Below are 46,125 nucleotides of genomic sequence, written 5' to 3' on the forward strand. Positions count from 1 at the left end.
TTGAAGACATACAAAACAGAATGCGATGTAAATTTGAAACAAAACGCAACTGCGAGAATGGAGCTCGAAAAGGACATTCAAATATTGACCTATAAATTATCGCAACTCGAGGTGATATAATTGGAAAATCCAATAATGCTAATACTTTTATTGATAGGAATCATGATGGCAGCAAAGCATTATGGGGTGTTTAAGCAGGCGTTCGATAATTTAGTAGAAACAATAACAACCATGATCAACGGTGCCATAATCATATATTTATCCGCGACATCGAGTAACCGAAATATCCAAAACGCGCTAACGTCAAAATGTTATATAGAAGGGGGGATTTTAATACAAACCAGAAACGCAAAACTGATCGCGACGGGTGGAGCAGCTGAAATATCGAGAATTGCAGCAGATCATGGGGCGGCATCAGCTAGAGTTGCGGCAGATCATGGGGTAGCATCAGCTAGAGTTGCGGCAGATCATGGGGCGGCATCAGCTAGAGTTGCGGCAGATCATGAGGCGGCATCATCGGGAGTTGTGACAAATCATGGGGCAGCATCAGCGAGAGTTACGGCAGATCATGGGGTGGCATCATCGGGAGTTGCGGCAGATCATGGGGCGGCATCAGCTAGAGTTGCGTCAAATCATGAGACGGCATCAGCGGGAGTTGCGACAGATCATGGGGCGGCATCAGCTAGAGTTGCGACAGATCATGGGGCGGCATCAGCTAGAGTTGCGACAGATCATGGGGAGGCATCAGCTAGAGTTGCGGCAAATCATGAGACGGCATCAGCGAGAGTTGCGGCAGATCATGGGGAGGCATCAGCTAGAGTTGCGGCAGATCATGGGGCGGCATCAGCTAGAGTTGCGGCTAATCATGAGGTAGCATCAGCTAGAGTTGCGACAAATCATGGGGAGGCATCAGCGAGAGTTGCGGCAGATCATGGGGCGGCATCAGCTAGAGTTGCGGCAGATCATGGGGTAGCATCAGCTAGAGTTGCGGCTAATCATGAGGTAGCATCATCGGGAGTTGCGGCAGATCATGGGGCGGCATCATCGGGAGTTGCGGCAGATCATGGGGCGGCATCAGCTAGAGTTGCGGCAGATCATGGGACGGCATCAGCTAGAGTTGCGGCAGATCATGGGACGGCACCAGCGAGAGTTGCGGCAGATCATGGGACGGCATCAGCTAGAGTTGCGGCAGATCATGGGGTAGCATCATCGGGAGTTGCGGCAGATCATGGGGCGGCATCAGCTAGAGTTGCGGCAGATCATGGGGTAGCATCATCGGGAGTTGCGGCAGATCATGGGACGGCATCAGCTAGAGTTGCGGCAGATCATGGGGTGGCATCAGCGGGAGTTGCGGCAGATCATGGGGTAGCATCAGCTAGAGTTGCGGCTAATCATGAGGTAGCATCAGCTAGAGTTGCGGCAGATCATGGGGCGGCATCATCGGGAGTTGCGGCAGATCATGGGACGGCATCATCGGGAGTTGCGGCAGATCATGGGACGGCATCAGCTAGAGTTGCGGCAGATCATGGGGTAGCATCATCGGGAGTTGCGGCAGATCATGGGGTGGCATCAGCTAGAGTTGCGGCAGATCATGGGACGGCATCATCGGGAGTTGCGGCAGATCATGGGGCGGCATCAGCTAGAGTTGCGGCAGATCATGGGACGGCATCAGCGAGAGTTGCGGCAGATCATGGGGCGGCATCAGCTAGAGTTGCGGCAGATCATGGAGCGGCATCAGCGGGAGTTGCGGCAAATCATGAGGTAGCATCAGCGAGAGTTGCAGCAGATCATGGGACGGCATCAGCTAGAGTTGCGGCAGATCATGGGGCGGCATCATCGGGAGTTGCGATAAATCATGGGGCGGCATCAGCTAGAGTTGCGGCAAATCATGAGGCGGTATCAGCTAGAGTTGCGGCAGATCATGGGACGGCATCATCGGGAGTTACGGCAGATCATGGGGTAGCATCAGCTAGAGTTGCGACAGATCATGGGGTAGCATCAGCTAGAGTTGCGGCAGATCATGGGACGGCATCATCGGGAGTTGCGGCAGATCATGGGGCGGCATCAGCTAGAGTTGCGGCAAATCATGAGGTAGCATCAGCTAGAGTTGCGGCAGATCATGGGGCGGCATCAGCTAGAGTTGCGGCAGATCATGGGGCGGCATCAGCTAGAGTTGCGACAGATCATGGGACGGCATCAGCGAGAGTTGCGTCGTCGAGAAAGCTGGTTTTGGTGATGGGAGAGTTTAAAACTGGTAAATCTTCCCTAATTAATGCGTTACTGGGTGAGCCGATTTTGAAGTCTGCCGTAACTCCGACAACGGCCATAATTACGCTCATTTCTTATGGCGTAACGAGGCGGGTTCTTGCCACTTTTGTTGACAAAACTGTTCGTGAATTTTCCGAATTAGATTTTCACGCATTGACAGCGGAGGGTGACGAGGGGGTTGCGCTTCGAAAAATTATTCAAACTGTAGAAATATTTGTAGATCATCCGTTGTTACGAAATATAACTCTGGTTGATACTCCGGGGTTGAACGTTGACAATGCGAATCACATTTCAATTACCAAAAAATTCGTCAAAAATGCCGATGCGATTGTGTGGGTGCTTGGCGCGGCTCGAGGCGCATCTAGAACAGAAGTTAGAGCAATTCGGAACTTGCATATAAAACCCACTATTGTTGTGAATCGAATAGACGAAATTGATGATGAAGAAGAGAATCTCGACGATGTGTTGTCGGATATTTCAAAAACTCTAGGAGATGCGGATGTTGTCGGCGTATCGGCGTTGTGGGCAGAAGCAGGTCGAGTTATCGGTGATGATCGGTTAATAGCGGAGAGTAATTTAGTTGCGCTGATAAATAAAATAATGAACACAGTATAAATATTCGAAATATGTTGCAACAATATTAAATGCATGGTATAATGTGACATCTTCAGGTATAGCAAAAATATTTTATATACGTTAATATATTTCCCCGGGCTACAATGGGAAATTAGTTGAAGAAGGAGAAACATATGAGTACATCAGAAAAAATATTGAGATATATATATTTACAATACGGGGCAGCAGTTTTTGTGGACAGTGTCAAATTAAAGACTCTTTTAAATGCAAAGATAGATGGCACTGATCAAATGATATTATCACTGGCAATAGACCACGCCGTGGCATCAAAAGTTGTTCGAAAAGTTTTGTCTGCAAATGATCATAACGCCATCGCCTCCATTRTCGACGATCTAGTGAATACTGGCAAATGGCAACCGGCTGTTGCGACAAAAATTGTTAACTGCTTTGTGACTGCAAAGTTTGGTCAAAAAATTGAGCCAGACACTAAAGTTGTTTTTGCTAAAAAACCTAGTTGTAATCTGGCTAATTATAATAAAAACATATTTATAATTTCTAACAAAGTTTTGAAAAAGTATTGCGGCAAATCATCGCAAGTGTGTATTCCCGATGGAGTTGTGGCGATAGCCGACAAAGCATTTTATGAATGCGATTACATAACAGATGTTGTATTTCCTGAAACACTGCAAACTATAGGCGAGAAGGCGTTTTTTAAATGTAGTAAATTGGTTAAAATTGACATTCCGGATGGAGTATCAACAATAGGCAAGCAGGCATTTAAGTATTGTAGTGAATTAACCACTGTCAAAATATCGAATAGTGTGATGGATATAGGAGTGGAATCATTTTACGGGTGCATTAATCTTGTACATCTCGAGCTTTCTCAATCTTTAACAGTTATCCCCAGCTGCGCCTTTGCTCTGTGCTCCAAATTGATAAGCGTAAAGCTTCCTGAAGATCTTATGGAAATAGGTGAGTTTGCATTTGCGATATGTAGTAATTTGATTGATATAGAGATTCCCAAAATGGTGATGAATATAGGAATATACGCCTTTGCGGCATGCAAAACTTTAGAATCTTTGTATATTCCGGAGAATGTGAGTACAATAGCAGATCATTCATTTTATAGATGCTCCGGGTTAGAACGCATTGTTATATCAGGATATAATGTCACTGTTGGCAATAGCTCTTTCGCTGAGTGTAGTAATTTGTCGCAGGTGCAACTGTTAAATGATATATATTCTATCGGAAACAAAACATTCTATCAATGCAATAACCTAAAGTTTGTGTCGCTTCCACCATCGCTTAGATCTATTAAAAATGTAGCCGTTAACTTTACGCGGATGCAATTTGTAACTAAAGGAAGTAGATTTTGGAACTTACTAACGCAATAAAAAACAGCGTACCCCCCCCCTTCGTTTTGGAGGGGCTTTTTTTGGCCTACAAAGACAACAAAAATTTGCGTATACTTGTTTAATATTTAACATATATTATCTAGAGTTTGAAATATTTTGAATATAGAGAGGAAATTTATATGAAAATAGGAGTTGTTGGAATATGCATATTAAACTTTCTGATATAAAAAAAAATTTTGGAGCTAACCAAGTGTTAAAAAAGGCTTCGTTTGAAATCTTAGATGGTGAAATACATGCCTTGATGGGCGAAAATGGTGCTGGAAAATCTACACTTATGAAGATACTAACAGGACTTTATACCTTTGATGCTGGCGAAATATATGTTAACAACAAATCCGTTTCCTACAAACATCCTAGAGAGGCCGAAAAAGCTGGGATAGTATTTATTCATCAAGAACTAAATGTATTGGCCGACCTCAGTGTTGAAGAAAATATGTTTCTCGGCAAAGAAATTGTTAATAAATTTGGGATATTAGATAAGTATGCCATGAAAAAAATCGCTCAAGGAGTTTTATTTCAATTAGATATTACAGATATATCGGTTGATGCGAGGATTGGAGATTTATCTGTTGGCAAACAGCAGATGGTTGAAATCGCTAGGGCACTAATGACCGACGCACAAGTAATTATTATGGATGAGCCAACCGCCGCGCTTACATTAGCAGAAACAAAAAGCTTATTTGCTGTTATAAATACTTTAAAAAATCAGGGGGTATCTATCATATATATTTCTCACAGAATGGAAGAGATTTTTTCCATATGTGATAAAATTACTGTTTTACGAGACGGAGAATATATAGGGGTTCGAGATGTTGCAAGTTCTAGTATGTCCGAAATAGTTAAAATGATGATTGGTCGCGAAATAGGTGATAGATTTCCCAAAAACTGTAATATTATAAACGAGGTAGCGCTAGAAGTTAGAGAACTTAGCAAAAGGGATGTGTTTAAAAACGTATCTTTTAGTGTTAATAAAGGTGAAATATTAGGGATATCGGGCTTGATGGGAGCTGGGCGCACCGAGATAGCGCAGGCAATTTTTGGCATGTTGAAACTGGAGTCTGGCGAAATATATGTCGAGGGCCAAAAAGTTAAAATCACCGATCCGTGCGTCGCAAAACAGTTGGGAATTGGTTTTATTACCGAAGACAGAAAAACCGAAGGCTTGTTGCTAGACTATTCTATAAAAGAGAACATTGGATTAACAAATTTAAAGCAAATCTCCAATAAATTTGGAATCCTTAATATGGAGGACGAAAAAGCATTAGCGACTGCCGGGGTTGACGACTTTAAAGTTCGCTGTTTTGAAATTGAACAATTAACAGGTACTTTATCGGGAGGAAATCAACAAAAAGTAGTATTTGCAAAATGGGTAGCTACCAATCCTAAAATTTTGATATTAGATGAGCCGACACGTGGAGTGGATATAGGTGCAAAACAAGAAATTTATGCTATTATGAATGAGCTTACCAAAACAGGAGTAGCTATTATTATGATTTCGTCTGAGTTGTCAGAAATTATAGGTATGAGCGACAGGGTATTGGTTGTTTGTCAAGGAATAGTGGCAGGAATTATCCCTCGTGATAGCGCAACGGAGGAAAATATTATGACATTAGCAACAGGTGGTAAACTTAAAAATGGAGGAAATTATGATAAAATCAAAAAATGAGATTAATAACTTAATTGCATTAGTCTTACTAGTAACAATTTTGGGAGTTATTAGCCCAGATTTTAGAAGCTTGGATAATATAATTTCTGTYTTAAGGCAATCAGCCAACAATGGATTAATTGCTTTTGGAATGACATTAGTTATATTAACCGGAGGAATAGATTTATCGGTTGGATCTATTTTGGCTTTAAGTGTTACAATATGCGCACAATTGCTGGTGATGGGAATTACTGCACCTATTGCGTTGCTGGTGGCGTTGCTGGCTGGAACTTTACTCGGAGCCATAAATGGACTGATGGTTACAAGGGGCCGATTACAACCTTTTATCGCGACGTTAATTACAATGACCGCATATAGTGGTTTGACATTTATATTATCTGATGGAAAACCAATTTCGAATTTAACAGAAGGTGATATGTTTAGTACCCATGTTTTAAGTATGATAGGAAGAGGCTCGATCTTGAGTATACCTATGCCGATTATTATTTTGGTGGCATCGTTTATCGTACTATATTTTTTGTTACATAATACAGTGTTTGGTCGAAAGGTATATGCGGTAGGAAGCAATGCTAAAGCCGCGGCAATAGCTGGCGTAAATATTAATAAAACTAAACTAACCGTTTACGCAATGTCGGGATTTTTTGCTGCGTTATCAGGATTAATTTTATTGTCTAGACTTGGGTCAGCGCAACCAACGTTGGGCTCCGGCTACGAACTAGATGCTATCGCGGCTGTGGCCCTTGGCGGAACAAGTTTGAGTGGTGGACGCGGCAAAATATTTGGAACTTTAATAGGGGTACTGATTATTGCAATATTAAATAATGGCTTAAATATTATCAACGTATCGTCTTATTATCAAGATGTTATAAAAGGAATCGTTATTTTGATCGCGGTGTTATCAGATAAAACACGTTAATAAAGGAGATGAAATTATGAAAAAATTGGCAAAAGTATTTATAGTGAGTATGGCATGTGCGGTACTAGCGGGGTGCTCCACCGGGGTTGAAACTAGTACAATCAATACAAATATCAACGATGGTATAAGCAGAATTGGCTTTGCAGTATCAACTCTTAATAATCCGTTTTTTGTATCTTTGGTAGAAGGGGCAGAGAAAAAAGCGGAGGAATTAGACGTTGAATTGCTAGTAGTAGATGCTGGAGATGATATAGCTAAGCAAGTAAATAATATCGAAGACCTGATGTCCAAAAATATTGATGTATTAATAGTAAATCCGGTAGACTCAAACGCAGTTGCTCCGATTGTTGGAGATGTTATTAATAACGGGATTAAAACGATTTCTGTTGATCGAGGTGTAATAGGGCAAACTGTTGATGTGGCGATCGCATCAGATAACGTACTGGGCGCCGAAATGGCAACGCAATATTTATTAGATGCGCTAGGAGAAAATGCTAAAGTCGCAGAATTGAAAGGCATTGAAGGCTCCTCCGCCGCAATTGATAGAGGAAAAGGCTTTCACAACATTGCAGATAATTCTTTAGACGTTGTGGCATCGCAAAGCGCTAACTTTAATCGTGCCGAGGGGCTTAGTGTAACAGAAAATATTTTGCAAGCCAACGGAGATTTGCAAGGCATATTTGCTCATAATGACGAAATGGCCTTAGGTGCTATAGAGGCTGTGCGAGGAACGAATATTCAAATAGTGGGTTTTGACGCAACAGATGACGCTATTGAAGCGGTAAACAGGGGGACAATGTTAACTACAGTTCAACAAAAACCGAGCCTAATGGGAGAAATAGCCGTTGATACCGCGGTCAAATTGATACTTGGAGAAACAGTCGCACCTGTGATTGGCGTGGAAGTTGAACTAATTACAGCGAATTAAATTACTTACCCCTCCCTTCATTTTGGAGGGAATTTTTCATTTTTTCCCAAAATATTGTTCGAATATAAAATAAATTCTAGAAAAATATATATAATTTGTATAAAGTTATTTCGTASTTTAATATTTTTATTGACAAAGCATCCAACGTACTATATACTCCTTTATATATTGGTTTCGTTTCAAAATATATTGAATTATAAAGGAGAGCATCATGAAATTTAATAAAATCCTAACCATAATGGTTAYCACCCTATCGTTATCTCCCTTCGCCACAATGGCAAATACGTTAAACCACGAGCCGCTCAACGATTATTTTAAAACTCTAAATACCGAAATTGTTCAATCTGAAGAATTTGTAACGTGGACGCAATTTGGCCCTGGAAGCGCCGGGTATTCAGAAGCAGTATTCACTCATCCAACAGACCCTAACGTAATTTTCAATTTTCCCGATATGTTTAATTCGTATCGCTCCACTGATGCCGGAGCAACCTGGTTATCGGTATTAGATGAAGATTATCGATCCCTAAATAATGACCAAGTCTCTAGAGTATATAGCGTAGATTTTTCAAGACAAAATCCAGATTTCGGGATGGCAGCAACTCGAACCGGAATGTTTGTTACATACAATAAAGGTGAAAGCTGGGATAGAATCGAAGTTGATTTGGCTTTTGATCGCCAACCAACTGCAGATGCGAATATGGCCAATTTCACGCTTTCGGCAGTTGGTGTGGACCCGAATAATGATCAAGTTTGGTATGCCGGCTCGGGAATTTTCTGGGATGTAAAGGGAAATTATGTAGACTGGAATAGCCCTCATGGCAACAAGCCGATGAACGCTGGTCGWTACTTTAAAACCACTGATGCAGGCAAAACTTGGACCTACATTCCAAATCCATCCTCTGGGCTTCCCGCAAAGGCAGAATATGGCGGCTTCTATGTAAATCCAGACGATAGCGATATCGTATTTGCACACACAAGTTATGGGCTCTATAAATCTACTGATGCTGGTCTAACATATAAAAAAATAGAGACAATAGAAGAAGAAAACGGTGTGGATAAAGATCTTGTGCGTGATATGAAACTTATTGTAAATCCTACTACAAAGCAAGTTGAGCTCTACGCTATTAACCAAATTCGATACGTTCCCAATGCGCAAAGCGTAGATTCTGTTGGAGGGATCGTAAAAAGTTTGGACCTTGGCGAAACGTGGATTAATATAACTGGCGATCTTGGAATGGACTTTGCGGCGCTAAACGAAGAATTAGTATCTAATCCTGATATCACTGCCGCMGGGCATAAGACCAACTTTGTATCTATGTGGCTCTATTCCAGTGGCAGGGCGTTTGGCAAATATTTTAAAGGCGCTCCGTATTTTAAAAATGGTACAGAATTTAGAAAAGAGTATCCAAACATTCCAACCAACTTAATTCAAGGATTTGACAGAATTGTTGTTGATCCTACCAATCCTAACAATATTTATATTTCGCATAACTCCACTCATGCGGCGTCGATGTTTGTTGGCGATGTGTGGATGACCAAAGATGGGGGAGATACTTGGGATATAGCAACAAGGATAGGCGAGGGCTGGTCCATTTCTGCTGGTTTCTGGGAAAATTCTGGAAAAATAGCTGCAGGTACCGACTTATCTGCACCTAATACAACTAGCCATCATATGCAACGCGACTATTATGAAGAATTATACAGCACCCAATCTGCTAGAGACCTCGACATTGCGCCAAACGGCGATGTATATGCGATGTTCCGTGCACTAACGAAATCAACTGATGGTGGCCAAACTTGGGAACAAACTGATGTTCAGTACACTTCTACCGGCTCTATGACAGGAACTGGTGGATCAAATTTACCAGGAAGCCAGATCGTACAGCATCCCGAAAATCCAGAGCAAATGTTTTTTGTATCTGGTGAAAATAAGCTATTTAAATTAGATAGCAAAGCGCACCCAGAAGTMGATGGAAGAGCAACTGTGTCTCATGTGTATGACACTCCGCACTCTCCGATGTCTCTTGCCTATCTACCATCAGACCCGAGCGTTATGTTTATGCTAGTAATGCGCCAGGCTCACAAAGGCGAGATGCTAAAGTCGGTGGATGGTGGCGAAACGTGGGACACTTATGCAACCAATATATACAAAACTGATAATAGCAATGACACCACGTGGGCAACGCCTATTGTGATCGATCCTAAAAACGAAAACAACATGTACTTTGGCATTCCGCTTACTACTGTTCATGCAAATTCAGCTAATCTTCCAGCAAAGGATCACAAATTTGTGGGGCTATATAAATCTACTGATGGCGGCAAAACTTGGGAAGCGCCCGCAGATGCCGACTACGCAATTGGCAACGGATTGCCTTCAGACCAAAGCATCTACACGCTCAAGCTTGATCCGACAACCAATGCGCTATACGCTGGACTTACCGCGGGGGCCTCGGTTTCTATCAAAAACGGAAGCTTTGCTGGTAGCATAGGCAGTTGGACTGCAACCGGGAACGCAAAATTTGGAAAGAAAACGCTAGAGGGATTCGATTCTCTTGATGTTGCAGGCATAGGATCCGTAAAACAAACTGTAGGCGGGTTGAAGCCTAATACAAAGTATAATTTCACAATGAGCACCAAAATGGAAAAAGATGGAGAAAATGCAACGTTATTTGTCTCCACTCCTGCTGGCGAAGTAATGGCATCTGCAGATGTTACAAGCACCACCATGACCGCCGCAAACGTAATTTTCACCACTGGCGAGAACCAAACTTCTGTAACAATTGGTCTCGAAAAAACTGCGGGTGACGGACATTTATATGCAGATAACACATCGCTCAAACAAGCTGGCGGGCTATTTGTCTCCACCGATAACGGAGTAAATTTTGTTGCAGTAGATATTCCAGATGCAATAGCGCATGTAACTGACGTCGAGTTTGCCGATGGCAAGATCTATATTGCTGCGGGCGATATGTATGGCTCTGTATCTGCAGGAGGAGTTTGGGTCACAACCGAAAACGGTGGATGGAAAAAGCTCTTCGAGATGCCACACACCGGATTACTCACAATTGATTCTAACAACCCGGACCGACTGATGGTTGCTGTCAAGCGAAGCATGATGAACTGGGATTTTCTAAATCATGGGGTATATTTATCAGAAGATGCGGGCGAAACATGGAGCAAAATAAACGTAGGGTTCGGAAATACTACACAGATTTTTGACCTGGCATTTGATGCGCAAAGCGAAGATATTTTATGGGCGACGCACCATGGAAGCGGATTTTTCAAGGGARAAATTTTRAGATAGCCAAAAAATAAGTGTTAATAATAAGGAGGATTTATGAAAAAATTAAAYTTTGTATTATCAATGTTACTGTTAACGACGGGATCAACTGCCTATGCTGCTGACGACGATGCTGGGAAGTTGACGTTGGAGGAGACGAAAGCTGCTATTGCCGAATTGGAGTATTTGAGAACGCGAACTGCAGATGATGCGATATCTGCGGAAGTTTTAGATCAAATTCAAGATCGCGTTTTGGGCCAAACGGCGAAGTCGGCAGTGAATAAAACGGAGGACAATATGATTGACCCTATATACTCGTTTGATAAGGCATACTTTGAGRCGCTGGATAAAGARGTTGTGGCATCGGAAGATTATATTTATTGGGAACAGTTTGCACCGGGCAATGCCGGATACTCGGAAGGAGTTCATATGCACTCCACAGATCCTAACACATTTTATAACTTACCTGATATGAAAAATCGCTACGTAACATTTGATCAAGGAAACCATTTTGTATCGATGAATGATATCAACGAGTCATCTAAAAGCAATCCAAATCCGGGTGGAGATTCTGGAATAGACTTTTCGCATCAAGATGAGAATTTTGGATTTGCAGCAGGGTCGGGATTGTGGCTTACTACAAACAAAGGGCTCAGCTGGACCAAATTAACAACTGGTGGCGCACCTACTAGCCGTGTTGGAGATGTTGCAGTTGACCCTACTGACGACAATATTTGGCTTGCAGGTACAGGAAAATACTGGGATGTTAAGCGCAATCATTATACGAAAGCAAAGCCGCATGGGGTCAATCCGATAGGTGCGGCGGGGCTATATAAATCTTCCGATAAGGGAGTGACCTGGGGCAAGCTGACCGAGACAGGCATTCCGGGGGCGGCAACATTTGGGCAAATCTTATTTAATCCATTTAATACGCAAGAAGTTTATGCAGGAACATCCTATGGGCTATACAAAAGCGTGGATGGAGGCCGCTCATTTAAGAAGCTAGATATCGATGGTGATGGCTTGGTAGATCCCGCAGATGCAAACGATCTAGTGCATGATTTCAAATTGTATATAGATCATGAAAATAAGTCTATCCAGATTGTGGCGATTCACCAGATCGATTATTTCTTAAACGACGAAACCAAAAGTCTGGATCAAACAGGCGGAATTATGCGCAGCTATGATGGCGGCGAGACCTGGGAAAACATCACCGGAGATTTGGGGTTAAACTTAGCAGAAGTCAATGAAGAAACTATCAAAATTGTAGACCCAACTGGCGAAACTAATCCCGGAAACTTTGTAAACGCTTGGTATTGGACTCCAAACTTTATTGGCAGATATTTTAGTGGTACCGAAAAATATCCTTCCAAAAATACGACAGAAGTTCGCGATGCTATTAAGGCAGAGTATCYCAACTACCCAACAAACTACATTCCAACATTTGATAGAATTGTAATTGACCCAACAAATCCTGATAGAATCTATATTTCTCATAATGCAGCGCACGCAACATCGATGCGATTGGGCGAAGTTTGGGGCACTGCCGATGGTGGAAAAACATGGGATATTTTAACGCGAACCGGATATGGATGGGGCGAATCTGCAGAGTATTGGGAGAAGTCGGGCAAAGTTCAAGAGGGTGCCGACCTTAGCAAGCCAAACGTGACTTACCATCACGCAGGAGATGCCTACTACTATCACGATTTATATTCGACACAAGGCGCGAGAGACTTAGATATCGCACTAGACGGTACAGTTTTTGTAATGTTTAGAAGTCTTGTGAAATCGACTGATGGGGGAAAAACGTGGGAGCAAACTGATGTTAAGTATCGAGAAGACGGCTCGATGACAGGAACTGGTGGATCAAATTTGCCTGGCGGAGGAATATTAACAGACCCTCGCGACCCAGACTTGATGTATCTGGTGAGTGGTGAAAACAGCCTTTTCCAAGTAGTGGATAAAGGAGAAGGCAACGACCCTGCATATATAAAGCATCTTCCGAACTCGCCAGAGTCTGCRGCAGACATTGCAATCTCCCCAGCCGATATCAATACGATGTATATGACAATAATGCGCCAACACGGTGCGGGCGAATTTTTTAGATCCACCGATGCGGGGCAAACMTGGGAATCCATATCGTCTCCACTTGTTGGCAAAACTGCGAATATCAACAACAAAAGCGTGGGAACAATGGTGATCGACCCTAGTGATCCAAASACCATTTTGTTTACGGTTTCAAATGGGCTTCTTCACGAAACATCTGGCGGTCGAAATCCCGAAACYGAGCACCTAGGCGTGTGGAAATCTACTGACGGCGGATACACATGGGCACAAAAAAACGAGGGGCTCCCAACCGACGCGTGGGCATACCAATTGCTATTTGACCCTCGCGACCCTAATATTCTATATGCAGGAATGCCGTATAGCAAGAGCACAATAACCGACCCCGAGCGYGACAAAAACTCTGGCGTTGGAATGTACGTATCCTATGATAAAGCAGAAACGTGGRAGCTCCTTTCGGGATTGCCAAAGGCGGTCACACAGGTGAATGATATCAACATCGATCCGTTGGGCAATCTTTATATTGCAGCTGGAACCTCCTCTTTTTCAGTAACCGGGTCACCTGCYGGTACAGCRGCAACTGGAGGGGTTTGGGTTCTCAAAAACGGAAGCACCATATGGCAAAAAATCTTTGAAGGCAGATACGTAACTCTCATCGAATTTGATCAAAATCATCCTAACCGCCTTCTTGTAAGCAACCGACCAAGCGATACTAGTGATAGTAAAGTCATCAACAACGGGGTATACATCTCTGAAAACTTTGGGAATACTTGGAAAAAGGCTAACACCAACATTGGCAACGCCACCAAGATTTATGACCTAAAATTTGACTCACAAGACCCGCAAATAATATGGGCAACGAGCCAATCGGGCGGCTTCTACAAAGGATACATTTCAGAGCTCGATCCTGAGGCGCTTCAATAGGCAAAATATTTGGTTAGCATGTCGCTTGACTAGATCTCGCCTCTCGTCTCATTTTTGCTGGAGATACCCCAAAGCAGCGTTTAAACTGATTTGAAAATATATATCGGTCGCTGTAGGTTAAAATATAGGCAATCTGATCGATCGAGTACTCGCCCATTAGTARTAACTGCTTGGCTATCTGCATTTTCTTTTCGAAGAGATATCTTTTGAAAGTGRTGCCGGTAGCCTGTTTAAATCTATTAGTAAATTCACAATGATTAAGGTTGACATGAGATAAAAGCTCTTCGACTGTTACATATTTATATTGATACAGATTTTTTTCGATGTAAGCAATAGCTTTATTTATAGTAATGTCATTCGAAAGRCCTGACTTTAGGACTGCAACAATATTCCAAAACACAGCCTTTAGCAAATTGGATGCAATAATGTTATTGGTTACTTCGTGAATATTATGATTTAAGGCAAAATTTACCATGTTTTCTATGATAGACCAAAAAGCTGTTGTTTGAGGCAAATCAAAGACAAATGGTTTTGAGCCAAAAAGCTTGGAATTTGGCTGGGGCAAAAACCTAATTATTACAACAGAAATATAATCTTTGGGATTGTGATATGCTCTGTGAACGATGTTGCTAGGAATCACAATAATTCTGTTGGCTGAAATTTTATAATTTTGTTCACCTATTTTAAAATATCCTTTATCGCTTTTGCAAAAAATAAGCAAATTGGGCTCTACGCATTGGGCCGAAACGTTGGTCGTTCGAATTTTAAAATGRTTGTTAATTACTAATATTTTGAAATTTAAGTTTGGATTATTTGTCATTATATCTTCTATGTTATTTGCTTTTATCATACGAAATTCCTATCCGAGTTTTGACATCATTTTTTTTTTATAATAGATCATTTAATTCTAACTCACTTGCTATTATAATTCGAATATAATTGTTATGGCAAGCCATTGCCCCTATAAAATGTTTGGAGGTTATTATGGATAGATACGAATATGTGTTAGATAATCAGACATGGTATATGAAACAAATGAACCCTGGTCAAGGAATCGAGCAAGAGTTATACGACATTCCACCAGAGCGCGATATTGCATTTAGCGGTTGGCACTACGCCACCATTCCGGGAGATGTTTATTCGGATTTGCAACGAGCGGGAGTGATCGAAGATCCTTATATTGGTAGAAATATGGTTAAGCAAGCGTGGGTGCAGTACTATGAGTGGTGGTATATTTGTAGATTTAATGTGCCAAAGGATTTTAAAGAGAAGGATTTACAACTGATTTTTGGTGGCATCGACTATAGTTGTGAAATTTGGTTGAACGGGCATCGTCTTGGGAAACACGAAGGAATGTATTCGCCTATCAAGTTTGATGTAACAGGGCTTTTGAAAACGTATTTAGACGCTGATAACGCTAGCGAGTGTTGCAACCATCTAGTAGTRAAACTGGATCCGCCGCCGCAGACTTTGCATAACATCGCGGGATTGCATCATACKTTTTCTGGAGACTATTTRCCAGGATTTATTCCGGTGGGTATATGGCGCTCAGTAAAAATTGTAGCGTATGAGAATGCTAGAATCGAGGATTTGTATGTGCATCCGACGCTTACTGACGCAGGAGCAATTTTAGATCTAACMGCCACGTTGGAGCTAAAGGCTGCCGCAAACGCGGATTACGATGTTGTGATTACAGTKTCCGATGAAGATACAAACATCGTCACAAAAACTACGGAACGATTTTATCCGGGGAGTAACGACATTACTGCACACATTGGAGTGCCCGAGCCGAAGCTTTGGTGGCCATGGGATATGGGAGATCAGCCATTATATTATGCAACAGTGGAGRTATACGAAAACGGTAGATTGCTAGATACGGCAAAAACCAGATTTGGCATTAGAGAAGTTAAGATGGCCTTTAATCCTGGCTTCACATTGGATGAATGCGAAACTCCATGGACATTTGTTATTAATGGCAAACCGATATTTTTGCGCTCCGGATGCTGGGGAGGCCCTCCTTCATTTTTATATGGCAGAAACTCTCGTAAGAAATATGAGCACTTGCTAAATCTGGCTAAATATGGAAACTTCAATAACCTTAGAATATTCGGATGGCATCCGCCAGAAGTAGACGATTTTTATGACATATGCGATGAGTTGGGAATTACCACTTGGACCAACTTCCCTCTATCTTCTCAGGTTTTGCGAGACGATCCACCGTATGTCAATGCGGTTTTACACGAATGCGGTGAAATAGTTAAAGAAAGACGAAATCATCCTTGTAATATATTTTGGATGGGYGGCGAAGAAGTATTTTTTAGTGAGGCGCAGGTTAGAAGCCATAACAAGCGAATGATGAAAGAAGTGGGAATCTATATCAAACGTTATACAGATATTCCATATGCCGATGCGAGCATGATGAGTTCGGCACCTGCTAGAAAGCTGGGATATAAACCAAAAGAGTGTTTGCATTACAATGGGGCYTACTACGCAGCGGGGCGTACAGCCATGGAAGACTATTTTGCAAATCCGCTTCTCGAATGTGCCATAGTTCCTGAATTATGCGGCGCAGCAGTACCAAACTTAGAGAGTCTCAAAAAATTTATACCTGCAGATGAAATATGGCCTCCAGGACCTTCGTGGGGATACCTAATGGCAAACATCGATATTCTAAAAGCTATTAACATGGATATTTTTGGAGATCAATGCTATGATAGTATAGAGAATTTTATTGATTCAACACAGAAATCGCAAGGTGAAGTTTATAAATTTGCGATTGAATTTATAAGACGCAAAAAGCCTCACATGAGCGGAGTTGCTTTATGTCACTTTATTACAAACAGACCTCTTATGAAATGGGAAATTGTTGATTATTATGGGGTACCAAAACAAGCCTTAGAATATGTTCGCAAAGCATACGCGCCGCTGGTACCATCAGTTGAGTATCGCAAACGCCGATTTATGCCAGGCGAAGAATTTAAGGCTGGGGTGTGGGTATTAAACGATACCTATAATAAGTATCAAGATTTAACATGTAAAATAAGCATCAATTATTCCGATGGCAAAGTGGATACATTCACAGAGAATATAGCTATCGTGGCAGAAAATACAAATGCAAAGTTTTTTGAAATCAGCTCTGTAGTTTCTGGAGAAGTCTTTGATAGATTTACGATTTATGTAGAATTATATAATGGAGACGAAGTAATCGCTAGCAATGACTATTTCTTGTTGGTTGATGATCAAGAAGAGGCCAAAAATCGCAAAGCCGCTTTATATCAAACGCATAGAGAAAAAACACTAAAATACGGCAAAACATTGTATAGAGATTTTCCTGAAGTGTTAGAGTTAGACTAGATTATATGTAGAGGGGGCCCTTTGGGGCTTCCTTTTTTTATTTTACGCATAACAAAAAGCGCGAAACGGGAGTCGAACCCGCGACCCTCTCCTTGGCAAGGAGATGCTCTACCACTGAGCCATTCGCGCATATCGGGGTGACAGGACTCGAACCTGCGGCCTCCTGGACCCAAACCAGGCGCTCTAGCCAAACTGAGCCACACCCCGCGTCTCAATTACTCRATTAGTCTAACATGACAATTTTAGTTTGTAAAGCCCTTTTACGAATTTTTTTGAAGTTTTTGTCATAAATTTGGTACAAGCCTCATATTATATACAAAAGGAGGTTTAATTATGGAAAACAAAAAAAGTAAACCTATAAATTATAATGTCRTATTTCATTTTTTCATGACTGTTTGCCTTACATATTTTATGACCGTTTTTATAGATTTTTTCTTAATATTTAGCAACATTGTTTCTGTGTCTTTATTTTTTCTCGGCATAGGAGCRCTAGGATTATACTTTTTAATTAAAAAAGATATTTGTCTTATTATATCGTTTATCTTTTCRACTTTGTGCATATTAATTACATATTACATAGGAACTTTCTGATAGGAGATGCGTTTTGCGTCTCCTATTTTTTATTGCTGGACGAATAGGATAAATTAGGATATATTAATTATGTTAAAATTGAGAGACAGGAGATATATAATGCAAATTAATGAAAACTTCTTAAACTTAGAGCAAAGTTATCTTTTCTCTACTATTGCTAAAAAAGTAACCGAATTTAGTTCATCTAACCCAGATGCCAAAATAATTAGACTAGGGATTGGCGATGTAACGCTTCCTCTAACACCAAGCGTTGTAGCTGCGATAAATGAGGCAGTTCAGGAAATGGGCGAAGAAGCGACGTTTCGCGGATATGGACCAGAACAAGGTTATGACTTTTTGAAAAATACCATTCAAGACTACTATAAAACAAAAGGGGTTTCATTAGATCTAAACGAAATTTTTATTAGTGACGGAGCTAAGAGTGACCTCGGAAATATTTTAGATATCTTTGGCCCAGGAACCAGCTTGATTCCAAATCCAGTATATCCCGCATATCTGGATACAAACGTTATGGCCGGGCGCAAAGTTAATTTTTTAGATGGCAATGAAGACAATAATTTTCTGCCAATGCCAGAAGATGGCTCCGGTGGTGATCTAATTTATTTGTGTTCTCCAAATAACCCAACTGGTGCGACCTATACTAGAGAGCAACTTAAAGTTTGGGTCGATTATGCTATCCAAAATAATTCTATCATCTTATTTGACAGCGCGTATGAGTGTTTTGTACGAGACGCAAATTTGCCAACCAGCATTTATGAAATAGAAGGCGCCTCCTCTTGTGCGATAGAGTTTTGTTCCTTTTCCAAAACAGCTGGTTTTACAGGTACTAGATGCGGATATACTGTAATTCCCCACACTCTGCAAGTAAATGATACAGCTCTAAACAAGCTGTGGCTTAGACGACAAACCACCAAATTTAACGGTGTTCCATATATTGTGCAAAAAGGTGCTGCTGCCATATTTAGTGARCAAGGTCAAAAAGAAATTCGAACTAATATTGACTATTATCTCGAAAACGCAAAAATCATTCGTGACGGTTTTGCTGAACTGGGCTTTTGGCTTGTAGGTGGAGATAACTCGCCTTATATATGGCTCAAATGCAAAACGGATTCTTGGACTTTCTTTGACAAGCTTTTAAGTGAAGCCCACGTTGTTGGAACTCCTGGAGTTGGATTTGGAACTAATGGAGAGGGATATTTTAGAATGTCTGCCTTTGGAAATCGCGAAAATGTTATCGAAGCTATCTCAAGAATAAAAAAAATCTTTTAAGATCTAATAGAGAGCATAAATTGAGCTGCTGAATTTTTKAGGTCGGCAGCCTTTTTATATAATTCCATGGCTTTTTTTACGTCTTTTTTTACTCCTTTTCCATCATCATAAAATACTGCTAGTCGATACATAGACTCTCCATGTSCTGMGTTYGCGGCTTTCTCATACCATTTGGCTGCCTTTCTAAAGTCTCGCTTCTTCTCGAACATAACAGCCAATTCGTATTGCGCATTTACATAGCCACCAGATGCCGCTTTTTCGTATAGTTTCATCGATTGCTTTAAGTCACGCTCTACTCCTCTGCCTTCTTTATAGCATAGGGCCATTCTATATTGCGCCGGTGCAAATCTCTTCGCCGCTGCGGCCTCCCATAACTCCACGGCTCTAAACAAATTTTTTTCTATGCCATACCAACCCATRTCATAACATTCGCCCAATATAAACATGGCCTCGACGCTATCTTGTTTGGCAGCTTTCTCCCAATACTCTACTGCRGTAAGTAGACTCTTAGGCACTCCTGTCCCTTCCGCATAGCAATTGCCTATTACTAGCTGGGCTTCTCCGTAATTCATAGCCGCCGCTTTCTCAAACCATTCCAGTGCTTTTACTATATCAGTTTCTACTCCTAACCCTTTTTTGTAGCAACAGCCTAGTTGATACTGCGCCTCGACCACATTCTGATTAGCAGCTTTTTGATACCAAGTTAATGCATTCTGTAAATCACGCTTTGCTCCATCGCCATAATGCCATTTGAGATCTTTTTCTACTCCGTCACTTTTTATATAACACATAGCAAGATGGTATTGAGCTAATGCATGTCCTTGTTCCGCGGCTTTTAAAAAATATGAAAAAGCTTTCGTCGCATTTTTTTTGGTGCCCAGTCCCTTTTTATAGCAGAGCCCCAGCTGATACTGAGCCAAAGCATATCCAGCGTTTGCAGCCTTTTCAAACCATTCTACAGATTTTTCCAAGTCTTGAGTGGGGCCTATTGCAGTGTACCATAATCCAAGCTGATATTGAGACTCGATATCGTTTTCTTCGGCCATAAATCTAAGCTCTTCGATTTCGGTAGTTTTGCTAGTAGCTTCTAAAATAATTTTTTCCTTAATTTCAGCTTCTTTGGCATACTCTTTTGCCAACTGCGATTGTTTAGTTTGATCAGATTGTGCCAGCCGGATAGCTTCATCGGCCCAATCTTTAGCTGTTGACTTAGTTGTTAATGCCACAAGCTCCAAATTATATGCAGAAATTTTTCCACACTTCTTTAAAGGTGAAAACTTCAATTGATCGTATTTGGATTCATAAATAAATAAGTTCGATTTTGCACGGCTAACTCCTACATATAGCAAATTAAAGTAATACTTCATTTGGTCATTTTTTTTGCACTTGCCATTTAAAATTTCGTTCCATTTAACAATATATTCAGACATTAGGTCATAGCAATAAATGTTGTCATATTCAAGCCCCTTTATTTCGTTAATCAAAAATATACGATGCTCTATTCCGGGGTATAACTTTACAAGTTTCATTTTGGTTGCCTCGGTMGCKACAACAATGGCGCAATAGTGCTTATCGACCACTTCTTTAAACAGTTGAACAAAATCTCGCGGCTTAAAATCTAATACTTGCGGTTCGCTACCATCTTTTAGTGCGACTTCTTCGTAATCATAAGCAGAAGTTCCGATATACTTTTGCCTTTCTTCAACGAGATTGTTAATTAACTGTGTAATTTGTTTGGTTCCACGAAAATTTTTGGTAAGAACTTTATTTGTAATCTCTTTGTTATATGTATAGTATAAGTTTTTTAGACGACCAAAATTAAAAAAGGTTGGGTATATTGTTTGGTTTATATCGCCGGCCCACACAATTTTGCCGCCCGGTTGCACCAATTTACTAATTAAATAAATTTGTAATTCGCTTAAATCTTGAATTTCATCAATTACCACATAGTCATATTTTTCAAAGTTATTTGCTGTTAAAATCATTCTTGCAACGTCATTTTCGCTGTATTTATTGGAAGTATCTAACCATTTTTGAAAAGCCACCGCCACTTTATAAATTTCTTGCTTTTCGTCTTTGTTAAATATCGAATAATGTGCAGGCATATCCAAATAAATATCTAGCGAAAGCAACCTCTGGTTACCCTCAATCTTAGATTTAACAAATTTATACTCAAGACCCAGATATCCTGTTAAAATTCCTCTGATTTCTGCAACTATTTCATGTATTTCTTTGCGCTGAACGATTGAATATTTATATTTTTCCTGATATAGCCAACGTCTTAGCTCGCGAGTGGTTATCATTTGGGTATCTGCTATATTGGCTAATTTACACAGTAATTTTCGTATTGTCATAAACTCTAACCCCTCCTGCTTATTAAATACCTGAAAATCTTTGTGCGCCTTTTCTAGTAATAGATCGGTATATGTTAGATATAACGATTTGCTATTGGCTCTTGTCATTGACAGCACATGTAATAATACTACTGTTTTGCCCGTTCCGCCTGCCCCAATAAGTAAAATCTGGTTTTCCAAAGCATCCAAAACATCGTATTGCTCATCAGACAGATATTTGACAAACTCGATATCGTTTTCTTCTGCTAATCGTACCAAATCTTCATCACGAACAACAATTCCTTGAATTGTTGACAGATCCAAATGTGTTGTATACATTTTTTCAATTTGAATATCTAATTCATCTTCATCATATTTTTGCTGAAGTGCTTGTCTAATAGTAACCAAATTTAAACTGCGCTCATCATAGCTATGTCCTTCTCTGATTTGATTATCATGGCTTACAAATTTTAAAAATACAATAGAATCGATGGTCTTAGTTTGATTTCTAATAAAACTAAATAAGATTCTATCTCGGCTATTTAACCTAAACTTAAATATATTGGTGTTACTAACTTTACATATACCATAACCTCGGGGCAGTTCTCTAATCTGGTATTGAGCCTCTAATATTTGTTTTTCAAATTGTAGTAATTTAGAAATGATGTCATAACCTATGGGTATATTTTTAAAAAAATTTTGTTCTATTACCATTCTATAGCTCCTCTTATTTAATATATTCTATTGCTAATTTTACTCGTTCAATATATATTTTGTCAATAATTTGTCAAATTTTTTTACATTTATTTTCCTTTTTGGAAAAACGCAAAAAAATAAACTGCAAAAGAATATTCTGCAGTTTGCACACATCAACGTAAATGATTTCCCAGTGTATTTTCTTCTACATACCTTAGAAGCAACGTATTATCATTGCTTTCCCAAATTTGTCGTACCAAATCTTTTGGTATTTTCAATCGCTCGCTGGCTTGYTCTAAAGTTAAAAACTCTTTTAATGCCAAAATATTGTTCGATGTAATAATCAAATTTTCTGGTTGCTGAGACTCCATTGTTCTATTTCTTAAATTTTGGTACATCGCCATCCCTCCCTTCTAGCAATTAAATTCTACATCCCCCGAGAATGCTTTAGTCGCTGTTCCGGTCATAAATATTGTTTCATCTGTATATCTGATTTTTAATTCTCCACCTTTTAATATAATTGTAATATCTTCGTTCTTTTTGGCATACCCATTTAGCACACAAGCTACTGCAACTGCGCATGCTCCCGTTCCACAGGCTAGTGTTTCGCCACTGCCTCTCTCCCACACTCTCATTTTATATGTGGTTTCATTTATCTTTTGTACAAACTCTGTGTTTACTCTATCCGGAAAAATTTCGTTATTCTCAAATAATGGTCCGATCTTTTCCAGTTCAATATCATCTACATCGTCTACAAATACTACGCAGTGAGGATTTCCCATCGATACGCATGTTATATTATATGCTACTTCTTCTATAASAAGTTCATGATTGATTATAACATCTCCCTCAAGATCAACCGGAATCTTTGCAGGCTCCAAAATCGGTGCTCCCATATCCACTTCCACAATGTTCACTGCCCCGTTTTCTACTTGTAGTGTTAGGTCTTTTATGCCGCTGAGTGTTTCTATCTTCAGATTTGTTTTGCGAGTGATGTTATTTTCGTATAGGTATTTTCCAACGCATCGGATGGCGTTTCCACACATCTTGCCTTCGCTTCCGTCTAAATTGAACATCCTCATCTTGGCATCTGCTACTCTAGATGGCCCAATCAACACTATGCCATCTCCGCCTATCGAAAAATGACGATCCGATAACTCGACTGCAACTTGCCTAGGGTTTTTTATCTCCACTTCAAAACAATTAAAATATATATAGTCATTTCCTATTCCGTGCATTTTCCAAAATTTCATAAGTTCTCCTACCTTCTATTTTTGTATACTTGCTTGTATTAATCCTGAAAACAGCGGATGCGGTTTATTTGGGCGACTCTTAAACTCGGGGTGAAATTGCACTGCAATATAGTAGCTAAGAGTCGGTATCTCTATGACTTCTACCAAAGTTTTATCCGGAGATACTCCGCTAATTACCAGCCCGTTGCTGATCATTTGCTCTCTATAATCATTATTAAACTCGTACCTATGCCTATGTCGCTCCGCGATCTCGTCTTTGCCATATAATTCTTTTAGCAACGTGCCGTCTTTTATACTACATAGATAGCTGCCTAGGCGCATCGTTCCGCCTTTGTCGGTAATCGTTTTCTGCTCTTGCATGATATGAATCACCGGATTTTGGGTAGTCTCACTAAATTCTGCCGAGTTCGCATCGGCAAGCCCCAATACGTTTCGGGCAAATTCCACAACCGCAACTTGCATTCCTAAGCAAATTCCCAGTAACGGAATATCGTTTTCTCTCGCATATTTACATGTTAATATTTTGCCTTCAATGCCTCTGTCGCCAAAACCTCCGGGTACTACAATTCCATCAACACCGCTCAACATCGCCGATATATTTTTGGCCGTAACTTCTTCGCTATCTATCCAGCTGATACTCACCTTTGCTCCTAACATATATCCTGCATGGCGAAGGCTTTCTGCAACAGATAAATACGCATCATGTAGTTTAACATATTTGCCAACAATCGCAATATTGACGTCTTTTGATGAGTTATAAATGTGATCTACCATTTCTTTCCATTCGGTTAAATCTGGTGCTACTGTCTCTAACTTTAGTGTCCTACAGACCACTTTATCTAGCCCATTTTTGTGTAGCATCAATGGCGCTTCGTACAAAGATGGTAATGTTATATTTTCTATTACGCAATCTTTTTTCACATTACAAAATAACGAGATCTTGGCCATAATATCTGCTGAAAGTTCTTCGTCTGCTCGAGCCACGATAATGTCTGGAGAGATCCCCATCGCCTGAAGCTCTTTTACCGAATGTTGCGTTGGCTTACTCTTATGCTCGCCGCTCGATTTGATATATGGCACTAGCGTCAGATGTATAAATACGCAATTGTCTCTCCCAACTTCCAACGAGATTTGCCTAATGGTTTCCAAAAATGGCTGAATCTCAATATCTCCTGTTGTTCCACCAATTTCGGTAATCAACACATCTGTGTTTTTGGCACTGTTATATATAAAATCTTTGATCACATTGGTAATATGTGGAATTACTTGTACTGTTTGCCCCAAATATCCTCCAGATCGCTCTTTGGTTAGMACTTCATAATATATCTTTCCAGATGTTAAATTCGAAAACTTGTTTAAATTCTCGTCTATAAATCTCTCGTAATGCCCCAAATCCAAATCTGTTTCTGCTCCATCTTCTGTGACAAAAACTTCGCCGTGCTGATAAGGGCTCATTGTACCTGGATCAACATTCATATATGGATCAAGTTTTTGTGCGCTAACCTTCAATCCACGAGCTTTCAATAGTCTACCCAAACTAGCTGCAGTGATGCCCTTACCCAATCCAGATACAACGCCRCCCGTAACAAAAATAAATTTACTCATAAAAATCTCCTCTCGCGAACAAGGGAAAACGTCCGCTTAATATGTTTACCACCCATGGTTGGCGATAATCGTTTGTGCTATATCCTTACGTGTTTTTCTAAGGTTCATAGCTTGTTTTTCAATATATTTATGTGCCTCAGTTTCTGTTATCCCCCTAAGTTCAATCAATATACATTTTGCACGGCTAACAATGCGTATATCATCTATTTTTTGAGATAGACTAATGTTTTCGTCTTCGAGACGTTTTAGACGTTTATTCGTTGCGTATGCTATTTTAACTGATGTCGTCAGCATCTTCTTATTAATGGGCTTGGCTATTGTGATTATACCCAGCTCTTCTACTGTTGTGGAAATTTCATCATAATATTGAGCATTCACTATCAATATAACTTGTGTTGCTGTTGCTATATCCTTTGCCAATTGTTCTCCAGTTTCATCTGCCAGCGGAGCGTTTATAATTACTAAATCGATATCACGCTCTAGTAACATGGCTCTTGCTGCTGCRGCAGAATTGCTTGTGTATAGCTTATCATATAGTGGTAATATGCTCGATAAAAAGTCTTGGCCAGGATTAAYTTTTGAAACCATTAATACGCTTTGCATCTACTCACCTCTACAATTTTAGAAAGTATTCATTCATATAGAAAGTCTCTCTACTACTGCTCTTATACGCATCTATTTCTCGTTCTTTTTGTAATACAAATCGCTTGACAAAGTCTTCGCCAATGCTATTTGAAACAAAGCTAGATTCTTTTGCCGCTATTATGGCAGCTTGTAGTGTCTTTGGTAAATTTACACTCTTCTTTATAGTATACTGATTTTGGATTCCCAATATTCCAGCTTGCAATATCAACGAATAGGCTATATATGGATTTGCAATAGATCCAATGTGTCGGCATTTAAAACTGCTATCATAATTCTTGGAAACAAATGGAATTTTCACAACGCTGTCATATGAATTTATTATAGGATGTAAAAACAGTGCCATTTCCTCTGCCTTTTCTAATATTCCTGCCATAAAGTATTCTTCGATTTCCTCATCTACTGCAGATGTCTCTAACAAATCTTTGTTACATTTAGTAAGGCTGATGTTGATATTTAAATCATTAGAATTTTCAAGCTTGATAGGTTTTGGCATAAACGATGCGTATAATCCATATCTAGCCGCCGCGGCCTTGGCGATACTCTTAAATGTTAACAAGTTATCGGCGCAGCTAAGAGCATCCATATATTTAAAGTCTATCTGATTTTGACCGGGACCTATCTCGTGGTAAGAACTATGCGGTGTTATTCCTATACGATCTAGTAATAAGCATATCTCGCGTCGTACATCTTCTCCTTTATCGATCGGTGCCACATCCAAATAACTCCCATTATCAATAGGCGTTGCAGAAGGCAACAAATGATCGTTTTGTCTAAACAAATAAAATTCGCTTTCTTGTGCTATTTTGGTCGAATATTCCAGGGCAGCTAAATCTCTTACTGCCTTCTTCAAAATTTGTCGACTATCTAATTTAAATAACTGCTTATCTTTTGTTTTTATATCGCAATAAAACTTGATAACGCAGCCCGGCTCTGGTCGCCAAGGCATGGCACACAACGTCGTTGGGTCTGGGTACAAATATAGATCCTCATTAGCAAACCCCGCAATCTTGCTCCCGTCAATGCGAACTCCATTAAATAACGCTCCCTCCAACTCAGGTTGCATTATAGCCACATTTTTCTGATTTCCAAAAATATCACAAAAAGCCAAGCGAATAAATTTTACTTCATGTTCTCGCACAAAATTCAAAATGTCGTTGATCATAATGTCCATCAAAATTCACCCCCATTTTCATTTCTCTATCTTCATCATTATAGTTTAAAACTTTCAATACTTCAATAGCTAAATACAATTTCAAAAATTATCGCACTAACTTTATATTTTATATAATGCTCTCACAAAACAATTTCTATACAACCAAATTTAACAACGTCATCGAGTTATAATTCTCTCCAAATATTTCACGCTTAAACAAAAATGCTTTCAATTTTACAAATTATTATTTCCAAAAAGATGTTGTAATAAATAATGCGATGCTATATAATAATCAATAACTACCTCGAAAGGAGTAATAATTATGAAAAAAAGTAATCAAAACACTGCGATATTAATGGCAATGTGCCTAATGACTAACACATCTCCAATATTAGCAATTGATAACGAAGAGGTTTCTACCGCATACATAATGAAATCGCTAGAGTTTACAGATTCCGAACCGTTTTTTGATGCGTTCGACAATTTTGCGATCCCCGCCACCTTGGATTTCGAAGACATAGAGTTAACTGCTGATGTCGATATTACTGCAATCAGCGATTTGGAGTTTATATCCGAAGAGTTTGTGTCCGAAGATTTTTTGACCGAGGATCTGCTGGTTCCTGAGCTTGCAGAAACAGACGATTTTTGGGAGTCTCTTTTACCAGATATTTCAATTTTTGAATCCCCAGAATACTCAGATTATGCTATAGAAAATGCCATAGAAGATACTATAGAAGATGCTATAGAAGATACTATAGAAACCGAGCTGCCAGCAAGTCCAGATATTTCGCTCCCCGACAACTTGGATCCAGTTGGTGAAGGCGATAAAGTTGATACCGATTTTGATCAGCTTCCTGGCTATCGCGAAAGTCAATTTACTGTAAATGATCCGATTTATTCTATACAAACAGGCGAAAAAACTCCTTTACCCCGCAAAGGTACATACATAGATGAAAATAATCAAGCACAGATTATTGATCTCAAATACACTATAACCGCTGAAGTTTCGGCTTATACTACTTTAGAAAAAATAGGCCAAGATACCTATATAACAATCGATCCGACATCTCGCGTAAACTCAGTACCCATTATTGCGGAATATGGAGCTTACAAGATGGATATCGTGCTCGAAGTAGTACAGACCAATACCTACATTATTAACTATTCTCGGCCAGATTATGACAGCTGGTCTTTGCAAGTTACCGCATCCGACTCAAATAAAGATTACGATTTTGCAGATGCCAAGGATGTCATCGCTTCTGGTATCGCGTTCAAGCAATTTGAGCATGTCACCCAAGAGGATGTCATCAGCATAACAGCTCGTAACGCCACCAACCAAACTGCCCAAACTGCAGCGCAACATGTGGAAATGCCTCTCAATTCTACTACTCGCGAGATTTGGATTATTGATGGGGAGAGCCCGCTGATTTTCTTTGATGCTACTGATATAAATATAACAAGTCCCGAAGTATCTGGCACAGACGTTACTTTTAGAATTGCCTCCGATGCGGTTATTGTATATCTTACAGGATCTTTTAATGATTGGAAAATTTATTCGGATACAGATGATAAATCTCCGTATGCCCTATTAGATGCGGATCAAAATGGATTGTGGGAAGGAACGTTCTCTTTGCCATATGGTATACACGAGTATCAATTTCAGATAGATCAGTTCGGCGCATTTGATGGTGTTCAAAACGATCTCCTAGTTACAGATCCCTACAACCCAAATCTATCAGCAAACCAGCAAAGAAGCATCGTAGTTGTTCAGCCACCTACTCCTATTACTAGTCCAGAAATTATAAGCAACTCTGTAACCTTTAGGTACTATGCTCCCGATGCGACTGAAGTTTCAGTTAAGGGAAGTTTTAATAATTGGAACAATATGGCAATGCAGCAAAATGCTGATAACGTGTGGGAAGCAACAATAACTCTTCCTGTTGGTAAGCATGAATACAAATTTGTAGTCGATGGTGAAGAAATAACTGATCCGTTTAATCTTACAAAATCATCAGACGAATCCAATAGCGTTGTAATTGTCGACTCTGCTATTCCTATAATCAGCTCAGAAGTTCGAGGCAGAACTGCAACATTTAGATATTATGCTCCAGAGGCAACTACTGTGGCGGTCGCAGGCAGTTGGTCTCCTACTGCAAATGAAATGACCAAATCTCCTGATGGCATATGGGAGTTGTCGCTAGATCTTGATCCAGGAAAGCATACTTACAAATTTCAGGTAGATAATAACGAGATGCCAGATCCATTTAACTCTGCAGGTGAAGTTAATATTGCAGATGTTCTGAGTCCTGTAATTAACGGAAAGTCGGCACTGTTTAAATATTATGCTCCACATGCAAAAACTGTTACTGTGTCATCTACTTTTAATGACTGGTCAAAACTTGATGATCCACTAACTGATGCCGATGCTGATGGCATATGGGAGGGGACGGTAACAGATATTAGCGAATTAAAGCACAAGTACAAATTCGTCGTAGATGGCGACTCTTTGCGAGATCCCGCCAACGATCAAATGACAGATCAAGGAAATAGCATCTTAAATATGATTTATGCTATAAGCCCGGAAGTGGCGGAGACCGACGTTACGCTTCGGTATTACGCGCCAGATGCACAGGCTGTTTCAGTTGCAGGAAGCTGGAATGCTACTGAGGATGTAATGGTTAAATCTGCCAATGGCGTATGGGAAGAAACGCTAACTCTTACACCCGGAGATTACGAATACAAATTTATTGTCGATGGCAAGCGTGTGACAGATCCGTATAACTCTGCCCCGCTATCGTATACAGGCAATAGCGTTTTTGTCATTGAGGCTCCTGTTGAAGTTGTGAGCCCCGTTGTTGCTGGAAAAACTGCAACATTCAGCTACTATAATCCTACTGCAACTGACGTATATGTCGTCGGAGATTTTAATAACTGGACCAAAATTGATGAAATGAAAATGACCAAAGATTCTGATGATGTATGGAAAATTACACTCGATCTCGAAGCCGGCGAGCATCAATACAAATTCGATGTCGATGGCGTATCAGTCGCAGATTCCGCAAATGGTGAACAAACTATAGAGGGAAACAGTGTTGTTAGCATTGCGGACATCACCAGTCCAATAATTAGCGGCACAACTGCAACATTTAGCTACTACGCTCCTGACGCACAGACTGTTGCTGCGACTGGAAGCTTCAACAATTGGGCAGCTGCAACCATGACAAAAGATACTGCTGGCGTTTGGACAGTTACAGTAAAAGATGTTGCAACCAAAAAGCATGAATACAACTTTATGGTGGACGGTCAGACGATCGCAGATCCTTATAACGATCAACCTTTAGCAAATGGAAACAGTACTTTCGACGTTGTAGCTGTTACTAGCCCCGCCGTTGCTGGAAAGACGGCAACGTTCCGGTACTATGCCCCAACTGCAGAAGCTGTTTTTGTTGCAGGCGATTTTAACGAGTGGTCCGATACTGCCAATTCAATGACCAAATCTCCAGATGGCATATGGGAAGCTGCCATAGATCTCAAAGCTGGTGAGCATGAATACGCATTTATGGTGGATGGCGTTGAGTTTAGAGATCCAGCGAATAAAAAAATATCATATAATGAAAAAAGTTTAATCTCTGTTGCAGATGTCGAGAGCCCTTCTGTAACTGGGCATAAGGTAACATTCAGATATTACGCTCCAGATGCRCAGACCGTAACAGTAGCGAGCGATTTCAACGCCTGGTCCGATACTGCAAATCCAATGAGCGATGATGATAAAGATGGTATATGGGAAATGGAAATCGACCTTAAATCAGGAATCTATGAATACTTATTTGTGGTMGATGGCAACCGAGTAAATGATCCAGCGAACTCCGCCACTGCAGAAAACGGAAATAATACTGTCGCCATCATTATAAATGTAGCGGTTGAGAGCCCCGAAGTTCGCGGCAAAACTGTAACGTTCAGATATCACCACCCATATGCAAAGACAGTGACTGTAAAAGGAGCGTTTAACAATTGGTCCGAAGAGGCAATGATTAAGAACGATGATGGCATATGGGAAATTGCATTCGATCTCGAAGCGGGAGATTACGAATACTCATTTGTTGTAGATGATCAAGAAATTTTGGATCCAGAAAATGATGATCAGCTATCATATGACGGCAAAAATTTAGTTCATATCGCGGATGTYAARAGTCCTGAGATAGTTGAAAACGCTGTAACATTTAGATACTATGCCCCTACCGCAGAGGCTGTTTCGGTTTTGGGTAGCTGGGCTATTACGGCAACTGAAATGACTAAATCTACAAACGGTATATGGGAAATTGTGGTAAATCTACCAACAGGCACTTACGACTACAAATTTGTTGTCGATAGCAAGAGTGTTGCAGATCCGTCAAACCCTACCGTCGATGCAAATGGAAACAGCGTCGTTAAAATTGTTCCAGCTGTAGTGGTCAAAAGTCCGGAGGTAGTCGGAAACAAAGCAACATTCAGATATTACGCGCCAGATGCCAAGGCTGTTTCAGTTTTAGGAGGCTGGGATGTTGATGTAAATACAATGGTTAAATCTGCAGATGGCATATGGGAAGTTACAGTGGATCTCACTACTGGCACTTACGCCTACAAATTTATTGTCGATAACAATTWWGTTACRGAYCCATCAAATCCTRAYGTCGATGCAAACGGAAATAGCGTCGTGACTATCGCACCAGAAATCGTAAGTCCGGAGGTAGCTGGAACTACGGCAACATTTAGATATTACGCGCCAGATGCACAGGCTGTTTCAGTTTTAGGAAGCTGGAATGCTACCGAAGACGCAATGACTAAATCTTCCAACGGCGTATGGGAAGTTACATTGGATCTCGCAGCTGGTGATCACACATACAAATTTGTTGTCGATGGCAAGCATGTGGCAGACCCATCAAATCCTGATGTCGATGCAAACGGAAATAGCGTCGTGACTATCGCATCAGAAATCGTAAGTCCGGAGGTAGCTGGAACTACGGCAACATTCAGATATTACGCGCCAGATGCACAGGCTGTTTCAGTTGCAGGTAGCTGGAATGCTACTGAGGATGTAACTGAAGACGCAATGACTAAATCTTCCAATGGCGTATGGGAAGTTACATTGGATCTCGCAGCTGGTGATCACACATACAAATTTGTGGTCGATGGCAAACAAGTAGCGGATCCATCAAATCCTGATGTCGATGCAAACGGAAATAGCGTCGTGACTATCGCATCAGAAATCGTAAGTCCGGAGGTAGCTGGAACTACGGCAACATTTAGATATTACGCGCCAGATGCCAAGGCTGTTTCAGTTGCAGGTAGCATGAACTCCTGGGATAAATCGGCTAGCCCTATGGCCATTACCGAAGACATTTGGCAACTATCCCTCTCTTTAGACCCAGGAGCGCATCAGTATAAGTTTGTTGTAGATGACGTTTGGCTTAATGATCCGCTCAACACCGCAGATACTGTTGATGGCAATAACGTCGTTGTTATCAATGGGCTCTCTGTTACTGGCAACCCAGATACTTTGACAGTAGACACAGCGACCGAACTCGCAACGACAGGCAAAGTCTTTACGGCGGCGCATCCGACTGGTCTCGATACACCTGTTAATTATGCTCTCGCTGAACCGTCAACTACTGTGACTCTTTCCGAAAAAGACGGCGTTACTTATGTGACTGCTGCAGCGAATCATGTGGGCGATGTTATTCTCACTGCCACTGCCACGGTCGATCAAGTTGCGTATTCACAAACGATCAACTTTAAGGTGGGCGCTCTAAACGAATACACCATCAACTATTATAGGCACTCTGGTTACGACGACTGGAATTTGTGGATCTGGCCACTTGGTAAGGAAGGCGCTGGTGTGCCATTTACCTCAGACGAAACTTTTACACTTTCTGATGGCAATGATTATACTTTCAAACAACTTAAATATTATTCCACAGATGAAAAAATCGGAGTAATTCCTAGGAAGGGTGACTGGGTTTCACAAGATGGTGGTGATAGATTTATCGAAATTCCAGCAGAATCTGATGCAACTCAGGTGTGGATTGTCGAGGGGCACACAGATGCAATTTACACCGATCCTTCTCAAATAAATTTCGAGGCCAAAGTCAAGAGAGCTTATGCCGATACTGCAACTGAGATAACTGTTACACTTTCGGAAGCTGCAGAGCTGACAAATCCATATATTGTCACCAATACTGACGAAAAAGTTGCTGCGATAGTGACGCAAATCAGCGATACCCAGTATATTTTCGCGCTCCCTGAAGGACAATTTGTTGCCAATGGATTATATACCGTTGGAGCTGATCAGCTAGACCCTGCCACTGTGGAGATGAGAAAGATGCTTGACACGCTATATTACCCTGGCGATGATTTGGGGCTTTCGTATTCCGATAGCTCTAGTACATTTAAAGTTTGGGCACCAACCGCGGCGAAAGCATCTCTTGCAATTTATGATGACGCTGGCGTTTACAACGATATTGGCAAGGTGATAGACCATTCCGATGGTGTCGAGTCGCCAATGGAATACGATAACGAAACGGGGGTATGGTCCGCTACTGCAGATGGAAACCTAGACGGAAAGTTTTATATGTATAAGTTGACTTTTGCAAATGGCGTGACTCACTACGCAGTTGATCCGTACGCGCGATCTGTATCTGCGAATGGACAGCGAACTGCTATTGTCGATCTTGCCGAAACCGACGCGGCTTTGGCCAATGACAAAAAACCTGTAATTGTCGATGCCTCTGATGCAGTAATTTATGAATTACACGTTCGCGATTTCTCGATTGATCCCGATGCTAGTTTTGCGAACAAAGGAAAGTTTAGAGCATTTACAGAAACCGGCCTCACAACTGCAGGCGGCGCTGAAATAGGAATCGATCACCTCAAGGAGCTYGGCGTAACTCATGTACATTTGCTTCCAAGCTACGATTACGCAAGCGTTAACGAAGTGTCAGACTCGCCGCAATTTAACTGGGGATATGATCCACAAAATTATAATGTTCCAGAGGGTTCGTATTCTAGCAATCCCGAGGATCCATACGCTCGCATCGAGGAGTTTAAGGAAATGGTTGCAGCATTGCATTCGGCCGGCATTAGAGTTGTTATGGATGTAGTTTACAATCACACTTTCAGCGTAACGGATGGCCCGTTTGATAAGGTGGTTCCAAATTATTATTATCGAACATTTGATGATGGGATGTATTCAAACGGCGCTGGATGCGGAAATGAAGTGGCGACTGAGAGGCCAATGGTGCGCAAGTATATTACCGATTCGGTAATGTATTGGGCTGAAGAATATAATGTGGACGGATTCCGCTTCGACCTGATGGGGCTTATTGATACACAAACCATGCAGGAGTTAACCGATAAGCTGCGATCAGAAGTCGATGCCGATATGCTTATATACGGAGAGCCATGGCAAGCCGGCGGTAGCATCCTTCCGGGCGATCAGCAAACTCTTAAGGGCTCTCAAAAAGGCGAGGAATTTAAGGTATTTAATGACAATATCCGCGGGGCAATAAAAGGGGATAGCGATTCAACCGGTACTGGGTTTGCGACTGGAGCATCTGATAAAGAAGACGATATAATCGAAGGCGTAAAGGGCGCTATCAATAGCATTGCACAAGAGCCGACCGAGGTTATTTCATATGTTACTGCCCACGACAATCTCAACTTGTGGGATAAAGTTATTGCGACTCAAGAGTTAGAAGATGAGTTGGGATTTGAAGAAATGAAAGACGGCGCATTAGTCAATGGAGGAAGCGTCGATGACATGGTTGCTAACGCGGAGCCACACAAATTTGTAGATCCAAACGACGTCTTTGCCAATGAGACAGTGAAACGCAGTATTCTCGCAAATGGCATCGCGCTTACATCACAAGGAGTTCCATTTATCCATGCTGGTGAAGAAATTCTGCGCTCCAAATACGGCGATCACAACAGCTACAAGAGTCCTGATGCTATCAACATGATTCGYTGGGATCTCAAAGATCAATTTGGCGATGTGTTCGATTATTACAGCGGGCTGATCGAGCTTCGTAATGCGCATCCAGCATTTTCGATGGAAACTGCCGATGAAGTTGAGGAATATTTTACCGAATTGCGTAGCGAGAACAATGTTGTAGCGTACAAACTCGGCGAATACGCAAACGGCGACAGTTACAAAAATATTGTTGTAATATATAACGCCAACACAGAAGAAGTGAGCGTTGACCTACCTACGGCAGCAGAGTGGAATGTAGTAGTTAATGAATCAGCTGCAGGAACGGCTGTACTCGAGACTGTTACAGGTAGCGTTTCCGTTGCTCCAATTTCGATGATGGTTTTGTATGAAGGCGAAAGAATTTATGAGCGYATTCCAACTACCATCGAAGTGGAAGAAACTTTCGTTGCCCTTGGCGTTGGTGATTCACATATTTTTGATGTGATCATAAAAGATCAGAACGGCGTTGAAATGACGATGGCGGCCACTCTCACGGCAGCTGATGCGTCGGTTGTGGCGATCGATGGGCAAAAGATTACCGCATTGAAACCGGGTAAAACTGCCATTACGTTTACAGCAGCAGTGGGGACCCGCGGAGTTAGCGAAACGGTGGAAGTTGAGGTTGTGGATAAACTGGTACCTGCAGCCATCGAGATTGTGGCTCCAGAGCAATTTGTCTATACGGGGCTTTCGTTAGCTCTAAAAGCAAATGTTACGGATCAGTTTGGGCAACCATTAAGCGGTCAAATCGTTACATGGGGCACCAGCGATGCGGCAACGGCGACAGTGGGGCTCGACGGGCTTGTTCGCGGCATAGCAATCGGGGATGCGACGATAACAGCCACTGTGGGAGAGGTAACGGCCGCAATTGATATTGCAGTAAAAAAATATGAGAAGCGTTTTATAGTCGTAGAATATTTCCGCCCTAAAGGAGATTATGATGGCTGGAATTTATGGGTGTGGAACACAGGCGTTGCAGATGGGCAAGCCGACTTTGTTGAGGCAGATGCCGGAAAAGTTATGGCGCAAATCGAAATTGGTCCTGCAACCGAAAGCATTGGRTTTATCGTTCGAAAAGGTGACTGGGAAGATAAAGATATCGATGGCGACCGCTCAATTTTTACAACCAAAGATCAAATCATCACCAAAGCACGCATAACCCAGGGGCAAACTGCTTTCGATACGCTGGCAAAGTCGGAGCTMTTTGTCGATACCGCGGCTCAAACAGTAACCTATCGCTACCGCAACGACATGCTATTTAAAGATGGCGATATGGATACCATCGATTCTGCAAAAGTGGAAATCAATGGTCAGCTTTATAATATGACATACGACCCAGATCAGGAATGGTTTGAATATGTTCAGCATGGATTAGCAGAAGGCGAGTATTTATATAGCTTCCACATTACCGAGGGATCCAAAACTACAGAGCATCTCGACCCAACCAATCCGGCAACCAAAAATGATAAGTCGCTGTTTGTATATGAAAAGCTTAATATCTCGGCAACGGCATCTGCCGCTCCAGCCAAAATTACTGCCCGAGAAAATAGCGTTATAACTATCGATCTCAATGCAGCAGATCAAGATATTTCCAAAATAAGCCAAATCACTATCGATGCGACACAGTTGGGCGGCGGATTGATCGACGTACCGGTGGAGCTTCTCGCGGCGACGGTTTCGGTCAGAGATGACATAACTGCAGGCAAAAAGACGCTCCCAATCAGCATCTACGACAACGTCAATAACAAATACACAACCACTGTCACCATCGATGTGGAGACGTATACCGGAGATGACTTCGATTTTGATGAAGCGATAATCTACTTTATGCTAACCGATCGCTTCTACAACGGCAACGAAAGTAACGACGACCCATATAAGCTAGGCTACGACAAAAATGATCCGGGCACATACCACGGCGGCGATTTTGCTGGCATTACGCAGAAGCTTCCATACCTCAAAAAACTTGGAGTAAATACCATCTGGATCAGCCCGATTGTCGAAAATGTCGCATACGACGTCCGTCATAGTACATCGCCATATCTTAACAGCTACTACGCATATCACGGATATTGGGCAAAGAATTTTGAAAAGCTCAACCCGCATTTCGGCACCATTGCGGAGCTACACGAACTGATCGATGCGGCACATGACATGGGAATCAAGATTATGGTCGACGTCGTGCTAAACCATGCGGGATATGGAATGGATAACGGAATGGAATCGGCACCTGAGGGATATCCAACCGATGCTGAACGCGAAATTTTTGCAGGGATGTTGCGAACCGAAACTAGTAACGACGAGATTTTGGGTCAGCTTGCYGGGCTACCAGATTTTAAAACYGAGGATGCCGATGTACGCGAGCAGCTAGTAGATTGGCAAGTTGCCTGGGTCGAAACTCTGGGCAAAACTGCAAAAGGCAATAGCATAGACTACTTTAGAGTGGATACCGTAAAGCATGTTGAGGACGCTACATGGATGCATTTCAAAAATGAGTTAACAGCGGTGGATCCAAATTTCAAAATGATCGGCGAAGCATACGGCGCAAATATCAACCAAGACCTAGGCTATCTAGATTCTGGAATGATGGACTCTCTCTTAGACTTTGAGTTTAAGGACATTGCATCGACATTTGCTAACGGAGATATCGACAATGCGCAAGATCGCYTGATGGATAAAAATGGCAAATTAGATAATACTAGCACCGTGGGTAACTTCCTCAGTAGCCACGACGAAGGTGGGTTTCTCAAAAATCACGTTGGTGGCGATATTAACAAACTCAAAGCCGCGGTCTCTTTACAAGCAACTGTAAAAGGTCAGCCAGTAATCTACTATGGCGAGGAGATGGCATATAGCGGCGATAACGACTATCCTGTTCAAACTAATCGGCCTACAATTGACTGGGCAAAAGAACAAGAGCAAGTTAAATTGATTTCGCATTATCAAAAAGTTTTTGCAGCGAGAGCCAAATATAGCGACATCTTTGCAAAGGGCACCCACACAGTAACTGCTGGAAGTAGCGCGCTTGGCTATACTGTATTCGAGCGAGAACACGATAACGAAACTGCAGTAGTTGTGATAAATTTGGGGCCCGCACAAGCAACGAGTATCAAAACTCCGTTCAAAACTTCTGCGATAGATTTATACAGCGGCAAAAAATACGATCTCACCAATGGCACTTTACAAACAACGATACCTGCAATTGAATCGGGAGGCACAATGATTCTTGTACAAGGCGAGACATCTGGCGGCGGCTCAAGCGGTGGCGGCGGCTCAAGCGGTGGCGGCGGCTCAAGCGGTGGCGGCGGCTCAAGCGGTGGCGGCGGCTCAAGCGGTGGTGGCAGCTCAAGCGGTGGTGGCAGCTCTAGCGGTGGCGGCTCTAGTGGTGGCGGCTCTAGCAGTAGTTCTAGTAACGTTAAAATAACAGGAGGCGAAATAGAAGAGCTTTTTGTTGAAGACGCTACTGTTAACGTAGAAATATCAGTGCCTGCTAACACCAATGCGGTCGAAGTTACGCTCAAGAACTCAGTCCTTGCACCAGCAATAGCCCGAGCAATTGACAACGCCGAAACAGATGCCCCGATGCTATTAATAGTGTTCGATGGCAACGTGTCGGACGCAAAGCTGACAATAGGACGTGATATAATCGCCGAGTTGGCCGCATTCCCAGATGCAGTAATAGGGATCGAAACATCTGCAGCGACATTGGTGATAACGAATCTTGCTAACCTCGCGGCAAATGCTCTGGCAGGCGACGTAACATTTTCAATTGCCGAGTTATCTGCAGTTACAAGCGACGCGATACCAGAGGATCAGCCTAAAAAGACAGCACCGAGCACGTTGATCGCATATCCAATCGCGTCATCAAACTTTATAGATCCAGTAATTTCACGAAATATATTTGCGACCCCTGATGCGCAATCTGCGTTTAAAGCAGCTCCGGTATTTTTGACGCCGATGCTAGTGACGCCTACAATTGCCTACGAGATCGGCATCGACATTGCGCAGCAGCCAATAAAATTTGCGCACGCATATCTTAGTGTTCCATATGCAGTAGGCGAGATGTATTATGTAGATGCTTTGGAAAACACGACGCACGTAAAATCACAAATCAATGCAGTAGACAACATGCGAACGATTGCCGCGCCATATATGGGRATCTACGCAATAGGAGAGAGCGTAACATTGGCGAATCCRTTTATCGACGTCATTGCGCAAACGCCACATTACGCAGATGTYCTATACTCAGCGGCRAAAGGAATTATGACAGCCGTAAGTGAAACCAGATTTGAGCCCAATATAGCGGTAACTCGACGCGAGCTTGCAGACTTGCTATTTAATCTAGATATTTTATACGCACTCGACTTTGAAAATATTTTTGACGATGTCACCTCGGGAACATGGTATTCGTATATAGCAAGCTGGACATCCAAATTGGGTATCAGCCATGGCTACGACGATCCAGCTCTTGTCCCAGCAGCGGAAGTTACCAAAGAACAGCTTGCACTCATTCTATATAACTACGCCGAATTTGATGCGTCAATATTGGACCCTGAGTTTTCGTTCAATTTTGCGGTAGCGTCGAAGTGGGCCTCAGATAACGGAATTCTTTCTGGAATGGGCATTCTCACGCGGGCTGATTTAGCGGCAGCGATAAATAGATTTCTGGTATTTATTAGTAGATAAGATGTAATATAGACGAATCACGAAAATTAAATTTGCCATGATATGAAGTTGGGTATCATGGCTTTTTTATATTTGGGTAGCTACCGCGTCTGCAGCAAAAGAGGTGGGATACCCCTCCAAATGCAGCATGTACTGACGCTTCACTAATTGCTCACTTATTACCAATTAATACACAAAAACTAAATTCATCTGCCAAATAACTTTTGCTTACCTGAGCCTCAAACGTTGACTTTTGGTTGCTATCTAGATAAACGCTCCAGCCGTTTTTGGTTGGTGGTAAGTTAAATACCAGCGGTTCGCTATAATTATTCATGATAAAGTAGACTTGARAATCTTCTCCGTTTAAACTAAACGCTAGGCTTCGAGAATAGAAGCTCCAGTCTGGCAGGTGCGGTCTTGTCCCGTGCCATACAATATCTTTGTCTGTATCGTGATCATACCATTTCAGCTTGCTGCGCAGTGCGAGAGCCTTCTTTACAAATAACGTGACATCACTGAATTTGTCTTGGCGTGCCCAATCCACCCACACTGTCTTGTCGTTTTGGCAAAAGGCATTGTTGTTTCCGCCTTGTGTTCTGCCCCCCTCATCTCCCATAACGATCATTGGCACCCCTTTGCTAAATATTAGCAACGCCATTAAACTTTTCATTCTCTTGATGCGCAATTGATTGATCTTAGCGTCGCTGGTTTCGCCTTCATAGCCGCTGTTGTAACTGCAGTTGTTGTTGCTACCATCGCGATTGTTTTCGCCATTGTTGATGTTGTGTTTTTCGTTGTAGCTTACAAGATCCCACAAAGTAAAGCCGTCGTGAGCCGTAATAAAATGAATAGGCAACGTTTTGGAGTTACCATCTATATTTCGAACGTCGTTGCCCACAATGCATGTTGCGATCTGGTTAACATGCCCTTTATCTCCCTTGCCAAAGCTGCGAACGCTATCTCGAAATGCGTCGCTCCATTCATGAAATGGGAATGGCATCCTTCCTACATAATACTTTCCTTTAGCATCCCAGCTCTCGCTAATTAGCTTTACGTTCTTTAGAATGGGGTCGTCCGCTATTTTCTGCATTAAAGATCCATCCATCCAATTGCCGTTTTCGCCTTGAGCCAAAATAGCGCCTAAATCGAAGCGGAACCCGTCAAYACCCATCTCCAAAACAAAGTATCTAAGGCTGTCTATAGTCATCTCCTGAACGAGCGAATTGGAGGTATTGAGCGTATTGCCTGTTCCGGAGCAGTTGCTAAAGTATGGGCCATGGTGCCTATAATATCCTTTGCGGTTGAGAAGTTTAAAATTAAACAGTGCGCCGCCCTCGCCACCTTCGCCGGTGTGATTATAAACTACGTCCAAAAGAATTTCCATACCTCTGTCATGAATTTCGCGAACTAACTCTTTGAATTCTTCACGCACATGTTCTTTGTCTTCTGCATATACAGGATCTAGAGCAAAGAARCTTATTGAATTATAGCCCCACTCATCGGTTAATATTCGGCCTGTCTTTGGATGCATATTGATCAGCGTATGCCTATTCCACAAATAGACTGGCAACAGCTCCACTGCCGTAATGCCAATATCCTTTAGATAGTCGAGCTTTTCGATCATCGCCTTATAGGTTCCGCCACCACGCAAACCTTTGGTAAAATGTCCCACATGCATCTCGTATATCGTTGTTCTAGACCATGGTATCATTGGACGCTTTGTATCGTTTCGTTGCAATAACACTACTTTATTGAAATACCTACCATCTTGATTTTGCATTACTTCATAGCCGTAAGGATCAATTAGATAACGCTCTTTTGTTCCGTCGAGTACGCTCCAGGTATAATACATTCCTTCGATCGCATCGTCCATTGCGATATAAAAAAAATCTCCCTCAGAATCTAGATTGCGCACCAATGTTTTTTCAAATACGGCGCTTTCTTCTATGTTGGTATACAAACTCAATGTTATTTGATCAAAATCTTGCATGTATATTCCAAATACAAATTCATTATCAATTTTATGACAGCCAAGTCTTGGATAGCCGTTCATTATACCATCTCCCTTTCTAGAATGATTCATAGTAGTATAAACAATTGCGGATCGCTTTGCAAGGTACCAATTTCATATTTACTGGCACTACACTAATGTATGAAAAAACTTCGCATTCGGTGTTTTAATTTGAAATTTTCGCTATAATACATTTATTATATATAGTACAAAGTTTATTTTTTGGCAAATTTATTTTATCACGTATAAGCATTATTGTTACAATCTCTGTTTTTGATTAAAGAAAAGGAGTTTAATGATATGAACAAATTACAACGCAACGTTGTTTTGCTCGTCGCAACCACATCCTTTACACTTAGMATGCCCACTTTTGCGAATGAGATTCTCCCCAAAGTTAACTTTATACTAGTGGTGTATATGTAAATGATGCGACTTCACAGGCTTTATTATTTTGGAGAGATATACGCTCTTGGCTCTGTGATATCCACTGCAGGTGAATAGGACATGCTACTCACTGTTGCGGACGAAGCTACAGATAGCAAAGCTCCGGTGTTTAGGTAGAGGCAACTTCCTTGATGCTAATCCAAACATCGCAACTGTTAATGATTCAGCTGCAATCCTAAATTATACGATATACTCAATCAACGGGACCGAATACGTAAAATTTAATGGTTCCGATAGCTTTACTAACGCCGTTGCTGAAATACTCTCTCCAAAATCGGTACATATAATATCATTATAACTGTCGCAGATAATCTGCACAGATATTACAAATCACGTTCACTGTAACTGATACAACCGCACCAGTCTTCGGTTATAACGATAAGATTTTTACTGCAATAGACAAAACCTCGGTGAGGCTATCACAATTGCAGAGAAATTTGTACCTGCCATAAAGATAATAGAAGATAACTTAAAATCTACGACATACGAAATCGATGGTATCAAATCCAAAAAATTGGCTGGCCCAACAGGTTTCGATTTTGCCATAGCGGAAATGTTATCGAGGGTAGATACAAAATCTCCAGGGGTATACGACATCCGCATTGTTATATTAGATCATGCCAACGCCCCACAAACGCTACGCACTGCTCTTATAATTACTGCAGTAGTCGATGCTACCGCCCCAGTATTTACATTTAACGATAAGCAACAAAAAGATCAAGCTACAGTTTCAGTTAAACATAACGAAGGAGCCACTTACAATGTGCCTATTTCTGTTGTTGCTAACGACAATGAGGTCACTGTAGCCTACAGATCTGCTACGCAGCTGCCAACAGGGTCTGTGGCAACCGGTCTAACTACGGCATTTGCCGCGCTCTCGGCTTTAATATCTGCGGCGCACACATTTGGAGAACACACTATAATAATTAACGCAGCAGATAAGGCTGAAAACGCAACYATACTTATATTTGAGGTAACTCTTAATGCGATAGCAAGACCAATCTTTAAAGCAGAYTTTGTATCTAACGTTATTATACCCCTAGGTGATAAAAATTATACATCATATATCGCAGGCAAAATATAAATTTCACCTCGCAAGTTCTGGGTGCGATCTATTTTGTGATATGTAGAATACGCTACGATAGCAATAGCAGGATCCTCTGCTACCGAGAAGGATAACCCTACTATTATATCGAGAGCGTATAAGGACAGTGTATTGATTAGAGATGTTAGCAACATAAATGGAACAGGCTGAAGTGTATGATGTGATTTTCGCAACTCCAAAAACTGACGAAATAGCTACTGTTAGATTTGCCACTATTGCTATAGCCGGTGTATGTGCCGAAAGGGTCACCTGAACTCCAAATGCACGTCCTGTTATAAATGCTCCTGAAAAGGAGGCAATTCATTAGAAGTGAGAGAAGAATATGTTGTACCAACTCTTAAAGCCACGGACTCAGAACAGTCGGGTATTGAACTGTAAACTATTTTGGTTATACTTGATGAGAGAAATAACGAGGTTATTAGCTCTGATGTTGTGACTTTAAAAGTTGGAAAATATCAAATACAATTTTCAGCTCAAGATGCTGTCGGCGCAGCAGCTGAAGAAGTGATAATAAAAGTTACTGTGGAAAATGTTCTTGACAAAACAAAACCCGCGATTAACTCCCTTAAAAAAATCATACTAAAAAAAGACCACTTTTGATTTTATCTCATAAAGGAGAAATTGTATCTGGAGCTAATACCAGTGTAAAAATAAGCACATATTTCACGCTAGTATACGCTATAACAGACAAGGCTGAAATGTCTCAGATGCCATTGCAATCAAAGTAACTATATCAGAATCCGTCGCAGACATTTCTGTTGCAGCAGATCCAGCGCCTTTGCTAGAAGTTTGCTRCTAAAAATGCCTTTATTTTCCTAACCATAGTTGCAAAGGATAAATACGGTGTAGAGTTGTCATTAATTTATACTGTTATAAAGAAGGCAGGCGGAACAATTACAACCGTGGATACGGATCGAAATTCTGATAATATTACTAAACTGGGAGGGAGATATCTAATCATTCTCAAGATTCATACGGAGATTCCGTTTACTACGACGTTGAGATAATAGTGATCAATGATACTGCTCCAGTTATTTGGTATAGCGACCTCATGGCTTAAGAAGGAGCACATATCAATCTTAAGAGAAATGAGGCTTTTGCATTTTACGTTTCGATTGTAGAAAAGGCAGAAATGGCCAAACTTACTCAAAGAATTACAACACTAGGCGATCCGCCAGTTAAAGGACTAGGCAATCAAGATATTGCGCTCGGAACTTTATACAAGCTTCCGCCAAGGACGAGATGCTACAAAATTACCTACACAGCAGATGATGGTTTTTATACAGACAACTTTAGTATTACGATCACTGTTGATGAGGAGGAGGTAAGTAAAGTAGATCTTCCTATTTTTAGGGTAATTGATGAGCGTACTCAAAAGCCGGTGGCTGCTGATGCTATAATCAAACGTACTTTAAACGACGATGTTGAATCGCTAGATCTCTCATATACGAAGCAACCGATGGAGCCGAAATCACTGTCACCTAGAGCGTTAGTATCAGCGGTAGTATCAGTAACGAAGATCGCATCATGGATATTACAGAAATTTTTAACTCCCCAGCTCGGTATACGATTATTGTTAAAGCAACAAAAGACGATAAAGTTGCAACACACATATTTACCCTCATAATATATAATTCCCATAAAACGGTTTATTTATACAAAAATATTCAATAAATTGATAAAAATATTGCTTGTATGGAATTCTTAACCAAAAACGAGGCACTGTTAAAGTTTGATGTTAAAGCGATTGAGAACGCATTGATTTTAAAAATTTTCCGTATCAAATTTTTAAAATTATCTCTAACAGTACATGCTGATGTTGCGAAGGAACTAGATAAAGTTGCTCCAACAATCGAAACTGTAGCAGCCACGCCAATAGCAATGGACAATGTAGGCGGCGCCATTATAAGGAAAGCATTATATATAGAAAAGCCATTATAAGGAAAGTATTAATATAGGAAAGCATTATAATAGGAAAGCATTATAATAGGAAAGCATTATAATAGGAAAGCATTATAATAGAAGAAAGCATTATAATAGGAAAGCATTATAATAGAAGAAAGCATTATAATAGAAGAAAGCATTATAATAGGAAAACATTATAATAGGAAAACATTATAATAGAAGAAAGCATTAATATAGGAAAACATTATAATAGAAGGAACTGCTTCAGCGGCGCCGCTGCTAAACTATAGCGTCCCTATTAAAATATGAACCGTATCAGAAATGGAGAGGTCTGTACAGGAAGTACAAATTCGATCACACGTAAAGCTTACAATTTTTTACGCGATACAAAATAGCTGGATGCTCCAGTAGYGGCGAGAGAAGGAAACCAAATCGRATGTTGCATTGGAAATTTTGRATGCGTAGTAAGGACGCTAGAAGGGCGTAAAAACATAGAGGCATTTGAGGACCCCAAAAAATACCAAACGYGACAGTGACGATAGAAAATAACGCGTAGTACGCGATATTAAGCGGTAATATCGTCGTCGGTTGTGGTGGTATWTAAAATTTTGTTCTAAAATTTTATAAAAAAAATATATATAATTATAGGCTATCTGCCTTGACAATGTCTGTTATACTTGACTTGTAACAAAAAAGATTTTTCTCATGCTTTCTTTCACTTTCTTTCATACGTGCTTACTTTTGGTTATTTTTATTTAATCAAAGTACTATCCTATTAAAAAGTTATTCTCTATGAAGGTTATATTGTGTTTGTTGTTGAAGTGTGATGCTTGGAAAAATCGTTATTGGCTTTTAGGGATTAAGATAAGAGTTTCCAATCATATGATATATTCATGTGATAAACAATATATGGATTAGTTATTTACTGCCTCTTGGTAGTGTCTTCCTTTTTCTTTTTTCAACTCCTAGATTGTTTTGGTACTATTATCTATTCGCCTACTCTCCCTAAAAACTAATAGTTACACATTTGCAATAGACTCAGAAGACGCAAGAG

22 protein-coding genes and 2 tRNA genes are annotated in these 46,125 nt (G+C 41.0%); 14 read left to right on the forward strand and 10 right to left on the reverse strand.

Annotation, left to right across the window (positions count from 1 at the left end):
- The first annotated feature begins 120 nt into the window (after positions 1 to 120).
- The 7 genes from EPU_RS02460 to EPU_RS02490 all read left to right on the forward strand — a co-directional run bounded on the left by EPU_RS02460 (position 121) and on the right by EPU_RS02490 (position 14,037).
- Positions 121 to 2,883 (forward strand): dynamin family protein, encoded by a 2,763-nt coding sequence (locus EPU_RS02460; RefSeq protein ID WP_010166447.1) that lies wholly within the window; start codon positions 121 to 123, stop codon positions 2,881 to 2,883.
- 134 nt (positions 2,884 to 3,017) lie between these two features.
- The gene (locus tag EPU_RS02465) at positions 3,018 to 4,238 is read left to right on the forward strand and encodes a leucine-rich repeat domain-containing protein (RefSeq protein ID WP_010166449.1); all 1,221 of its coding nucleotides are present in this window, start codon (positions 3,018 to 3,020) and stop codon (positions 4,236 to 4,238) included.
- Between the two features lie 163 nt (positions 4,239 to 4,401).
- Complete coding sequence (locus EPU_RS02470; protein ID WP_010166451.1) at positions 4,402 to 5,925, forward strand: sugar ABC transporter ATP-binding protein; 1,524 nt, start codon at positions 4,402 to 4,404, stop codon at positions 5,923 to 5,925.
- Complete coding sequence (locus EPU_RS02475) at positions 5,906 to 6,841, forward strand: ABC transporter permease (RefSeq protein WP_029487860.1); 936 nt, start codon at positions 5,906 to 5,908, stop codon at positions 6,839 to 6,841. The genes EPU_RS02470 and EPU_RS02475 overlap by 20 nt, the downstream gene beginning before the upstream one ends.
- Before the next feature lie 16 nt (positions 6,842 to 6,857).
- Positions 6,858 to 7,769 (forward strand): substrate-binding domain-containing protein, encoded by a 912-nt coding sequence (locus EPU_RS02480; protein WP_010166455.1) that lies wholly within the window; start codon positions 6,858 to 6,860, stop codon positions 7,767 to 7,769.
- 211 nt (positions 7,770 to 7,980) lie between these two features.
- Positions 7,981 to 11,073: a beta propeller repeat protein gene (locus tag EPU_RS02485; RefSeq protein ID WP_029487861.1), complete on the forward strand. Its 3,093-nt coding sequence runs from the start codon at positions 7,981 to 7,983 to the stop codon at positions 11,071 to 11,073.
- Between the two features lie 33 nt (positions 11,074 to 11,106).
- Positions 11,107 to 14,037 (forward strand): hypothetical protein, encoded by a 2,931-nt coding sequence (locus EPU_RS02490; RefSeq protein WP_029487862.1) that lies wholly within the window; start codon positions 11,107 to 11,109, stop codon positions 14,035 to 14,037.
- Between the two features lie 13 nt (positions 14,038 to 14,050).
- On the opposite strand, the gene EPU_RS02495 is transcribed toward EPU_RS02490, so the two are convergent.
- The gene (locus EPU_RS02495) at positions 14,051 to 14,887 is read right to left on the reverse strand and encodes an AraC family transcriptional regulator (RefSeq protein WP_029487863.1); all 837 of its coding nucleotides are present in this window, start codon (positions 14,885 to 14,887) and stop codon (positions 14,051 to 14,053) included.
- Positions 14,888 to 15,021: 134 nt separating this feature from the next.
- Here EPU_RS02495 and EPU_RS02500 point away from each other — a divergent pair, with 134 nt between their 5' ends.
- Positions 15,022 to 17,391 (forward strand): glycoside hydrolase family 2 protein, encoded by a 2,370-nt coding sequence (locus EPU_RS02500; protein ID WP_029487864.1) that lies wholly within the window; start codon positions 15,022 to 15,024, stop codon positions 17,389 to 17,391.
- A gap of 57 nt (positions 17,392 to 17,448) precedes the next feature.
- Here EPU_RS02500 and EPU_RS02505 read toward each other — a convergent pair.
- Both EPU_RS02505 and EPU_RS02510 read right to left on the reverse strand, forming a co-directional pair.
- Positions 17,449 to 17,520: transfer RNA gene (locus tag EPU_RS02505), tRNA-Gly, on the reverse strand.
- 3 nt (positions 17,521 to 17,523) lie between these two features.
- Positions 17,524 to 17,598: transfer RNA gene (locus EPU_RS02510), tRNA-Pro, on the reverse strand.
- 483 nt (positions 17,599 to 18,081) lie between these two features.
- On the opposite strand from EPU_RS02510, the gene EPU_RS02520 reads away from it, so the two are divergent.
- Complete coding sequence (locus EPU_RS02520) at positions 18,082 to 19,251, forward strand: LL-diaminopimelate aminotransferase (RefSeq protein WP_029487865.1); 1,170 nt, start codon at positions 18,082 to 18,084, stop codon at positions 19,249 to 19,251.
- On the opposite strand, the gene EPU_RS12595 is transcribed toward EPU_RS02520, so the two are convergent.
- From EPU_RS12595 to EPU_RS02550, 6 genes are all read right to left on the reverse strand, one after another.
- Entirely contained in the window at positions 19,248 to 22,298 is a 3,051-nt protein-coding gene (locus EPU_RS12595; protein WP_052296445.1) for an AAA family ATPase, read from the reverse strand. The genes EPU_RS02520 and EPU_RS12595 overlap by 4 nt on opposite strands.
- 155 nt (positions 22,299 to 22,453) lie before the next feature.
- Positions 22,454 to 22,678, reverse strand: a complete 225-nt coding sequence (locus EPU_RS02530; RefSeq protein ID WP_029487866.1) for a hypothetical protein — start codon at positions 22,676 to 22,678, stop codon at positions 22,454 to 22,456.
- Between the two features lie 15 nt (positions 22,679 to 22,693).
- Positions 22,694 to 23,533: a diaminopimelate epimerase gene (gene dapF, locus EPU_RS02535; protein ID WP_010166469.1), complete on the reverse strand. Its 840-nt coding sequence runs from the start codon at positions 23,531 to 23,533 to the stop codon at positions 22,694 to 22,696.
- Positions 23,534 to 23,548: 15 nt separating this feature from the next.
- On the reverse strand, positions 23,549 to 25,138 hold the full coding sequence (locus EPU_RS02540) for a CTP synthase (RefSeq protein ID WP_010166470.1): 1,590 nt from the start codon (positions 25,136 to 25,138) through the stop codon (positions 23,549 to 23,551).
- A 45-nt stretch (positions 25,139 to 25,183) separates the two neighbouring features.
- Positions 25,184 to 25,627, reverse strand: a complete 444-nt coding sequence (locus tag EPU_RS02545) for an ANTAR domain-containing response regulator (protein ID WP_242650839.1) — start codon at positions 25,625 to 25,627, stop codon at positions 25,184 to 25,186.
- Positions 25,628 to 25,751: 124 nt separating this feature from the next.
- Positions 25,752 to 26,954 (reverse strand): glutamine synthetase family protein, encoded by a 1,203-nt coding sequence (locus tag EPU_RS02550; RefSeq protein ID WP_010166472.1) that lies wholly within the window; start codon positions 26,952 to 26,954, stop codon positions 25,752 to 25,754.
- Between the two features lie 304 nt (positions 26,955 to 27,258).
- On the opposite strand from EPU_RS02550, the gene pulA reads away from it, so the two are divergent.
- Positions 27,259 to 39,627: a type I pullulanase gene (gene pulA, locus EPU_RS13515; protein ID WP_044149339.1), complete on the forward strand. Its 12,369-nt coding sequence runs from the start codon at positions 27,259 to 27,261 to the stop codon at positions 39,625 to 39,627.
- Between the two features lie 151 nt (positions 39,628 to 39,778).
- Here the strand turns inward: pulA and EPU_RS02560 are convergent, their stop codons facing one another.
- Positions 39,779 to 41,659 carry an alpha-amylase family glycosyl hydrolase gene (locus EPU_RS02560; protein WP_029487867.1) on the reverse strand — a complete coding sequence of 627 codons (1,881 nt, stop codon included), beginning with the start codon at positions 41,657 to 41,659 and terminating at the stop codon, positions 39,779 to 39,781.
- A 955-nt stretch (positions 41,660 to 42,614) separates the two neighbouring features.
- Here EPU_RS02560 and EPU_RS02570 point away from each other — a divergent pair.
- The 4 genes from EPU_RS02570 (at position 42,615) to EPU_RS02590 (ending at position 45,107) form a co-directional block, all read left to right on the forward strand.
- Positions 42,615 to 43,145 (forward strand): hypothetical protein, encoded by a 531-nt coding sequence (locus tag EPU_RS02570; protein WP_156778389.1) that lies wholly within the window; start codon positions 42,615 to 42,617, stop codon positions 43,143 to 43,145.
- Positions 43,146 to 44,017: 872 nt separating this feature from the next.
- Entirely contained in the window at positions 44,018 to 44,173 is a 156-nt protein-coding gene (locus tag EPU_RS13520; protein WP_156778390.1) for a hypothetical protein, read from the forward strand.
- A 125-nt stretch (positions 44,174 to 44,298) separates the two neighbouring features.
- On the forward strand, positions 44,299 to 44,793 hold the full coding sequence (locus tag EPU_RS02585) for a hypothetical protein (protein WP_010166481.1): 495 nt from the start codon (positions 44,299 to 44,301) through the stop codon (positions 44,791 to 44,793).
- A gap of 68 nt (positions 44,794 to 44,861) precedes the next feature.
- The gene (locus EPU_RS02590; RefSeq protein ID WP_010166482.1) at positions 44,862 to 45,107 is read left to right on the forward strand and encodes a hypothetical protein; all 246 of its coding nucleotides are present in this window, start codon (positions 44,862 to 44,864) and stop codon (positions 45,105 to 45,107) included.
- Positions 45,108 to 46,125: the final 1,018 nt, after the last annotated feature.

The sequence above is a fragment of the Candidatus Epulonipiscium viviparus genome (assembly GCF_000171335.1).
Lineage (GTDB): Bacteria > Bacillota > Clostridia > Lachnospirales > Cellulosilyticaceae > Epulonipiscioides > Epulonipiscioides viviparus.

Coding starts and splice junctions, on each gene's coding strand:
- EPU_RS02470 (WP_010166451.1), top strand. CDS start 4,402: ATGCATATTAAACTTTCTGATATAAAAAAAAATTTTGGAGCTAACCAA.
- EPU_RS02480 (WP_010166455.1), top strand. CDS start 6,858: ATGAAAAAATTGGCAAAAGTATTTATAGTGAGTATGGCATGTGCGGTA.
- EPU_RS02545 (WP_242650839.1), bottom strand. CDS start 25,627: ATGTTACTAGAGCGTGATATCGATTTAGTAATTATAAACGCTCCGCTG.
- EPU_RS02550 (WP_010166472.1), bottom strand. CDS start 26,954: ATGGACATTATGATCAACGACATTTTGAATTTTGTGCGAGAACATGAA.
- EPU_RS02585 (WP_010166481.1), top strand. CDS start 44,299: ATGGCCAAACTTACTCAAAGAATTACAACACTAGGCGATCCGCCAGTT.
- EPU_RS02590 (WP_010166482.1), top strand. CDS start 44,862: ATGGAATTCTTAACCAAAAACGAGGCACTGTTAAAGTTTGATGTTAAA.